General features: G+C 45.8%; 51 protein-coding genes, 5 tRNA genes and 3 rRNA genes (2 of these 59 only partly in view). 27 read left to right on the top strand and 32 right to left on the bottom strand.

Going from position 1 to position 57,671, the window contains the following annotated elements; translation table 11 throughout:
* From K08M4_RS14650 to ubiK, 4 genes are all read left to right on the top strand, one after another.
* Positions 1 to 256, top strand: partial view of a TetR/AcrR family transcriptional regulator gene (locus tag K08M4_RS14650; protein ID WP_086050328.1) — the end only. 362 nt of this gene lie to the left of the window's left edge; only the last 256 of its 618 coding nucleotides appear in the window; the start codon falls outside the window, past its left edge; its stop codon occupies positions 254 to 256.
* 18 nt (positions 257 to 274) lie between these two features.
* A complete protein-coding gene (locus K08M4_RS14655; RefSeq protein WP_086050329.1) occupies positions 275 to 1,381 on the top strand; it encodes an efflux RND transporter periplasmic adaptor subunit in 1,107 nt (368 codons plus the stop codon).
* An 11-nt stretch (positions 1,382 to 1,392) separates the two neighbouring features.
* Positions 1,393 to 4,515, top strand: a complete 3,123-nt coding sequence (locus K08M4_RS14660; protein WP_009848084.1) for a multidrug efflux RND transporter permease subunit — start codon at positions 1,393 to 1,395, stop codon at positions 4,513 to 4,515.
* Between the two features lie 119 nt (positions 4,516 to 4,634).
* Complete coding sequence (gene ubiK, locus K08M4_RS14665; protein WP_009848085.1) at positions 4,635 to 4,886, top strand: ubiquinone biosynthesis accessory factor UbiK; 252 nt, start codon at positions 4,635 to 4,637, stop codon at positions 4,884 to 4,886.
* 275 nt (positions 4,887 to 5,161) lie between these two features.
* On the opposite strand, the gene ilvC is transcribed toward ubiK, so the two are convergent.
* Positions 5,162 to 6,646: a ketol-acid reductoisomerase gene (gene ilvC, locus K08M4_RS14670; RefSeq protein WP_086050330.1), complete on the bottom strand. Its 1,485-nt coding sequence runs from the start codon at positions 6,644 to 6,646 to the stop codon at positions 5,162 to 5,164.
* A 146-nt stretch (positions 6,647 to 6,792) separates the two neighbouring features.
* Here ilvC and ilvY point away from each other — a divergent pair, with 146 nt between their 5' ends.
* Complete coding sequence (ilvY, locus tag K08M4_RS14675) at positions 6,793 to 7,677, top strand: HTH-type transcriptional activator IlvY (protein WP_086050331.1); 885 nt, start codon at positions 6,793 to 6,795, stop codon at positions 7,675 to 7,677.
* 50 nt (positions 7,678 to 7,727) lie between these two features.
* A protein-coding gene (locus K08M4_RS22000) for an IS630 family transposase (protein ID WP_157665750.1) occupies positions 7,728 to 8,763 on the top strand; the annotation gives its coding sequence in 2 pieces (ribosomal slippage) (positions 7,728 to 8,186 and positions 8,188 to 8,763; 1,035 coding nt in all).
* A 148-nt stretch (positions 8,764 to 8,911) separates the two neighbouring features.
* Here K08M4_RS22000 and K08M4_RS14690 read toward each other — a convergent pair.
* The 8 genes from K08M4_RS14690 to K08M4_RS14725 form a co-directional block, all read right to left on the bottom strand.
* Positions 8,912 to 9,002: transfer RNA gene (locus K08M4_RS14690), tRNA-Ser, on the bottom strand.
* Positions 9,003 to 9,072: 70 nt separating this feature from the next.
* A 5S ribosomal RNA gene (gene rrf / locus K08M4_RS14695) occupies positions 9,073 to 9,188 on the bottom strand.
* Positions 9,189 to 9,310: 122 nt separating this feature from the next.
* Positions 9,311 to 12,203 (bottom strand): 23S ribosomal RNA (locus K08M4_RS14700).
* Between the two features lie 359 nt (positions 12,204 to 12,562).
* A tRNA-Val gene (locus K08M4_RS14705) sits at positions 12,563 to 12,638 on the bottom strand.
* A 32-nt stretch (positions 12,639 to 12,670) separates the two neighbouring features.
* Positions 12,671 to 12,746, bottom strand: a tRNA-Ala gene (locus tag K08M4_RS14710).
* A 25-nt stretch (positions 12,747 to 12,771) separates the two neighbouring features.
* Positions 12,772 to 12,847, bottom strand: a tRNA-Lys gene (locus K08M4_RS14715).
* Between the two features lie 2 nt (positions 12,848 to 12,849).
* Positions 12,850 to 12,925 (bottom strand) — tRNA-Glu (locus K08M4_RS14720).
* 123 nt (positions 12,926 to 13,048) lie between these two features.
* Positions 13,049 to 14,603: ribosomal RNA gene (locus K08M4_RS14725) — 16S ribosomal RNA — on the bottom strand.
* The 16S, 23S and 5S rRNA genes sit together here with 5 tRNA genes alongside, the layout of an rRNA operon.
* Before the next feature lie 616 nt (positions 14,604 to 15,219).
* Here K08M4_RS14725 and K08M4_RS14735 point away from each other — a divergent pair.
* The gene (locus K08M4_RS14735) at positions 15,220 to 15,765 is read left to right on the top strand and encodes a gamma carbonic anhydrase family protein (RefSeq protein WP_086050332.1); all 546 of its coding nucleotides are present in this window, start codon (positions 15,220 to 15,222) and stop codon (positions 15,763 to 15,765) included.
* On the opposite strand, the gene K08M4_RS14740 is transcribed toward K08M4_RS14735, so the two are convergent.
* The 4 genes from K08M4_RS14740 to tsaC form a co-directional block, all read right to left on the bottom strand.
* Positions 15,762 to 16,031, bottom strand: a complete 270-nt coding sequence (locus K08M4_RS14740; RefSeq protein WP_086050333.1) for a DUF1488 family protein — start codon at positions 16,029 to 16,031, stop codon at positions 15,762 to 15,764. The two genes, K08M4_RS14735 and K08M4_RS14740, sit on opposite strands and share 4 nt — an antisense overlap.
* Before the next feature lie 13 nt (positions 16,032 to 16,044).
* The gene (aroE, locus tag K08M4_RS14745) at positions 16,045 to 16,875 is read right to left on the bottom strand and encodes a shikimate dehydrogenase (RefSeq protein ID WP_086050334.1); all 831 of its coding nucleotides are present in this window, start codon (positions 16,873 to 16,875) and stop codon (positions 16,045 to 16,047) included.
* A gap of 75 nt (positions 16,876 to 16,950) precedes the next feature.
* The gene (gene hemF, locus K08M4_RS14750) at positions 16,951 to 17,868 is read right to left on the bottom strand and encodes an oxygen-dependent coproporphyrinogen oxidase (protein WP_061025234.1); all 918 of its coding nucleotides are present in this window, start codon (positions 17,866 to 17,868) and stop codon (positions 16,951 to 16,953) included.
* 19 nt (positions 17,869 to 17,887) lie between these two features.
* The gene (gene tsaC / locus K08M4_RS14755; RefSeq protein WP_086050335.1) at positions 17,888 to 18,445 is read right to left on the bottom strand and encodes an L-threonylcarbamoyladenylate synthase type 1 TsaC; all 558 of its coding nucleotides are present in this window, start codon (positions 18,443 to 18,445) and stop codon (positions 17,888 to 17,890) included.
* Between the two features lie 195 nt (positions 18,446 to 18,640).
* Between tsaC and purE the strand changes: the two genes are divergently transcribed.
* Both purE and K08M4_RS14765 read left to right on the top strand, forming a co-directional pair.
* Positions 18,641 to 19,126, top strand: coding sequence for a 5-(carboxyamino)imidazole ribonucleotide mutase (purE, locus tag K08M4_RS14760; protein ID WP_004735777.1), 486 nt, complete (start codon positions 18,641 to 18,643; stop codon positions 19,124 to 19,126).
* Positions 19,127 to 19,131: 5 nt separating this feature from the next.
* Entirely contained in the window at positions 19,132 to 20,262 is a 1,131-nt protein-coding gene (locus K08M4_RS14765) for a 5-(carboxyamino)imidazole ribonucleotide synthase (protein ID WP_086050336.1), read from the top strand.
* A gap of 68 nt (positions 20,263 to 20,330) precedes the next feature.
* Here K08M4_RS14765 and K08M4_RS14770 read toward each other — a convergent pair whose 3' ends face one another.
* From K08M4_RS14770 to K08M4_RS14785, 4 genes are read right to left on the bottom strand one after another with little or no spacing between them, the layout of a single operon-like run.
* On the bottom strand, positions 20,331 to 20,900 hold the full coding sequence (locus K08M4_RS14770) for a DNA topoisomerase family protein (RefSeq protein ID WP_086050337.1): 570 nt from the start codon (positions 20,898 to 20,900) through the stop codon (positions 20,331 to 20,333).
* A 12-nt stretch (positions 20,901 to 20,912) separates the two neighbouring features.
* Entirely contained in the window at positions 20,913 to 21,389 is a 477-nt protein-coding gene (locus tag K08M4_RS14775; RefSeq protein ID WP_004735774.1) for a DUF494 family protein, read from the bottom strand.
* Between the two features lie 3 nt (positions 21,390 to 21,392).
* Positions 21,393 to 22,505 (bottom strand): DNA-processing protein DprA, encoded by a 1,113-nt coding sequence (gene dprA / locus K08M4_RS14780; protein WP_086050338.1) that lies wholly within the window; start codon positions 22,503 to 22,505, stop codon positions 21,393 to 21,395.
* Complete coding sequence (locus tag K08M4_RS14785) at positions 22,502 to 23,593, bottom strand: LysM peptidoglycan-binding domain-containing protein (protein ID WP_086050339.1); 1,092 nt, start codon at positions 23,591 to 23,593, stop codon at positions 22,502 to 22,504. The genes dprA and K08M4_RS14785 overlap by 4 nt, the downstream gene beginning before the upstream one ends.
* 140 nt (positions 23,594 to 23,733) lie before the next feature.
* On the opposite strand from K08M4_RS14785, the gene def reads away from it, so the two are divergent.
* The 6 genes from def (at position 23,734) to K08M4_RS14815 (ending at position 30,260) form a co-directional block, all read left to right on the top strand.
* Positions 23,734 to 24,246: a peptide deformylase gene (gene def, locus K08M4_RS14790; protein ID WP_004735769.1), complete on the top strand. Its 513-nt coding sequence runs from the start codon at positions 23,734 to 23,736 to the stop codon at positions 24,244 to 24,246.
* A 38-nt stretch (positions 24,247 to 24,284) separates the two neighbouring features.
* Entirely contained in the window at positions 24,285 to 25,250 is a 966-nt protein-coding gene (fmt, locus tag K08M4_RS14795; RefSeq protein WP_086050340.1) for a methionyl-tRNA formyltransferase, read from the top strand.
* A gap of 119 nt (positions 25,251 to 25,369) precedes the next feature.
* Positions 25,370 to 26,650, top strand: a complete 1,281-nt coding sequence (gene rsmB, locus K08M4_RS14800) for a 16S rRNA (cytosine(967)-C(5))-methyltransferase RsmB (RefSeq protein WP_086050341.1) — start codon at positions 25,370 to 25,372, stop codon at positions 26,648 to 26,650.
* 110 nt (positions 26,651 to 26,760) lie between these two features.
* A complete protein-coding gene (trkA, locus tag K08M4_RS14805; RefSeq protein ID WP_004739332.1) occupies positions 26,761 to 28,137 on the top strand; it encodes a Trk system potassium transporter TrkA in 1,377 nt (458 codons plus the stop codon).
* A 96-nt stretch (positions 28,138 to 28,233) separates the two neighbouring features.
* The gene (locus tag K08M4_RS14810; RefSeq protein ID WP_086050342.1) at positions 28,234 to 29,679 is read left to right on the top strand and encodes a TrkH family potassium uptake protein; all 1,446 of its coding nucleotides are present in this window, start codon (positions 28,234 to 28,236) and stop codon (positions 29,677 to 29,679) included.
* A gap of 26 nt (positions 29,680 to 29,705) precedes the next feature.
* Positions 29,706 to 30,260: a DUF3157 family protein gene (locus tag K08M4_RS14815; RefSeq protein WP_086050343.1), complete on the top strand. Its 555-nt coding sequence runs from the start codon at positions 29,706 to 29,708 to the stop codon at positions 30,258 to 30,260.
* 21 nt (positions 30,261 to 30,281) lie between these two features.
* On the opposite strand, the gene trhA is transcribed toward K08M4_RS14815, so the two are convergent.
* Together trhA and K08M4_RS14825 are read right to left on the bottom strand one after the other, a co-directional pair.
* Positions 30,282 to 30,935: a PAQR family membrane homeostasis protein TrhA gene (gene trhA, locus K08M4_RS14820; protein WP_004735763.1), complete on the bottom strand. Its 654-nt coding sequence runs from the start codon at positions 30,933 to 30,935 to the stop codon at positions 30,282 to 30,284.
* A gap of 173 nt (positions 30,936 to 31,108) precedes the next feature.
* Entirely contained in the window at positions 31,109 to 31,900 is a 792-nt protein-coding gene (locus K08M4_RS14825; RefSeq protein WP_086050344.1) for a sporulation protein, read from the bottom strand.
* Positions 31,901 to 32,183: 283 nt separating this feature from the next.
* Here K08M4_RS14825 and K08M4_RS22145 point away from each other — a divergent pair, with 283 nt between their 5' ends.
* The 6 genes from K08M4_RS22145 to K08M4_RS14855 all read left to right on the top strand — a co-directional run bounded on the left by K08M4_RS22145 (position 32,184) and on the right by K08M4_RS14855 (position 37,299).
* Positions 32,184 to 32,351, top strand: a complete 168-nt coding sequence (locus tag K08M4_RS22145; RefSeq protein WP_012605092.1) for a hypothetical protein — start codon at positions 32,184 to 32,186, stop codon at positions 32,349 to 32,351.
* Between the two features lie 131 nt (positions 32,352 to 32,482).
* Positions 32,483 to 32,746, top strand: a complete 264-nt coding sequence (locus K08M4_RS14835) for a YihD family protein (protein ID WP_009848104.1) — start codon at positions 32,483 to 32,485, stop codon at positions 32,744 to 32,746.
* A 326-nt stretch (positions 32,747 to 33,072) separates the two neighbouring features.
* Entirely contained in the window at positions 33,073 to 34,491 is a 1,419-nt protein-coding gene (gene ccoG, locus K08M4_RS14840; RefSeq protein WP_086050345.1) for a cytochrome c oxidase accessory protein CcoG, read from the top strand.
* Between the two features lie 75 nt (positions 34,492 to 34,566).
* Entirely contained in the window at positions 34,567 to 35,553 is a 987-nt protein-coding gene (locus tag K08M4_RS14845; protein ID WP_086050346.1) for a serine/threonine protein kinase, read from the top strand.
* A gap of 53 nt (positions 35,554 to 35,606) precedes the next feature.
* Positions 35,607 to 36,206, top strand: coding sequence for a thiol:disulfide interchange protein DsbA/DsbL (locus tag K08M4_RS14850; RefSeq protein WP_086050347.1), 600 nt, complete (start codon positions 35,607 to 35,609; stop codon positions 36,204 to 36,206).
* 139 nt (positions 36,207 to 36,345) lie between these two features.
* The gene (locus tag K08M4_RS14855; protein ID WP_086050348.1) at positions 36,346 to 37,299 is read left to right on the top strand and encodes a DUF2860 domain-containing protein; all 954 of its coding nucleotides are present in this window, start codon (positions 36,346 to 36,348) and stop codon (positions 37,297 to 37,299) included.
* 155 nt (positions 37,300 to 37,454) lie between these two features.
* Here K08M4_RS14855 and K08M4_RS14860 read toward each other — a convergent pair whose 3' ends face one another.
* Positions 37,455 to 38,978 (bottom strand): YifB family Mg chelatase-like AAA ATPase, encoded by a 1,524-nt coding sequence (locus tag K08M4_RS14860; RefSeq protein ID WP_004735753.1) that lies wholly within the window; start codon positions 38,976 to 38,978, stop codon positions 37,455 to 37,457.
* A gap of 471 nt (positions 38,979 to 39,449) precedes the next feature.
* Between K08M4_RS14860 and ilvG the strand changes: the two genes are divergently transcribed.
* Genes ilvG through ilvA form a run of 5 tightly spaced genes read left to right on the top strand, consistent with a single transcriptional unit; the run spans position 39,450 to position 45,785 of the window.
* Positions 39,450 to 41,096, top strand: a complete 1,647-nt coding sequence (gene ilvG / locus K08M4_RS14865; RefSeq protein ID WP_086050349.1) for an acetolactate synthase 2 catalytic subunit — start codon at positions 39,450 to 39,452, stop codon at positions 41,094 to 41,096.
* 1 nt (position 41,097) lies between these two features.
* Positions 41,098 to 41,382 carry an acetolactate synthase 2 small subunit gene (gene ilvM, locus K08M4_RS14870; RefSeq protein ID WP_017073841.1) on the top strand — a complete coding sequence of 95 codons (285 nt, stop codon included), beginning with the start codon at positions 41,098 to 41,100 and terminating at the stop codon, positions 41,380 to 41,382.
* Positions 41,383 to 41,394: 12 nt separating this feature from the next.
* Entirely contained in the window at positions 41,395 to 42,363 is a 969-nt protein-coding gene (locus tag K08M4_RS14875) for a branched-chain amino acid transaminase (protein WP_086050350.1), read from the top strand.
* A gap of 33 nt (positions 42,364 to 42,396) precedes the next feature.
* Positions 42,397 to 44,238, top strand: a complete 1,842-nt coding sequence (gene ilvD / locus K08M4_RS14880; protein ID WP_086050351.1) for a dihydroxy-acid dehydratase — start codon at positions 42,397 to 42,399, stop codon at positions 44,236 to 44,238.
* Positions 44,239 to 44,240: 2 nt separating this feature from the next.
* On the top strand, positions 44,241 to 45,785 hold the full coding sequence (gene ilvA / locus K08M4_RS14885; protein ID WP_086050352.1) for a threonine ammonia-lyase, biosynthetic: 1,545 nt from the start codon (positions 44,241 to 44,243) through the stop codon (positions 45,783 to 45,785).
* 96 nt (positions 45,786 to 45,881) lie between these two features.
* On the opposite strand, the gene punR is transcribed toward ilvA, so the two are convergent.
* On the bottom strand, positions 45,882 to 46,796 hold the full coding sequence (gene punR / locus K08M4_RS14890) for a DNA-binding transcriptional activator PunR (protein ID WP_076669270.1): 915 nt from the start codon (positions 46,794 to 46,796) through the stop codon (positions 45,882 to 45,884).
* 163 nt (positions 46,797 to 46,959) lie between these two features.
* Between punR and punC the strand changes: the two genes are divergently transcribed.
* Positions 46,960 to 48,171, top strand: coding sequence for a purine nucleoside transporter PunC (gene punC / locus K08M4_RS14895; RefSeq protein WP_086050353.1), 1,212 nt, complete (start codon positions 46,960 to 46,962; stop codon positions 48,169 to 48,171).
* Positions 48,172 to 48,321: 150 nt separating this feature from the next.
* On the opposite strand, the gene glmU is transcribed toward punC, so the two are convergent.
* The 11 genes from glmU to K08M4_RS14950 all read right to left on the bottom strand — a co-directional run.
* Positions 48,322 to 49,683 carry a bifunctional UDP-N-acetylglucosamine diphosphorylase/glucosamine-1-phosphate N-acetyltransferase GlmU gene (gene glmU / locus K08M4_RS14900; RefSeq protein WP_086050354.1) on the bottom strand — a complete coding sequence of 454 codons (1,362 nt, stop codon included), beginning with the start codon at positions 49,681 to 49,683 and terminating at the stop codon, positions 48,322 to 48,324.
* Positions 49,684 to 49,867: 184 nt separating this feature from the next.
* Positions 49,868 to 50,290: a F0F1 ATP synthase subunit epsilon gene (locus K08M4_RS14905; protein ID WP_004735742.1), complete on the bottom strand. Its 423-nt coding sequence runs from the start codon at positions 50,288 to 50,290 to the stop codon at positions 49,868 to 49,870.
* A gap of 18 nt (positions 50,291 to 50,308) precedes the next feature.
* Positions 50,309 to 51,712 (bottom strand): F0F1 ATP synthase subunit beta, encoded by a 1,404-nt coding sequence (gene atpD / locus K08M4_RS14910; protein ID WP_009848119.1) that lies wholly within the window; start codon positions 51,710 to 51,712, stop codon positions 50,309 to 50,311.
* A gap of 34 nt (positions 51,713 to 51,746) precedes the next feature.
* Positions 51,747 to 52,613, bottom strand: coding sequence for a F0F1 ATP synthase subunit gamma (gene atpG / locus K08M4_RS14915; RefSeq protein ID WP_009848120.1), 867 nt, complete (start codon positions 52,611 to 52,613; stop codon positions 51,747 to 51,749).
* A 48-nt stretch (positions 52,614 to 52,661) separates the two neighbouring features.
* Positions 52,662 to 54,203: a F0F1 ATP synthase subunit alpha gene (gene atpA, locus K08M4_RS14920; protein ID WP_086050355.1), complete on the bottom strand. Its 1,542-nt coding sequence runs from the start codon at positions 54,201 to 54,203 to the stop codon at positions 52,662 to 52,664.
* A 13-nt stretch (positions 54,204 to 54,216) separates the two neighbouring features.
* Positions 54,217 to 54,750 (bottom strand): F0F1 ATP synthase subunit delta, encoded by a 534-nt coding sequence (atpH, locus tag K08M4_RS14925; RefSeq protein ID WP_086050356.1) that lies wholly within the window; start codon positions 54,748 to 54,750, stop codon positions 54,217 to 54,219.
* 15 nt (positions 54,751 to 54,765) lie between these two features.
* Complete coding sequence (atpF, locus tag K08M4_RS14930) at positions 54,766 to 55,236, bottom strand: F0F1 ATP synthase subunit B (protein WP_010433231.1); 471 nt, start codon at positions 55,234 to 55,236, stop codon at positions 54,766 to 54,768.
* Positions 55,237 to 55,295: 59 nt separating this feature from the next.
* Entirely contained in the window at positions 55,296 to 55,553 is a 258-nt protein-coding gene (gene atpE / locus K08M4_RS14935) for a F0F1 ATP synthase subunit C (protein ID WP_004411110.1), read from the bottom strand.
* Positions 55,554 to 55,602: 49 nt separating this feature from the next.
* Positions 55,603 to 56,400, bottom strand: coding sequence for a F0F1 ATP synthase subunit A (gene atpB / locus K08M4_RS14940; protein ID WP_050711646.1), 798 nt, complete (start codon positions 56,398 to 56,400; stop codon positions 55,603 to 55,605).
* A gap of 8 nt (positions 56,401 to 56,408) precedes the next feature.
* Entirely contained in the window at positions 56,409 to 56,798 is a 390-nt protein-coding gene (locus tag K08M4_RS14945; protein WP_008221392.1) for a F0F1 ATP synthase subunit I, read from the bottom strand.
* 192 nt (positions 56,799 to 56,990) lie between these two features.
* On the bottom strand, positions 56,991 to 57,671 hold the 3' portion of the coding sequence (locus K08M4_RS14950; RefSeq protein ID WP_086050357.1) for a ParB/RepB/Spo0J family partition protein. The gene runs 201 nt beyond the window's last position; 681 of the gene's 882 nt are visible here — the last part of the coding sequence; the start codon falls outside the window, past its right edge — the gene reads right to left on this strand; it ends in the stop codon at positions 56,991 to 56,993.

Raw genomic sequence — 57,671 nt, forward strand, 5'->3', positions numbered from 1 at the left:
CGACTCTTTACCTTGTATTCGCAGCCATGAGACCAAAGAGATTGAACGAAAAATGTTCCACAAAATAGATCAACTCTTTACTGAAGGTAGAGAGCAAGGGGTGTTTAAGCCTCTAGAAAACCCTGTTTTAGCAGCACTTAGCTTAGAAGTCAGTGTCACGCTGGCCCGTAAGCAATCTCTTGGATATTACCAACTTGATAAAAAAGCCATTGAAGCGGCGATCGAAGCAAGTTGGGATGCGATTATTACACACTAATTTGGAGTTCTAACTAGAATGAAAAAGTGGACTTTCTTCATGTTACTCATCGCTGTACTACTTTTCGGCAGCGTTATTGGGTTTAACATGTTTAAACAACAAAAAATTGCTGAGTTTATGGCTAACCGACCTGAACCAGAGTTCCCAGTAACGGTAACAGAAGTTCAACCTATCGACTGGGTTCCAGTAATTGAAGCTATCGGCTTCATCGAACCTAACCAAGGTGTCACGCTAGCGAATGAAACCAGCGGTGTTATTGACCAAATCTCTTTTGGTTCTGGTACTGATGTTAAAAATGACCAACTTCTTGTTCGTCTTGATTCTGGCGTAGAAAAGGCAAATCTAAAGAGTTCTGAAGCTCGCCTGCCTGCGGCAAAAGCAAAATACAAACGCTACCAAGGCCTGTATAAGAAAGGTTCTATTTCAAAAGAAGCATACGATGAAGCAGAAGCAAACTACTACTCTCTATCTGCTGATATTGAAAGCCTAAAAGCATCTATCGAACGCCGTGAAATTCGTGCTCCTTTCGATGGGAAAGTTGGTATCCGTAACGTTTACCTAGGTCAATACCTGCAATCAGGTACGGATATCGTTCGTTTAGAAGATACCAGTGTCATGCGCCTGCGCTTCACGGTTTCTCAAACTGATATCTCTCGTATCCATGTGGGTCAAGCTATCGACATCTTTGTTGATGCCTACCCAGAGAAGCCATTTGAAGGTTCTATCAGTGCCATCGAACCAGCAGTAAGCATCCAAAGTGGTCTTATCCAAGTTCAAGCAGATATTCCAAACAATGATGGCAAGCTTCGTAGCGGTATGTTCGCTCGTGCTAACATCATTCTGCCTAAGCTAGAGAACCAAGTTACTCTTCCTCAAACAGCGATTACTTTCACTCTATATGGTGACAATGTTTACATCTTATCTGAAGAAGACGGAGTTCAGCGTGTTGCTCAACATGTTGTAAAAGTAGGTGAGCGTACGGCTGATATTGCACACATCCTTGAGGGTGTTAAAGCTGGCGATACGGTTGTAACTTCTGGCCAAGTACGTCTAAGTAACGGCGCCAAAGTTAAAGTTGTTGAAAGTGATGCAATCACTCCACCATCTGAAACACCTAAGCTGTAACTGGAGGCACAATGCGCTTTACTGATGTTTTTATTAAACGTCCAGTTCTAGCGGTATCCATCAGCTTTTTGATTGCTCTGCTTGGCTTACAAGCAATCTTCAAAATGCAGGTGCGTGAATACCCTGAAATGACGAATACCGTAGTGACAGTCTCAACTGGTTACTATGGTGCAAGTGCCGATCTTATCCAAGGCTTTATCACCCAGCCCCTCGAACAGGCTGTGGCTCAAGCGGATAATATCGATTATATGACATCTTCTTCTGTGCTAGGTAAATCTACGATTACCGTGAACATGAAGTTGAACACCGACCCGAATGCGGCATTGTCTGACATACTGGCCAAGACAAACTCGGTACGTTCTCAGCTACCTAAAGAGGCTGAAGATCCAACCGTAACCATGTCTACCGGTTCAACAACCGCTGTACTCTACATTGGTTTTACCAGTGACGAATTGGTGTCGAGCCAAATTACCGACTACCTAGAGCGTGTAATCAACCCGCAGCTATTTACGGTTAATGGTGTATCTAAAGTTGACCTGTATGGTGGTATGAAATACGCACTGCGCGTATGGCTAGACCCATCAAAAATGGCGGCGATTGGTCTGACTGCATCCGATGTAATGACGGTACTGAACGCTAACAACTACCAATCAGCTACGGGTCAAGCGACCGGTGAGTTCGTGCTTTACAACGGCAGTGCCGATACTCAGGTATCAAACACTGAAGAACTAGAGAATCTCGTCGTGAAAAGCGGAGAAGGTGAGATCATTCGCCTATCCGATATCGCGAAGGTTTCTCTTGAGAAAAGTCACGATGTTTACCGAGCAAGTGCTAACGGCCAAGAGGCGGTTGTAGCCGCGATCAATGCGGCGCCAAGTGCGAACCCAATCAACATCGCTGCTGATGTACTGGAACTTCTTCCTCAACTAGAGAAGAATCTACCAAGCAACATCTCAATGAACGTAATGTACGATTCAACTATTGCGATTAACGAGTCAATTCAAGAAGTTATTAAGACTATCCTTGAAGCGGCATTAATCGTATTGATAGTGATTACTCTGTTCTTAGGTTCATTCCGAGCGGTACTGATCCCTATCATTACTATCCCACTGTCTTTGATTGGTGTGGCAATGGTAATGCAGGCAATGGGCTTCTCTTGGAATCTAATGACACTACTGGCAATGGTACTTGCCATCGGTCTAGTGGTAGATGATGCGATCGTAGTACTTGAAAACGTCGACAGGCATATCAAGCTCGGTGAGTCCCCTTTCCGTGCGGCGATTATCGGTACCCGTGAAATTGCGGTGCCTGTTATCGCAATGACGTTAACGCTAGGTGCGGTATATGCTCCAATTGCGATGATGGGTGGTATTACAGGCTCGCTATTTAAAGAGTTTGCATTAACCCTAGCTGGTTCGGTTTTCGTATCAGGCATTGTGGCACTAACGCTCTCGCCAATGATGTGTTCAAAAATGCTGAAAGCTCACGCTGAGCCAAGCAAGTTTGAACAGAAAGTTCATAGCGTGCTGGATGGCATGACTAACCGTTACGAGCGTATGCTTGGTGCGGTAATGCAACATCGTCCAGTATTTATTGGTTTTGCTATCATCGTATTTGCAAGTTTACCGTTATTGTTCAAATTCATCCCTAGTGAGCTAGCACCTTCAGAAGATAAAGGTGTAATCATGTTGATGGGTACAGCGCCGTCGAATGCGAACTTAGACTTCATGCAAAATACCATGAACGACGTAAACCAGATTCTGTCTGATCAGCCAGAAGTTGCTTACGCGCAGGTATTTACAGGTGTGCCAAATGCCAACCAAGCATTTGGTATCGCATCTATGGTTCCTTGGAGCGAACGTGAAGCAAGCCAATCAGACGTAGCAAACCGCGTTGGTAATTTGGTGAAAGATGTTCCAGGAATGGCAGTAACTGCATTCCAAATGCCAGAACTACCCGGTGCTGGTTCAGGCCTTCCAATTCAGTTTGTTATAACAACGCCAAACAGTTTTGAAAGCTTGTTCCAAATTACCACAGACATTCTGGCTGATGTCTCTTCAAACCCGTTGTTCGTATATTCAGATCTCGACCTGAACTACGACTCAGCAACCATGAAGATCAACATCGACAAGGATAAAGCGGGCGCATACGGTGTGACCATGCAAGATATCGGTATCACGCTCGGTACCATGATGTCTGATGGCTACGTAAACCGTATCGACTTGAATGGCCGTTCTTACGAGGTTATCCCTCAGGTTGAACGTAAATTCCGTTTGAACCCAGAGTCAATGAACAACTACTACGTACGTGCTGCAGACGGTAATGCTGTACCACTAGGCAGTTTGATTACGATTGATGTTGTGGCAGAGCCTCGCTCTCTTCCTCACTTCAACCAATTGAACTCGGCTACGATTGGTGCGGTACCGGCTCCAGGCGCTGCAATGGGTGATGCAATTGCGTGGTTTGAAGACACGGCAGCGAATAAGCTTCCAAGTGGCTACAACCATGACTACATGGGTGAAGCACGCCAATACGTAACAGAAGGTAGCGCACTTTACGCGACCTTTGGTTTAGCACTGGCAATCATCTTCTTGGTTTTGGCGATTCAGTTTGAATCACTGAAAGACCCACTGGTTATCATGGTATCTGTACCGCTGGCGATCTGTGGTGCCCTAATAGCTCTGGCTTGGGGCGCAGCAACGATGAACATCTACTCGCAAGTTGGTTTGATCACCTTAGTCGGCCTGATTACCAAGCACGGTATCTTGATTTGTGAGGTAGCGAAAGAAGAGCAGCTGCACAATCAAAAAACTCGTATTGAAGCGGTAATGGAAGCAGCGAAGGTTCGTCTTCGTCCAATCCTGATGACAACCGCTGCGATGATCGCGGGTCTAATCCCACTGATGTACGCAAGTGGTGCGGGTGCGGCTCAGCGTTTCAGTATTGGTATCGTAATCGTTGCTGGTTTAGCAATTGGCACTCTCTTCACGCTATTTGTACTACCTGTGATTTACAGCTACTTGGCTGAAAAACACAAACCTCTACCTGTATTTGTTGAAGACAAAGACCTAGAAAAACTAGCTCGCGTCGATGAAGCAAAAGCAGCACACAGAGAATTAGCTGATAATAAGTAATCACTAAGTCGTAATAACAATAAAAAGGCTACTTCGGTGGCCTTTTTTTATACGCCATAGGCGACATCTCAAGTGTGATTAAATAGAATAGTAGTAAATATTCAGGAGTTTTAATTGATATGTTTGATCCAAAAAAACTAGAGCAGATTGCTAAGCAGATCCACGATTCTATGCCTCAACCAGTAAAAGAGCTTGGTTCAGATGTAGATCAAAAAGTTCGCCAGGTTATCCAAGGCCAACTGAACAAGCTAGACGTTGTAAGCCGTGAAGAGTTTGATGTTCAAACACAAGTACTACTGCGCACTCGCCAAAAGCTGACTGAAATGGAACAAAAGCTAGCGGACTTAGAAGCAAAGATTGCCGACAAGTAAGCGTAAAGAAAGAAAACTGAAAGGGTTGGTGTGAAAGCACCAACCCTTTTGTATTTCTGAAGATCAATCAAGAACTGAAAGTCGACGAATACCTATCAAGTAATTTTCATTTGATTGATTTTTAAGACTTTGTTACTAAAAGCAAAAAAGGCTTGGTCAACGGCGACCAAGCCTTTTTATTAGATGTTGTGTTGCTTATTTATAACTCCAACCTGTAAGGAGTTAGTGATACTGCTTCGCTTTTTCTGCAAATTTATCAGTATCTAAGCGACTAATTAACCGCCTACAGCGATACGCTTCATGTCGCTCATGTAGCTACGTAGCTCTTCACCAATGTACTCTACAGGGTGGTTACGGATAGCTTCGTTTACTTCAATTAGCTTAGCGTTATCAACTTGGTTAGATGCTTCACCTAGACCGCGGCCGATTACGTCAGTTGCTACTGAAGGCATGAACTTCTCACGTAGCAACGGTGTTGCTACGTTAGCGAATAGGTAGTTACCGTACTCAGCAGTATCTGAGATTACAACGTTCATTTCGTAAAGACGCTTACGAGCAACTGTATTTGCGATTAGTGGAAGCTCATGTAGAGATTCGTAGTAAGCAGACTCGTCGATGATACCTGATGCCGTCATAGCTTCGAATGCTAGCTCAACACCTGCACGAACCATAGCAACCATTAGGATACCGTTGTCGAAGTACTCTTGCTCTGAGATTTCTACGTCAGAAGCTGGGTAGTTTTCGAATGCCGTTTCGCCTGTCTCTTCACGCCAGCCTAGTAGGTTCACGTCATCGTTCGCCCAGTCAGCCATCATTGTGCTAGAGAAGTGACCAGAGATGATGTCATCCATGTGCTTGTTGTAAAGCGGACGCATTAGATCTTTAAGTTCTTCAGAAAGCTCAAACGCTTTAACTTTAGCTGGGTTAGATAGACGATCCATCATGTGAGTTACGCCACCGAACTTAAGTGCTTCAGTGATCGTTTCCCAACCGTATTGTAGAAGCTTACCTGCGTAGCCTGGTTCAATACCATCAGCAATCATCTTCTCGTAAGATACGATAGAACCTGCTTGAAGCATGCCACATAGAATGGTTTGCTCACCCATAAGGTCAGATTTAACTTCAGCTACGAATGAAGACTCTAGGCAACCTGCACGGTGACCACCAGTACCAGCAGCCCAAGCTTTAGCGATATCCCAGCCTTCGCCTTTAGGGTCATTTTCTGGGTGAACAGCGATCAGTGTTGGAACACCGAAGCCACGCTTGTACTCTTCACGAACTTCAGAACCAGGACACTTAGGTGCAACCATAACTACAGTAAGGTCAGCACGTAATTGCATGCCTTCTTCCACGACATTAAAGCCGTGAGAGTAACCAAGAGCAGCGCCTTCTTTCATTAGAGGCATTACTGTCTCAACAACATTAGTGTGTTGCTTGTCTGGAGTAAGGTTGATAACTAGATCTGCTTGAGGGATTAGCGTTTCGTAGCTACCCACAACAAAGCCGTTTTCATCAGCGTTTTTGAATGATTGACGCTTTTCATCAATTGCCGCTTGGCGTAGAGCGTAAGATACGTCTAGACCAGAATCACGCATGTTCAGACCTTGGTTTAGGCCTTGAGCACCACAACCAACAATGACGATTTTCTTGCCTTCAAGATATTCAGCTTCAGTCGTGAATTCTTCACGATCCATGAAGCGGCAACGACCTAATTGGTCTAGTTGTTCACGAAGGTTTAATGTATTGAAATAGTTAGCCATTGTAGGGCACTCCTTTAAAAATAAGTCCGTAAGGTCGATATCTGTCTACCGAATGACTTCATACTAAAACAGACACTCCGTTGCTGAAAGTGATATATTCACAATTAGTTATTGCAATAAATGCAACATGGAAACGTTCGCAGAACATGAACATAAAATCTCTACAATTATTTATACATTTATGTGACAGCAAGAGTTTCAGCAAAACCGCTGCAGCTATGCACGTCAGTCCTTCTGCCCTTAGTCGTCAAATACAAAAGCTTGAGGAAGAAACAGGGCAAGAACTGCTTATCAGGGATAATCGCAGTGTTGATCTGACTCCGGCAGGTAAACACCTATTACCTGTGGCATTGAGCATCGTTGGCGAGTGGCAGCAATATAATCTTCATCTAAAAGGCGGAGAACAGGAACTCAAGGGTGAGATCCGTATTTTCTGTTCCGTAACAGCAAGCTACAGTCACCTTCCTGAACTCATTACCGAATTCAGAGCTATTCATCCGTATATTGAATTTAAGCTCTCTACAGGCGATCCAGCTCAATCCATCGACAAAATACTGAATGATGAGGCTGATATCGCCATTTCAGCTAAACCTGACATTTTACCTTCAAGATTAGAATTCGAAACCATCAGCGATATACCACTGTCAGTGATCATCCCATCCGGTGTGAGTAGTTTTAGCCAGCAGCTTCAATCAGATAAACCAAACTGGAATGAAGTGCCTTTTATCATCCCAGAAGCAGGTACTGCACGAGAACGTGCGAACGCGTGGTTCAAAAAGATGAAGATAAAGCCCAACATTTACGCTCAGGTATCTGGTCATGAAGCGATCGTAAGTATGGTGGCTCTTGGTTGTGGGGTTGGTATCGCGCCAGACGTTGTAATCAACAACAGCCCTGTGAGAGACAAAGTCGATCGCTTAAAAATAGAACCTATAAAACCCTTTGAATTAGGCGTTTGCTGTAAACGCTCTCAGCTAGATAACCCTCTAATAAGAGCATTTTGGCAAGTTGCAGAGGGTAATACCAATTAAAGTAAAAATGTGATCTAATTAAGGCCGTCGAACTCTTACAGAAAATCGTCATGGATAGCCTTAATAATACTGATTTTAAAAAGCTAGCAAGCCAACAAAAAACCATTCAAATGAAGGTTCGCTTGCTAGCACTAGCCCACTTCAAAGAAGGTCACTCGCGCACTCAAATTGCCAAATACCTTAAAGTCAGTCGAACTAGTGTAAACAAATGGGTTCAAGTATTTCTTGAAGAAGGATTGGAAGGGCTTCAAGAAAAACCTCGCACAGGCAGACCTGCATACCTCAATGCAGAACAACAAAAACAACTCAGTGCATTCATTAAGAAAGAAGCAGAGTCCCCTTCAGGCGGGCGCCTTGTCGGGAGCGATATACATGACTACATCGTGAAAAACTTTGATAAATACTACCACCCTAATTCTATCTATTATCTCCTCGACCACATGGGCTTCTCTTGGATAACTTCTCGCTCCAAACACCCTAAACAATCACAGCAAATCCAAGACGATTTTAAAAAAATTCAAAATAGAAACGATCCTTAAGATCCCCGGCCATATCGGGCTAGAGAGTGTTGATGTCTGGTTTCAAGATGAAGCTAGGTTTGGTCAGCAGAACACAACGACACGTCTTTGGGCGACTCGTGGAACGAGGCCTCGCGTGGTAAAACAACAGCAATTTGAATACGCTTATTTGTTTGGTTCGGTATGCCCTGAAAGAGGAATTGGCGAAGCCATAGTGGTTCCTTGGGTTAACAAGGACATAATGACAAATCACTTAGAGCAGATATCTAAGGCTACAGAAAAAGGACGTCATGCTGTCGTTATAATGGATGGTGCAGGCTGGCATACCGATGATATTGCGAGAGAATTTAATAACGTCAGTACTATTAAGCTTCCTCCCTACTCGCCAGAGCTTAACCCTATAGAGCAAGTTTGGAGTTGGTTGCGACAACATTATCTAGCGAATCAAAGTTTCACGGATTATAACGACATTGTTTCCAAGGTTTGTCGCGCTTGGAATGAATTTCTTGAGTGCAAAGATCGTGTCACAAAAATGAGCAGAAGGGATTGGATAAACCTGATCAGTTAATTTTCCGGATTGGTATAAATATTTAACAGACTAGCAATGATAAGGTTCCGGTAAACAAAAAGAGAAGGGCACGTCAGTGCTCTTCTCTTTTTATTTATATTACATATAAGAAAAAAGCCCGCTGATTTCTCAGCGGGCTTTTCAATGGTGGTGGAGGGATAGGGATTTGAACCCTAGAACCGCTATTAACGGTTGCCGGTTTTCAAGACCGGTGCTTTCGACCACTCAGCCATCCCTCCAACAAATTGTCATTAACAGATTAATGCACTGCTAATGTTATTACTCGTAATACGAGTAATTATATTTAAAGCCTGGCGATGTCCTACTCTCACATGGGGGAACCCCACACTACCATCGGCGCTATTGTGTTTCACTTCTGAGTTCGGCATGGAATCAGGTGGGTCCACAATGCTATGGTCGCCAAGCAAATTTTGTTTAATTGACGCATTAGCGACAATTAATAATTCGGAAAACTGATTTAAAAGTATCTCTTCAAACGCATTCAAGGTCTGGTACTTCTGAGTCCACAAAACCCCTTGGGTGTTGTATGGTTAAGCCTCACGGGCAATTAGTACAGGTTAGCTCAATGCCTCGCAGCACTTACACACCCTGCCTATCAACGTCGTAGTCTACGACAACCCTTTAGGACACTTATAGTGCCAGGGAAAACTCATCTCAAGGCTCGCTTCCCGCTTAGATGCTTTCAGCGGTTATCGATTCCGAACTTAGCTACCGGGCAATGCCATTGGCATGACAACCCGAACACCAGAGGTTCGTCCACTCCGGTCCTCTCGTACTAGGAGCAGCCCCTTTCAATTTTCCAACGCCCACGGCAGATAGGGACCGAACTGTCTCACGACGTTCTAAACCCAGCTCGCGTACCACTTTAAATGGCGAACAGCCATACCCTTGGGACCGACTTCAGCCCCAGGATGTGATGAGCCGACATCGAGGTGCCAAACACCGCCGTCGATATGAACTCTTGGGCGGTATCAGCCTGTTATCCCCGGAGTACCTTTTATCCGTTGAGCGATGGCCCTTCCATTCAGAACCACCGGATCACTATGACCTGCTTTCGCACCTGCTCGAATTGTCATTCTCGCAGTCAAGCGGGCTTATGCCATTGCACTAACCACACGATGTCCAACCGTGTTTAGCCCACCTTCGTGCTCCTCCGTTACTCTTTGGGAGGAGACCGCCCCAGTCAAACTACCCACCAGGCACTGTCCGTAATCCCGATTCAGGGACCAACGTTAGAACATCAAAACTACAAGGGTGGTATTTCAAGGACGACTCCACCACATCTAGCGACGCGGTTTCATAGTCTCCCACCTATCCTACACATGTAGGTTCAATGTTCAGTGCCAAGCTGTAGTAAAGGTTCACGGGGTCTTTCCGTCTAGCCGCGGGTACACTGCATCTTCACAGCGATTTCAATTTCACTGAGTCTCGGGTGGAGACAGCGTGGCCATCATTACGCCATTCGTGCAGGTCGGAACTTACCCGACAAGGAATTTCGCTACCTTAGGACCGTTATAGTTACGGCCGCCGTTTACCGGGGCTTCGATCAAGAGCTTCGACCGAAGTCTAACCCCATCAATTAACCTTCCGGCACCGGGCAGGCGTCACACCGTATACGTCATCTTACGATTTTGCACAGTGCTGTGTTTTTAATAAACAGTTGCAGCCACCTGGTATCTGCGACTCTCGTCTGCTCCATCCGCAAGGGACTTCACTGATAAGAGCGTACCTTCTCCCGAAGTTACGGTACCATTTTGCCTAGTTCCTTCACCCGAGTTCTCTCAAGCGCCTTGGTATTCTCTACCCGACCACCTGTGTCGGTTTGGGGTACGATTCCTTACAATCTGAAGCTTAGAGGCTTTTCCTGGAAGCATGGCATCAATGACTTCACTACCGTAGTAGCTCGACATCGTATCTCAGCGTTAAGAAAGTCCGGATTTACCTAAACTTTCCGCCTACGTACTTGAACCTGGACAACCGTCGCCAGGCCCACCTAGCCTTCTCCGTCCCCCCATCGCAATTGTAAGAAGTACGGGAATATTAACCCGTTTCCCATCGACTACGCCTTTCGGCCTCGCCTTAGGAGTCGACTTACCCTGCCCCGATTAACGTTGGACAGGAACCCTTGGTCTTCCGGCGAGGGAGTTTTTCACTCCCTTTATCGTTACTCATGTCAGCATTCGCACTTCTGATACCTCCAGCATGCCTTACAGCACACCTTCAACGGCTTACAGAACGCTCCCCTACCCCACATACCCTAAGGTACGTAGCCGCAGCTTCGGTGTATAGCTTAGCCCCGTTACATCTTCCGCGCAGGCCGACTCGACCAGTGAGCTATTACGCTTTCTTTAAATGATGGCTGCTTCTAAGCCAACATCCTGGCTGTCTGAGCCTTCCCACATCGTTTCCCACTTAGCTATACTTTGGGACCTTAGCTGGCGGTCTGGGTTGTTTCCCTCTCCACGACGGACGTTAGCACCCGCCGTGTGTCTCCCGGATAGTACTTACTGGTATTCGGAGTTTGCAAAGGGTTGGTAAGTCGGGATGACCCCCTAGCCTTAACAGTGCTCTACCCCCAGTAGTATTCGTCCGAGGCGCTACCTAAATAGCTTTCGGGGAGAACCAGCTATCTCCAGGTTTGATTGGCCTTTCACCCCTAGCCACAAGTCATCCGCTAATTTTTCAACATTAGTCGGTTCGGTCCTCCAGTTGATGTTACTCAACCTTCAACCTGCCCATGGCTAGATCACCTGGTTTCGGGTCTAATCCTAGCAACTGTACGCCCAGTTAAGACTCGGTTTCCCTACGGCTCCCCTAAACGGTTAACCTTGCTACTAAAATTAAGTCGCTGACCCATTATACAAAAGGTACGCAGTCACACCACGAAGGTGCTCCTACTGCTTGTACGTACACGGTTTCAGGTTCTATTTCACTCCCCTCACAGGGGTTCTTTTCGCCTTTCCCTCACGGTACTGGTTCACTATCGGTCAGTCAGTAGTATTTAGCCTTGGAGGATGGTCCCCCCATATTCAGACAGGATATCACGTGTCCCGCCCTACTCGTTTTCACTGATTATGATGTGTCGGTTACGGGGCTATCACCCTTTATTGCGGCACTTTCCAGAGCCTTCACCTGCATCATTAAAAGCTTAAGGGCTAATCCAATTTCGCTCGCCGCTACTTTCGGAATCTCGGTTGATTTCTCTTCCTCGGGGTACTTAGATGTTTCAGTTCCCCCGGTTTGCCTCCTGTTGCTATGTATTCACAACAGGATACTTGCTTATGCAAGTGGGTTTCCCCATTCAGGAATCCCAGACTCAAAAGGTTATTACTACCTAATCTGGGCTTATCGCAAGTTATTACGCCTTTCATCGCCTCTGACTGCCAAGGCATCCACCGTGTACGCTTAGTCACTTAACCATACAACCCGAAAGGGTTTCTATTTGCTTTCACTTTAAAAAGTGAGGACAAATAAGCGTATGGCAACTAACCAAGGTTTTTGGTTGTCATCAAGAAGGGTTAATTCTCAATGACTGTTTGCCGGACTCAATTGTGAATCAATGTAAACATTGATTCGAATACAAGACACTTGAATGTGTTTGTTGTGTTTATACCGTTCTTATTAACTAAGAGCAGATAAACATTGAGAACTTTTAAATTTGATTGAATTACTCGTAAGTAATCAATCAGTCAGCTTTCCAAATTGTTAAAGAGCAAGAGTTTTAAGCGTTAAACTTTCAACCCATTTTTAAAAACTCTCTTTCGAGAATGCTTAAAGATGGTGGGCGATACCGGGCTCGAACCAGTGACCCCCTGCTTGTAAGGCAGGTGCTCTCCCAACTGAGCTAATCGCCCATGATAGTTTTAATTCCTTCATGGAGAAAGAATGGTGGAGCTATGCGGGATCGAACCGCAGACCTCCTGCGTGCAAGGCAGGCGCTCTCCCAGCTGAGCTATAGCCCCATATTTTTATTTCCTTGGGAGGAAATGGTGGGTCGTGCAGGATTCGAACCTGCGACCAATTGATTAAAAGTCAACTGCTCTACCAACTGAGCTAACGACCCAATGGTATCCCGTAGGGGAGTCGAACCCCTGTTACCGCCGTGAAAGGGCGGTGTCCTAGGCCTCTAGACGAACGGGACACTGCTAATTCATCTCTACTTTAAAAAGCAGAAACAAACTTCGAAGAACCTTGGGAGTTCTTCTTCTCTTTGCTTTTCTAAACCTAATCAATCTGTGTGGACACTCATCGTGGTATCTTCGTATAAGGAGGTGATCCAGCCCCAGGTTCCCCTAGGGCTACCTTGTTACGACTTCACCCCAGTCATGAACCACAAAGTGGTGAGCGTCCTCCCCGAAAGGTTAAACTACCCACTTCTTTTGCAGCCCACTCCCATGGTGTGACGGGCGGTGTGTACAAGGCCCGGGAACGTATTCACCGTGACATTCTGATTCACGATTACTAGCGATTCCGACTTCATGGAGTCGAGTTGCAGACTCCAATCCGGACTACGACGCACTTTTTGGGATTCGCTCACTATCGCTAGCTTGCTGCCCTCTGTATGCGCCATTGTAGCACGTGTGTAGCCCTACTCGTAAGGGCCATGATGACTTGACGTCGTCCCCACCTTCCTCCGGTTTATCACCGGCAGTCTCCCTGGAGTTCCCGACATTACTCGCTGGCAAACAAGGATAAGGGTTGCGCTCGTTGCGGGACTTAACCCAACATTTCACAACACGAGCTGACGACAGCCATGCAGCACCTGTCTCAGAGCTCCCGAAGGCACACCTGCGTCTCCGCTGGCTTCTCTGGATGTCAAGAGTAGGTAAGGTTCTTCGCGTTGCATCGAATTAAACCACATGCTCCACCGCTTGTGCGGGCCCCCGTCAATTCATTTGAGTTTTAATCTTGCGACCGTACTCCCCAGGCGGTCTACTTAACGCGTTAGCTCCGAAAGCCACGGCTCAAGGCCACAACCTCCAAGTAGACATCGTTTACGGCGTGGACTACCAGGGTATCTAATCCTGTTTGCTCCCCACGCTTTCGCATCTGAGTGTCAGTGTCTGTCCAGGGGGCCGCCTTCGCCACTGGTATTCCTTCAGATCTCTACGCATTTCACCGCTACACCTGAAATTCTACCCCCCTCTACAGCACTCTAGTTCACCAGTTTCAAATGCAGTTCCGAGGTTGAGCCCCGGGCTTTCACATCTGACTTAATGAACCACCTGCATGCGCTTTACGCCCAGTAATTCCGATTAACGCTCGCACCCTCCGTATTACCGCGGCTGCTGGCACGGAGTTAGCCGGTGCTTCTTCTGTTGCTAACGTCAAGATGTGCAGCTATTAACTACACACCCTTCCTCACAACTGAAAGTACTTTACAACCCGAAGGCCTTCTTCATACACGCGGCATGGCTGCATCAGGCTTTCGCCCATTGTGCAATATTCCCCACTGCTGCCTCCCGTAGGAGTCTGGACCGTGTCTCAGTTCCAGTGTGGCTGATCATCCTCTCAGACCAGCTAGGGATCGTCGCCTTGGTGAGCCATTACCTCACCAACTAGCTAATCCCACCTAGGCATATCTTGACGCGAGAGGTCCGAAGATCCCCCTCTTTGGCCCGTAGGCATTATGCGGTATTAGCCATCGTTTCCAATGGTTATCCCCCACATCAAGGCAATTTCCTAGGCATTACTCACCCGTCCGCCGCTCGACGCCCAACAAATCCTCCGAAGATTCAATGTTGTCGTTTCCGCTCGACTTGCATGTGTTAGGCCTGCCGCCAGCGTTCAATCTGAGCCATGATCAAACTCTTCAATTTAAGATTTTGTGACTCAACGAATACTGACTTCAAAACTAATATTCATTCGCCTATTCGAAAATAAACAAAGAACATGTAATCCTAAAGCTATTACCCCTCTCTTCTTAAATAAATAGGAACAGAATGGTAATGAATTGACTGTGCCGAATAACTACAAGTAGTTAAACGTATTGGTCACTCAGTTCATTGAAATCAAGTTTGTTACCGAAGTAACTGTCATTACCTAAGTAATAACGTTTTGATATTCATCAACGAGTGCCCACACAGATTGATAGGTTTAAATTGTTAAAGAGCTTTTCCTTTTCGAGCTTCGCTCAAATCGGACGGTCATTTTAGCGATTTAAGTTTTAGTGTCAACCACTATTTTCAAAACTTTTTTCAAGCGCTTAGCTTGGCTAATTTGACCTGCTGATTCGTTTTCGCTTTTGAAACCTAAGCTTCGAAGCCATCCTGTGTCAGCGAGGTGGCATTATAGAGATTTCGATCACACTGGCAAGCCCTTTTTTAAGTTTTTCTTACTTTTTTGATTGTTCGAGCGTTTTTTGTTCAAAACACCCCATTTTCACTAGTATTCCCCTTAATTAAGGGCTTAAGGTGCCTATATAAAGGAGGATTTATGAGTTCAATACGCAGTTATAAAGGAATATCCCCTCAGATTGGACAAGGTGTCTATATAGATACAAGTTCGGTACTGGTTGGTGATATCAAAATCGGTGACGACTCTAGCGTGTGGCCTTTGGTTGCAGCTCGAGGAGATGTGAACCACATTCATATTGGAGATAGAACGAATATCCAAGACGGCAGCGTTTTGCACGTCACCCATAAGAATGCTGACAACCCTGAAGGTTATCCTCTACTAATAGGTAATGATGTCACTATCGGACATAAAGTAATGCTGCATGGCTGCACGATTGAAGATCGTGTACTTGTTGGTATGGGAGCTATCGTGCTTGATGGCGTGATTATTAAAGAAGAAGTGATGATTGGTGCTGGTAGCTTAGTGCCGCCTAATAAGGTACTTGAAAGCGGTTATCTCTATGTAGGAAGCCCGGTAAAACAAGCACGCCCATTAAACGATAAAGAGCGTGCCTTTTTACAGAAGTCAGCTGACAACTATGTTCAGAATAAAAACGACTATCTAGACTCTGTGCTTCCAGTCTAAAGCGCTTTGATCTGGATCCGATTAGAGGAGTCATACTCCTCTTCTTCTATTAACTCTTCAGCTAGCTCTTCAATATCGAAACGTAACTCTGAAAAGATAACTAAAGCTTGATCGCCCTCTTCTATATCTTTGCCTGCCAATCGAGACAGCTCTTCAATAGACATAACACACTCAATCAGTGCGCCCGATTGCTGTGCTGGGAAGGTGATTGATTGATTCTCTTCATCCCAATCTTGGATATCAGGAAATAGAATTGACTGATTCATTCTTTATACCTTGTTACATCTCTAAGTTTTTACGTAATTCTCTTAAAATCTGTTTTGTCCCAGGGCGAAGACCACGCCACAGCATAAAGCTCTCAGCGGCCTGCCCTACCAACATACCCAAACCATCATAAGCAGCGTGAACACCATTATCTAATGCCCACTGATTGAATACCGTCGTTCCAGATCCGTAAACCATGTCATAAACGGCGCTATTAGAATTGAAAATAGCATCAGACACTTCAGGAAGCTGCCCGCTTAGACCAGACGAAGTAGAGTTAATAATGACATCAAAGCCTTCATTAACATCACTTAGCCCCATCCCCTTGATGTTGCCATGCGAAGAAAACATCTCAGCCAGAAGTTCAGCCTTGGAGCTGGTTCGATTAGCGACCACCAGCTGTTGTGGCTTTTGGTCGAGAAGAGGTTGAATCACTCCTCTCGCAGCACCACCAGCGCCAAGAAGAAGAACGCGAGCTCCTTTTAACGCAACTTGATGTTGAAGAAGGTCTTGAACTAAACCTTCACCATCGGTGTTATCACCAATGATCTCTCCATCATCTAGCTTCTTAAGTGTGTTTACAGCACCTGCTAGTTCAGCTCTTTCAGTCAGGCGACTAGCGAACTGATAAGCATCTTCTTTAAATGGCGCTGTGACATTACACCCTCTGCCACCTTCACTAAAAAAAGCTTGAGCAGCAGTGATGAATTCACCTTGTTCTGGCTGGAGTGCTGTATAGGTAAGTTGTTGACTGGTTTGGCGAGCAAATAATGTGTGAATGAATGGCGATTTGCTTTGCCCAATAGGGTTACCGAAAACGGCATAACGATCTACTTGCTGTGTCATATCCTTACCTAACAGAAATAAAAAAGGGTCATCTATATAGATGACCCTATCACTATCCCTATAAGGAAGGAAGAACTACCAAACTCGAGGCTTTAGGTAGTCGCTATAAAGCAGAGCTTCAGGTGAACCTGCTTGTGGTTCGTAGCGATATTCCCAGCGAGCCAATGGCGGCATCGACATCAATATAGACTCAGTGCGCCCACCGCTTTGCAGACCAAATAAGGTGCCACGGTCGTAAACTAGGTTAAATTCAACATAGCGACCACGACGATAAAGTTGGAAGTCACGCTCGCGCTCACCGTAAGACGTCTCTTTACGTCGTTCTACAATTGGTAGATAGGCGGCTGCAAAGCCTTCACCGACCGCCTGCATATAAGCAAAGCTCTTATCGAACCCCCACTCATTCAGATCATCAAAGAACAGACCACCGACACCGCGTGTTTCGTCTCGGTGAGGCAGATAGAAGTATTTATCACACCACTCTTTATGCTCTTGATAAACATCATCACCAAACGGCGCACAAAGATCTTTAGCGGTTTGATGCCAAGATTGGCAGTCTTCATCGAAAGGATAAAATGGCGTTAAGTCAAAACCACCACCAAACCACCAAATCGGGTCTTCCCCCTCTTTTTCCGCAATAAAGAATCGAACGTTCGCGTGTGAGGTTGGGATGTATGGGTTTTTAGGGTGGATAACTAATGAGACACCCATTGCCTCAAACTTACGTCCAGCTAATTCAGGGCGATGAGCCGTGGCTGAGGCAGGCATTGCCTTACCCGCTACGTGAGAGAAATTAACCCCACCTTGCTCAAATACCGCACCATTGGTCATCACACGAGTTCGACCACCGCCACCAAGGCGCTCGCCAGGTTCACGCTGCCATGCATCTTCTTCAAACAGTGCAGTACCATCAGCTTGCTCAAGCTGCTGGCAAATCGAATCTTGTAGGCTCAGTAAAAACTGTTTTACTGCTTCTTTATCAATTGCTGACATCTTTCTTCCTTTGCAGAGTTTAACCCTGTCTTAATATTTTCGACGTTTTTGCATCTCTAATTTCGCTTGGCTTCTCACGACCACCCGTTTGACCTTCTAGAATCGCGACTAAGTGTTGACCTAGTTGCTGTTGAACTTCTTCAGTCGTCATACAAGGCGGCTCGCCAGTCAGGTTGGCACTGGTAGAGGTTAACGGCTTGCCGAACTCATTACACATTCTTTGAACCAAAGGGTGATCCGTCACTCGTACCGCGATGGAATCAAACTGGCCGCTGACCCAGTCAGTTACTTTACTGCTGGTTGGCATTACCCAAGTTACCGGACCTGGCCATGTTGCTTTTACGGTCGCTAACTGCGCTTCAGTCAGTTGGCTTTCGTCAATATAGGGCAGTAACTGCTCGTAACTTGCAGCAATTAGGATCAACCCTTTGTCCATCGGTCGCTGTTTTAAATCGAGCAATTTCTTGATGGCTTGTGGATTATCAGGATCACAACCGACCCCAAAAACGCCTTCGGTCGGGTAAGCAATGACTTCACCTTGTTGTAATGCCTGCAAAGTATGTTGAAAGTTATCCACGGGTTGCCTCATTAATTCAGTTATCTAACTCACTAAGTGTACAAATTATCATTCACCGTGACTAAAGCTATTTGTTTATAAAATGTATCAATTAACAACTGACACTGACGCAAACGTTTTCCTTGAGCAATTTTACCCGTATAATGCGCGCAAAATATCTAATCACTAATTAAATCGTACCTGAAGGAGTTTGAGATGACTGTCGGTATTATCATGGGTTCTAAATCTGATTGGCCAACAATGAAGCTAGCTGCAGAAATGTTGGATCAGTTTGGCGTGGCGTACGAAACAAAAGTGGTTTCTGCTCACCGCACACCTCAGTTGCTTGCTGACTACGCAACCAGTGCGAAAGAGCGCGGTATTAAAGTAATTATTGCTGGTGCTGGCGGTGCTGCGCATCTTCCAGGCATGGCTGCAGCTTTCACAAGCGTACCTGTTTTAGGTGTTCCTGTTCAGTCTAAAGCACTGAAGGGCATGGACTCACTGCTTTCTATCGTACAAATGCCAAAAGGTATCGCGGTAGGTACTTTGGCTATCGGTGAAGCTGGTGCTGCCAATGCAGGCATCCTAGCAGCTCAAATCATTGGTACACACAATGAAGAAGTAATGGCAAAAGTAGAAGCGTTCCGCTCTGAGCAAACAGAAACGGTACTTGCTAATCCAAACCCTGCAGAGGACTAATTCCCATGCATGTTCTTGTGTTAGGCGCGGGCCAACTTGCTCGCATGATGTCCCTAGCTGGGGCACCGCTGAATATTGAAATTTCTGCTTTTGATGTTGGCAGCAAAAATATTGTTCACCCATTAACGCAAGCAATTCTAGGCAACGGCTTAGACCATGCGATTGAGCGTGCGGACGTCATTACTGCTGAATTCGAGCATATCCCTCATGATGTACTTGAGGTGTGTGAGCGCAGCGGTAAGTTCTTACCGACAACAGAAGCAATCAAAGCTGGCGGTGACCGTCGCCTTGAAAAAGCCCTGTTAGACGAAGCAAACGTGAAAAATGCTAAGTACTACGTGATTAACTCTCGCGAAGACTTTGACGCTGCGATTGCTCACGTAAGCTTGCCAATGGTCTTAAAGAGCACACTTGGCGGCTACGATGGCAAAGGCCAGTGGCGCTTAAAGACATTAGATAATGTTGAGTCAACTTGGACAGAAATGGCTGAGTGCATTGCCGCAACAGACAACCAAGCGATTGTGGCTGAAGAGTTCGTTCCGTTTGACCGCGAAGTATCACTTGTCGGTGCTCGTGGCGCCAATGGCGAGATCCAAGTGTACCCACTGGCTGAAAATGTTCACACCGACGGCGTGTTGAGCTTATCGACAGCGATTGATGACATTGAACTGCAAGAGCAAGCAAAAACCATGTTCACCGCTGTTGCAGAACGTTTGGATTACGTTGGCGTGCTAGCGTTAGAGTTCTTTGATGTTAAAGGTTCACTGCTGGTTAACGAGATTGCACCACGTGTTCATAACTCTGGCCACTGGACGCAACAAGGCGCAGAGACTTGTCAGTTTGAGAACCATCTACGTGCCGTATGTGGGATGCCATTAGGCAGCACTAAATTGATTCGCCCAACTGCAATGATCAACATCCTTGGCGAAGATACTCTACCTGAAGCAATTCTTGCTAAAGGTGGCTGTCATGTTCATTGGTATGGTAAAGAGAAGCGTGCGGGTCGTAAGATGGGCCACATTAACGTGAGCGCTGACTACAACGCAGAGCTGCAAAGAGCGTTATGCTCACTGGCAGACATTCTCGATAAGCAAGCCTACCCTGCTGTGCATGAATTAGCACAGCAACTGAAGTAAACCTACATCGTGGATTTGATATAAAAATGGCGCTCAGTGAGCGCCGTTTTTTTGTCTATAACATCAGGTTATTGAGATTGAATGTGATGACACTTGCGATCAGCACATTGTTTCTTGGTGCCATTGGCTGTTTTCTTCTCAAGTAACAACGGAAACTGACACTCTTCACAACGACCAATAACAGGTGGCTGATTAACGGCGAACTTACACTTAGGATAGTTATCGCACGCATAAAAGGTTTTGCCATAGCGAGATTTACGCTCAACCAAATGGCCTCTGCCACACTCAGGGCAAGCAACAAGTGGCTGCTCTTCAGGTTGTTCTTTTGGTTGGTCCAAAGATTCGATGTGATTACACGTTGGGTAGCTACTACAACCAATGAACATACCAAAGCGACCTTGCCTTAATACCAATTCGTTTTGGCATTTAGGACACGGCACACCCAGCTCTTTCACCACATGGCCATCGTTTTGATGGAGAGGCTTGATGTAATCACAGCTCGGATACTGCTTACAGCCTAAAAATGGGCCGTGCTTACCATGGCGAAGCTGAAGCTCTCCACCACACTGTGGACATGGTTCATGCTCTAATGCATGTTCATGTGCTGAAAAAAGCTGATTATCAATCTTACTACTCATGACAAGCCTGTATTAATGCAAGATACCTTGCTCTTTGGTGTACAACAGCTCTTCCATTTGCGTGTAAGCACTTTCATTACCCGGCACATTAAACAGCACCATTAAGATAATCCATTTCAGATCATCCAATTCAAATTCGCTCGTCTCAAGCCCCATCACACGATCAATCACCATTTCACGAATCTCTGTCGTGAGTACGTTGATCTGTTCAAGGAACAATAAGAAACCTCGGCACTCCATATTAATACGTGAAATCTCTCGACTGGTATAAATACGCATCGAGGTATTGGAACACATAGTAATCGCCGCTTGATTCTCAGTATCTTGCAATGCCGCAAGATCTTCTAACCAATGGAGGGCCTTATAAATATCATCTTGGTGAAACCCTGCTCGAAGAAGCTCATCTTCCAGCTCATCTTGATCCACCTGCAATTCAGAATCGCTATGGATGTAGGTTTCAAACAAGTACATCAGTATGTCCATCATCATAGCTTAGCCTCTCCCCTTTCGAATATAGCCACCGGAAACTGCAACAACATGCCCTGAGAGCTCAAGCTCTAAAAGCTGCATCATGACCTCATGCACAGGTATATGGGTTCTCTGTGCCAAAATATCAACGGGTGTCGCCTCTAACCCTACGTTAGCTAACAGCTGTGGAAATGGCAATTGTTCATTTTCCCCCATACAGGGCGTAGGTTCGAACAAGCTGGGTTGCTGATCGATAGACCAGTCTAACAGACTCTTTATTTCAATCAGAACATCTTGTGCACTCTGTACCAAACATGCACCAGCTTTAATTAAGCTATTGCCGCCACGGCTGGTTGGACTATGAATAGAGCCTGGCAACGCAAACACCTCTCGGCCTTGCTCCATGGCATATCGAGCCGTAATCAACGAGCCACTCTTCTCAGCCGCTTCAACTACCAAGGTTCCGAGCGATAACCCACTTATAATACGGTTACGCCGAGGGAAATGTTCAGGTCGTGGTTTTGCGTTTGGGCGAAACTCTGAAATCAGCGCCCCATTTTCACAGATTCTATCGGCTAAGTTTCTGTGCCGCGCTGGGTAAATTGAATCCAAACCTGAACCTAAAACCGCGAAAGTCTCTCCTCCTTTATCTAGAGCACCATCATGAGCGTAACCGTCAATGCCCAACGCTAAGCCACTCGTGACAATCAAACCGTTTTGGACGAACTCTTTGGCGAAGGACTTCGCTGTCTGCAGCCCTTCGATGCTGGCATTACGACTGCCGACCATTGCGATTTGAGGCTCAATCAGTTTTTCAACGTGACCTTTAACGAAAAGCACGCTCGGCGCAGAGGCGGTCTCATTCAGCAGCTTGGGATAATGCGAGCAATTCTGGGTAATGATGTGATGGTTGGGTTGTCTTGCTTGCCACGCGAGGCAAGCCTCCACTTCTCTTGGGGCTTGCTCTCTTAAATAGGATATTTGCTTGGCAGACAAACCAATCGCTTGCAGTTGCTGGCTTGAGTAACCAACAATATTAGAAGGGGAATCAATGCTCAGCAGACGAGAAAGGCGCTTGCCACCCAATTGCGGTACAAAACTTAGAGTTAGCCAAGCGCTCAGTTGTTGCTCATTCACTCGGTGCCCTTAAGCTCTTCCGTCAAAGCCAGATCCAGAGGCGATACAGCCAGAATGTCATTGCTAACCGGCTTAGAGCTCTGAGTGATCAAGGCCAAGCTAAAATACTCATAAGGACGAATGACCATCAAACTACCGAGTGAGGTACTTGGCAATTGTACCTTATCGCTCGCTGCTGATTCTTTATAGCTGTATTCACCTTGCTTACCAAACACCACCGCGCCGCTTTCGCTGAGCGTAAACATAGAGCCTTGGCGAAGATTGTCTTGCGAGCCTTTGTTAATAACCACCACCTGATTCTTTGCGCTGTATTGGCTGCCATCTAATGAGCCCAAGATATTAGCAAACTGTCCCGCAGCACTAGGCGCTGGATAAAACGTGGTTGAGAGCTTCACCTGATCAACGCCAAGATCTGGTAACACGAGGTCATTGAGCAGTACCTCTTGCAGTTGAGTCTCTATCTGTAAACTACTGAACTCAGCATCCACCTCTTTCAGGCGCGCCGTGGCGACCAAACGCAAAGAGGTAATACTCGCTTGAGGTTGATGCCTTTGATAAGTCTCGACGGAACGGTAGATACCCCATTTTTGATGCTGCTGGTTTCCCGAAATAAACAATCGGTCTTCACCCGATAAGAAGCGTTTGCCATCACTGGTCCCTAACACTCGTTGCGCTGACTGGATATCTTGCTGCTCAACCAAGCGGTCAGATTGTAGATACGGTAGAACAAGCCCCTCATTGACGGTAGGCACCGCTTTCTTCTCTGATACACGAATCTTAGGGCTTATCTTTATGACGGGTTTGAGGCTCAACACAGGCTCGCCATTAATCCAAACCAGAGACAATTTATCTCCGGGGTAAATAAGGTGAGGGTTTTCTATTTCAGGGTTTACCTGCCATAGCCTTGGCCACAACCAAGGGCTATCGAGATACATCGCGGAGATATCCCATAAGGTATCCCCCTTAACCACCACATACGCCTCGGGTGCGCCTTGTTTAATGGTTAAAGGTTGCTCACTATTTTCAGCCATAACGGCGAACGAAAGCGAGGCACAAATAAGAGATAAAGCGGGGGAAAAATGACGCATGACCTAGGTTCCTTGGTCTGAATATATGACATCTGATTAGAGAATTACCTTCAGGATGCTGTCATTTGACCTCTAAAATGTCTAGAATTGAGCCAACAAGGTTTAAGCTGTTTCGGCACAGTTCAATATTTCGAGTGTATATGTCTGTATTACAAGTATTAACATTACCAGATGATCGTCTACGTACCGTGGCGAAACCGGTAAAAGAAGTTACCCCAGAGATTCAAAAGTTCGTTGATGACATGATTGAAACCATGTACGACGAAGAAGGTATCGGCCTTGCTGCAACGCAAGTAGATTTCCACCAGCGCATCGTTGTTATCGATATTTCAGAAACACGTGACGAGCCTATGGTTCTGATCAACCCTGAAATTACCGACAAACGTGGCGAAGATGGTATCGAAGAAGGCTGTCTATCTGTACCAGGCGCTCGAGCTCTAGTACCTCGCGCTGCAGAAGTAACGGTTAAAGCATTAGACCGAGAAGGCAACGAATTCACATTCGACGCTGACGACCTTCTGGCTATCTGTGTTCAGCACGAACTTGACCACCTAGAAGGCAAGTTGTTTGTTGATTACCTATCGCCACTAAAGCGCAAACGTATTCAAGATAAGCTAGCGAAGATTAAACGTTTCAACGAGAAACAAGGTTAATAACCGGTGCTATTACTAAATTAAGAAGGAAGTCTACCTTGGGTCAATCTTTAAGAATTGTCTTCGCAGGTACTCCGGATTTCGCCGCCCGTCACTTGGCGGCGTTGTTGTCTTCGGAGCATGAAGTTATTGCTGTTTACACACAGCCAGATCGTCCAGCAGGCCGCGGTAAAAAACTGACTGCGAGCCCAGTAAAAAACATCGCACTTGAAAACAATATTCCGGTTTACCAACCAGAAAATTTCAAGTCAGATCAAGCTAAGCAAGAGCTAGCAGATTTGAATGCTGACATTATGGTTGTTGTCGCTTACGGCTTGCTTCTTCCACAAGCTGTATTAGATACGCCTCGCTTGGGTTGTATTAACGTGCATGGCTCTATCCTACCGCGTTGGCGTGGTGCTGCTCCGATCCAACGCTCTATCTGGGCGGGTGATAAAGAGACAGGTGTGACGATCATGCAGATGGATATCGGCCTAGATACCGGTGATATGTTAAGTATCGCGACGCTACCAATCGAAGCAACAGACACCAGTGCGTCAATGTACGAGAAGTTGGCTGGCCTTGGTCCTGATGCTCTTGTTGAGTGTTTAGCCGACATCGCTTCTGGTAAAGCTGTTGCTGAGAAGCAAGACGACGAACTTGCTAACTACGCGAAAAAGCTGAGCAAAGAAGAAGCTAAAATTGATTGGAATGACAGTGCAGAACACATCGAACGTTGTGTGCGCGCTTTCAACCCATGGCCAATGAGTCACTTTGCGATTACTGATAGCAGCTCTAATGATGAAAAAAGCATTAAAGTTTGGCAGACACGTGTTGACCAAGAATCAACGTCTGCGCCAACTGGTTCAATCATCAAAGCAGATAAAACGGGTATCTATGTTGCGACTGGCGACAAAGTACTGGTTTTGGAACAACTGCAAGTTCCAGGTAAAAAAGCCATGTCAGTTCAAGACATCTTGAACTCACGTGCAAGCTGGTTTGAAGTTGGTACTCAACTTTCTTAACCGCTTTAAAGCTACTCAATATGAACTTAGAAATGTGTAGCTTATAAAAACACAGTTTAGAAAACCTTTACGAGGGCAGAGATGCCCTCATGTATTCAAATAAATATTCGGTACCCCTCATGAATGTTCGCGCTGCTGCTGCAAATGTCCTATTCCAAGTTGTCGATAAAGGCCACTCTCTTTCACACGCTCTCCCTGCGGCTCAAAAAACGATCCGTCCGCGAGACCATGCTCTACTGCAAGAGATTTGCTACGGCGCACTTCGTTACCTGCCTCGCTTAGAGTCAATCGCTAACGAACTGATGGAAAACTCGCTTAAAGGTAAAAAGCGCGTCTTCCATCACCTGATCTTAGTAGGCATTTATCAGTTGGGCTTTATGCGAATTCCTTCGCATGCCGCCGTTGCTGAAACAGTTGAAGCAACCAAAACACTGCGCGGCCCAAGCCTCAGTGGTTTGATCAATGCCGTACTTCGCAGCTACCTGCGCGATCAAGAAGAACTAGACGAGAAAGCCGTTAGCCACAATGCTGGCAAATACAGCCATCCAAGCTGGATTCTAAAAATGCTTCAAGAGAGCTACCCAGATCAGTGGGAGCAATTGGTTGAAGCAAACAATAACAAGGCACCAATGTGGCTGCGCGTAAACCGCCAACACCACACTCGTGACGAGTATGTTGAACTGCTTAAAAACGAAAACATTGAATACTCTCTGCACCCTGAAGCAGCTGATGCCATAAAATTAGCCTCACCTTGTGACGTTACTTTGCTTCCTGGCTTCGACAGAGGCTGGGTATCGGTACAAGATGCTGCAGCTCAGCTTTCCGTTGATTTCCTAACACCAAAAGATGGTGAGCTAATCCTAGATTGCTGCGCAGCACCTGGTGGTAAAACTGCACACATTCTTGAACATACTCAAGACACTGAAGTGGTTGCAATCGACAGTGATATTAAACGCCTAGACCGCGTTTACGATAACCTTGAACGCCTACAACTGCGTGCCGACGTAATCTGTGGTGATGCTCGCTACCCTGAAGAGTGGTGGACAGGCAGCCAGTTTGACCGCATCCTACTTGATGCTCCATGTTCAGCGACCGGTGTAATTCGCCGTCACCCTGACATTAAGTGGCTACGCCGTGCATCTGATATTGATGCACTAGCAGAGCTGCAAAGCGAGATCTTGGATGCAATGTGGCGCCAGCTAAAAGAAGGCGGCACCATGGTTTATGCGACATGTTCTATCACGCCGCAAGAAAACGTGCTGCAAGTGAAAGCATTCTTAGAGCGTACCGAGAACGCAACGCTGGTTGGGTCTGATATCGAAAAACCGGGTCGTCAAATACTACCTGGTGAAGAAGATATGGATGGCTTCTACTACGCAGTTCTAGTAAAACAGGCATAACAACTAACAGCGGCTAAGAATTTATTTCTTAGCCGCTGTTTCTTTCTAGTGCATTATCAAAGCGAAATGAGATCACTAGGATTACAACGGCAAAAAATAAGAGAAAGGCTATGAAGATCATTATTCTAGGTGCTGGACAAGTTGGCGGTACCCTTGCTGAAAACCTAGTGGGTGAAAACAATGACATCACGATTGTCGACCGTAATGCCGACCGACTGCGTGAACTTCAAGACAAATACGACCTTAGGGTTGTAAACGGCTATGCCAGCCACCCCAACACACTACGTGAAGCGGGCGCGCAAGATGCCGACATGTTGGTTGCCGTAACCAATATGGATGAAACCAACATGGCCGCATGTCAGGTTGCCTTCTCTCTGTTTAACACGCCAAACCGAATTGCCCGTATTCGTTCTCCAGAATATCTGGAAGAGAAAGAAGCACTCTTCAAATCAGGTGCGATTCCAGTAGACCACCTCATCGCACCCGAAGAGTTAGTGACCAGCTACATCGAGCGCTTGATTCAATACCCTGGTGCACTGCAGGTTGTGAGTTTTGCAGAACAGAAAGTGAGCCTAGTAGCAGTAAAAGCCTACTACGGTGGTCCACTGGTTGGTAATGCACTGTCTGCTTTGCGTGAGCACATGCCGCACATTGATACTCGTGTAGCCGCTATCTTCCGTCAAGGTCGCCCTATTCGCCCACAAGGCACTACCATCATTGAAGCCGATGATGAGGTTTTCTTTGTGGCTGCGAGTAACCATATCCGCTCAGTAATGAGTGAGTTACAACGCCTAGAGAAACCGTACCGACGCATCATGATTGTTGGCGGTGGTAACATTGGTGCAAGCTTAGCGAAACGCCTTGAGCAGAGCTACAGCATCAAGCTTATCGAGCGCAGCTACACTCGTGCCGAGAAGTTATCTGAAGAGTTAGAAAACACCATCGTATTCTGTGGTGATGCAGCCGACCAAGAGCTGCTGACCGAAGAGAACATCGATCAGGTGGATGTGTTCATTGCTCTAACCAATGAAGATGAAACCAACATCATGTCAGCGATGCTGGCGAAGCGAATGGGTGCCAAGAAAGTAATGGTTCTGATTCAGCGTGGTGCTTACGTCGACCTTGTTCAGGGTGGCGTGATTGATATTGCGATATCGCCACAGCAAGCGACCATTTCTGCGCTGCTTACTCACGTTCGTCGTGCTGATATTGTTAACGTATCCTCTCTACGTCGCGGTGCAGCAGAGGCGATTGAAGCGATTGCTCACGGTGACGAAACCACCTCTAAGGTTGTTGGCCGAGCGATTGGCGACATCAAACTACCACCGGGCACCACTATTGGTGCGATTGTTCGCGGAGAAGAGGTGCTTATCGCGCACGATAGAACCGTGATCGAACAAGATGACCACGTAGTAATGTTCCTGGTGGACAAGAAATACGTACCTGATGTTGAGTCTCTATTCCAACCGAGCCCGTTCTTCTTATAGCCTTGTTCTCGTGAGCTTCTTCTCGCAACTTTCTTTTTGTGAGAACGACGCTCCGGCACAAAGCTGTAATCAATTAAAGCTATGGTCTATTAAGCTATGGTCAACTTTCGTCCGATATTATTAGTGATAGGGTTAGTGTTATCGAAGCTCGCCCTTTTCATGTACATCCCCACATTGGTTGCCTTTTTTACTGGCACCGGTGGCTTTCTCGAGTTTGGTCAATCGGTAGTGATCACGCACATAGTGGCGTTCATCTGCTTAAGCTTAGGCCGTTCAGCTAAGTTCCGACTTGGGGTGCGGGACATGTTCCTTATTACCTCTTTGGTATGGACTATTGCCAGTGCCTTCGCTGCACTGCCCTTTGTTTTCATCAACCACATCAGCTTCACTGACGCCTACTTTGAAACCATGTCGGGCATCACCACAACAGGTTCAACGGTATTAAGCGGCTTAGACAGCATGGCACCAAGCATTCTCTTATGGCGTTCTATCTTGCAATGGTTAGGTGGCATCGGCTTTATCGTGATGGCAGTAGCCGTTCTACCAATGCTCAACGTCGGTGGTATGCGCCTGTTCCAAACCGAATCATCTGATTGGTCAGATAAAAGCAGCCCACGAGCAAAAACCGTCGCGAAGAACATCGTGGCGGTTTATCTGGTTCTGACTGGTTTATGCATCATTAGCTATTTGTTTGCTGGCATGGGCATCTTTGACGCGATCAATCACGCGTTCACAACACTGTCGACGGGTGGTTACTCAACCTCAGATGGATCAATGAACCACTTCTCCAACAGTGCTCACTGGGTGGGAACACTGTTCATGTTCCTTGGCGGTCTGCCGTTCTTACTGTTCGTTAGCGCACTGCGAGGCAGAAAACTCTCAATCCTCTATAAAGATGCACAGGTGAGAGGGTTCACGTATCTATTTTTGGTCACTAGTGCCGTAATATCGACATGGTTGGTGGTTAGAGATGGCTACACTGTCATGGATGCGATGCGCGTTTCGATGTTCAACATTGTATCAGTCGTCACCACAACCGGTTTTGGCTTAGAAGACTTCACTGCATGGGGCGCACTGCCAAGCACACTGTTTGCCTTCCTGATGATGGCAGGAGCTTGCTCGGGGTCAACCTCTGGCGGTATTAAGATCTTCCGTTTCCAGATCGCGATGACCATGCTTCACAAACAAATGATGAAGCTAATTCACCCATCGGGCGTGTTTGTTCAACGCTACAATCAGCGACCTGTGAATGACGATATTGTGCGTTCACTCGTCGCATTTGGTCTGATGTTCTTTATCACGATTATCTTAATTGCAGGCGGCTTGAGCGCGATGGGACTTGATCCTGTGACCAGTATATCTGGCGCTATCACAGCCGTTGCCAACGTGGGCCCGGGAATGGGTAGCGTGATCGGTCCAACCGGGAACTTTGCCCCACTGCCAGACGCCGCTAAATGGTTGCTAAGTTTAGGCATGCTAATGGGGCGACTCGAGATACTGACGCTCATTGTTCTATTTTTTCCAGCCTTTTGGCGACGCTAACCAAGCACAAAATCAAGGAAACACAGATGAAATCATACGTACTTCTCGCTGGCGCATTGCTCGCAAACTCAGTATTCGTAAATTCTGCCTTTGCTGATCAAATGGTCACATTGCCTGATGGCAAGCAAGTGTTACTCAAAGATGATTTTACTTGGCAGTATGTGAGTAACGCATCATCGAATGCAGAGTTGGCATTGACGAGTATTCCTCTAGCCAAAAACACACGCGGCACCACAATCAAGATTGGAGACACCAAGCCAAGCATGCAGCTTTCCAAATCAGGTGTGGACGTTTTGATTGGGGCAGGACTCTACGAGAATGAACAGCTAATCTTACCTATTTCAGTCACTAACCAAAGCACAGAAGCCGTTGTGCTAGTTACGCTAGATATCACAGTCTACTCACCAACGGGTGAACTGCTGCATCAAGGCAGTATCAACACTTGGCAATCCATTAAGCGCCTAGCTGATACCTACCTTCGACCACAAACTTCGGCAGAAGGTAAATACTTAGCGATCGATGTTGATAAGTATCCTGAATATAAAATAGACGTGGAGATCACTGACGTTTCTACCCGTTAGGGGCATACCGGTTCAATCAAACTAAACCGGTGTCACAAACAGATAGATAGCGAAGAAATGGCAAGCGCAGCCCGCCAATACAAACAGGTGCCAGATGGCATGGTTATAAGGGATGCGTTTTGCCACATAGAAAATTACACCCAGCGAGTAAATCACCCCGCCAACTGCCAGTAACACCAAACCACCTATATCGATATTCATCGCTAATTGATAAACAACAATCAAAGATAGCCACCCCATCGCTAAGTAAATGAACAGCGATAGACGTTTAAATCGGTAGACGAAGGCAATCTTCATGATGATGCCCACCAGCGCAATCCCCCAGATCACCGCCATCAAACCCATAGCTAATGGGGTTCTTAAGCCGACTAATAAAAATGGCGTGTAGCTGCCTGCAATCAGTAGATAAATCGCACAGTGATCGAGGGTTTTGAGTAAGCGCTTAGTCTTTTCTGTGGTGATCGAGTGGTACAACGTGGAAGCGAGAAAGAGCAGAATAATACTGCTGCCATACACCGCCATACTAGCAACAGTAAGCATGTCGGCTTGATAATCAAACGCACGAATCAGTAACAGGATCAGGCCCACTACGCCAAGTACGACGCCCAAACCATGGGTTATCGCATTAGCGCGCTCTTCGATGTCACTGTATTCGCTGGCTGATGATGCAGACATGAGTATCCTACTAGAGTAAATGTTCGATTGACCCAGTATTGCACATTAAGCTTACACGTGTAAGCTTAAATTTTTATGACACCTTTTATGACATCAATGAAGCCTGAAATATGTAATGAGGCTAGAAGATCCAAAACTAAATAACTAAAGAGTTAAATAAAAGATTTTAGGAACTAAGAGGCGTTATCTAGATACTCAAGCACCATCTTGCCAGCATCTTCTGGTGAGGTATCAAGCGGGACGCTCAATTGGCGTTGTAGCTGACCAATACCAAGCAAGCTCGCTAACATGCCTTTGGCGCCATCGCGATTTCTATCGATCTCAAACCACAGCTTCAGTTCTGTTTCGTCGTGGTGTGCAACCACCTCTAATTCACGCCAACGGCCATGATAAGGACCCGTCGTCGGCACAAATTCAAACTCTTGTACAAACGGCAGTTCAAAGCCTTTGACCGCTTCACATTCCACTTGACGAATTCGCAGGCCTTGAGCTTCAAGCTCGTTAAAAATACCATCGAGCAGCGGATCGGGACGAACCGTTAAGATGTCTTTATCCGATGGGTCAATCGCCATCGCAATATCCAACCCGGTTTCCAGCCACACCTTTGAATCACCAATCGTGACTGGTGTATTCAGCGGTACATCAAACTCACATTCAAAGTCACGGGTTTCACCCGGCTGAATCACAAAGGCATACGGCAAGCTCCATTTTGCCAGCGAGTACGTCTGGTGCATTCGGCGTTTATGACCGCCCTCTTGCCCTTGCGAGTTCGCGGTAACTTCTTTGACGTAGCGACAGCACAAGTTGAGATCAATGTTATCGATCTCCTGCGGCTGAGCGCCTCCGTAGACATGTACAATAATGCTCGCCTTCTTACCTGGATAAAGCACTTCCTGTTGCAATACAGAATCCACCTTGGCAGATCCAATTCCAAAACTTGCTAATGTTTTCTTTAAGAACGACATATGCACCTCCTTTAAAGCATCATCTTAAGCCTGAAAGAGGTTCAAACTCAAATATACTGCTCACACTATTTTAGCTCTAATATCGTTTAATTATCACTCAGGCGTCGATCGATAACTTAGATAGTGATAATCTAAGCCTTGATATGCATGCATATCATTATCCTGATTTATTTTTCGGATTGGCGAAAGCCAGACGAGTGACTATTCAAGCAATTGAGGAGGAGCTCATGATAAATCAGGCCATTAGATTGGCAATGGATATGCCTGACCGTTAGGTAAATTAATGCGCCCAACAGCTGTCAGGTTCTCGCACACCAACCGTAGTGCGATGCGTCGTCGTAGTGGCTTTGTTGCTGCTCCAACGGCTAAGAAATTGGCTCCTACAATGACTCTCGTTGAGAAGGCTGCTTTATTAGCACCGGCTACAACAAAAGTGATTAAAGCCGCTTAACAAAAAGCGCAGTTTTTACTGCGCTTTTTTCTTGCCTGCTCCCATCTTGAAATGTGTTTACACATTGGTATTCCCTACCCGATTTGATACCTTAGCCACAAATCATTATAAAATTTGTGGAGAAATAAAGTATGAAGTGTCACCGCATTGAAGAACTGCTTGAACTGATGGAGCCTGAGTGGCAGAAAGATCAAGAGCTTAACCTGTTAGAGTTCATCATTAAGCTATCAAAAGAAGCGGGCTATCAAGGTAAGCTTGAAGAGCTCACTGACGATGTTCTTATCTACCATCTAAAAATGCGTAATAGCGAAAAAGATGAAATGATCCCAGGCCTTAAAAAAGACCAAGAAGATGATTTCAAAACCGCAATTCTAAAAGCGCGTGGCCTTCTTTAGTCGCCTATTTGGTTAGAACTCAATTGCCGTATAGATAAAACACTCAATGTTTAAAAGCGACCACTCGGTCGCTTTTTTGTTTCTGTTCGCTATTTTTTCGTCACAACTGTTATGACTTTTGTTGTTAAAGGTTGATAGCGTTAAAGAAATGAGAACAAGATTGTCGCTATAATCGCCATCCATAAGAATCTTCTAAAATAATAAGAGTGAGTGCGATACCAACAAATGCACCAAGCTCAATTTCTACAGGTTCTCTAAACCATACTTTCAAGTAATGTCGTCATGCCCGAGTTAACCGGGCAAACAAGCCACAAAAAGGATAGTCCATGAGTCAGGATAAAATCGATATCAAAGATGTGACTCCTAAAACCTTTAACCCAAAAACACATAAAGGTAATGGAGATCGATTTAACCCAAGTAACCGAATCTATGTTCGAGAAAGCAAAGGTAAATTCCAACAACTTCGTCGTTACGGCGGTTGGTTCTTACTTTTACTTTTTGCGCTTATCCCATGGATTCCATTTGGTGAACGACAAGCGATCTTGCTCGATATCGGTAGCCAGCAGTTCAACTTCTTTGGCACCACGCTATACCCACAAGATCTGACCCTACTCGCGATCCTATTTATGATTGCTGCGTTTGGCTTATTCTTCATAACCACCTTCTTAGGACGAGTCTGGTGTGGCTACCTGTGTCCTCAAACTGTGTGGACCTTCATGTACATCTGGTTCGAAGAGAAACTGGAAGGTGCAGCCAATAAGCGAAGAAAACAAGACTCGGGCAAACTAACCACCAATTTAATGATCAGAAAAACCCTCAAACATATCGCATGGTGGGCGATTGCCATTGCGACGGGCTTAACCTTTGTTGGTTACTTCATCCCTATCAAAGAGTTGGTGGTTGGCTTCTTTACCTTTAACTCGACTTTCTGGCCTGTATTTTGGGTACTGTTCTTTGCAGGATGTACTTATGCCAATGCCGGTTGGATGCGTTCAATTGTTTGTCTGCACATGTGTCCTTACGCGCGCTTCCAATCAGCTATGTTTGACAAAGATACCTTCATCGTAGGTTATGACACCGAACGTGGTGAAAGCCGCGGCCCTCGCTCTCGTAAAGCCGATCCAAAAGAGCTTGGCCTAGGCGACTGTATTGACTGTAATTTATGCGTTCAAGTGTGCCCAACGGGTATCGATATTCGTGATGGTCTGCAATACGAGTGTATTAACTGTGGCGCGTGTATTGATGCTTGTGACAACACCATGGAACGTATGGGTTATGAGAAAGGCCTAATCAATTACACCACCGAACACAGGCTCGATGGTCACACAACCAAGGTGATGCGTCCTAAGCTGCTAGGTTATGGTGCCATACTGATCATCATGCTGGGTTTGTTCTTTGCACAGATAGCGAGTGTTGATCCTGCAGGCTTAAGCGTACTGCGCGATAGAAACCAACTATTTAGAATCAATAGCCAAGGGCTTGTCGAAAATACTTACAACTTGAAGGTAATCAACAAAACTCAGCAAGAGCAAGAGTACAAGCTTGATGTGAGTGGGCTTCCAGAATCGATCTGGTACGGTAAACAAACCATTACCGTAGACCCAGGTGAGGTTTTAAATCTTCCTATCAGTTTAGGCGTTGATCCAGAAAAACTGAGCTCACCAGTTTCGACAATTCAGTTTATACTCTCGGATAATGAAGAGTTTACGATGGAAGTCGAAAGCCGCTTTATCAAGAAACTCTGATACCAGTCACCTTACCTGCTTGGTATAACAACCCAATAAATGGAAAAAGGCTCAGTAATGAGCCTTTTTTATTCTATGACGATGCAAGCCTTTAACTTTGATAACCTGACTCCTGACTTCATGTGGTACGCACTGGAGAGCATTGGAGTTCGTGCTGAATCCGGGCTTCTCGCTCTCAATAGTTACGAAAATCGAGTGTATCAATTCACCGATGAAGACCGTAAACGCTACGTCGTTAAATTTTATCGTCCGCAGCGTTGGAACAAAGCACAGATCCAAGAAGAGCATGACTTCGCACTCGAGCTAATCGAGCAAGAGATGCCAGTTGCACCTCCCATGCGAATCAACGGCGCAACCTTACATGAATATCAAGGCTACCTATTTGCCTTATTTGAAAGTGTTGGTGGCAGACAGTATGAGGTGGATAACTTAGACCAACTGGAAGGCGTAGGACGTTTTCTTGGACGTATTCACAAAGCCAGCGCGGGGAGAACATTCCAGCATCGCCCAACCATCAGCTTAGATGAATACCTTTATCAACCACGTAAAATTCTAGAGAACTCTCAGTTTATCCCGACACACCTAGAGAACGCGTTCTTTAATGATGTCGACCTTCTGATCAAAGAGCTAGAGAGCCAATGGCCAAGCAATATTGAAAATATCCGCCTGCATGGTGACTGCCACCCTGGCAATATCTTATGGCGTGATGGGCCAATGTTCGTCGATCTTGATGACGCACGTAACGGCCCTGCGATACAAGATTTGTGGATGCTGCTTAACGGCGATCGTCAAGATAAGCTAATGCAACTGGATATTCTGCTAGAAAGCTATCAAGAATTTTGCGATTTTAATACCGCGCAACTGAAACTAATCGAACCACTACGCGGTCTACGTATGGTGCATTACATGGCATGGTTGGCGAAACGATGGAATGATCCTGCATTTCCTCTAGCCTTCCCATGGTTTAATGATCCAAAATATTGGGAGCAACAAGTACTTGCTTGTAAAGAGCAAATTGCTACCCTGCAAGAGCCACCACTTTCGTTAATGCCTCAGTGGTAACAACAATCGCAACACAACTAGATAAAAATTCAAACATAATGGAGATTGGATAAATGAAAAAGCTATTCGCATTTTTCTCATTGATCATGTTGAGCCTTTCAGCTCACGCTGCGAAATTTAACGAAGGTGAACACTACAAAGTTCTCGATCTAGAAGCATCAAAAAAACCAATGGTGACAGAGTTCTTCTCTTTTTACTGCCCACACTGTAATAGCTTTGAGCCAATCATCCAGCAGCTAAAACAACAGCTACCAAAAGACGCTAAGCTACAGAAGAACCATGTTTCATTCATGGGTGGCAACATGGGTCTACCAATGAGCAAAGCTTACGCAACCATGATTGCTCTGAAAGTTGAAGATAAAATGGTGCCAGTGATGTTTAACCGCATCCACACCATGAACAAGCCACCACGCGATGAAGCAGAATTGCGTCAAATCTTCCTAGACGAAGGCGTTGATGCTAAGAAATTCGATGCGGCATACAACGGATTTGCAGTCGATTCTATGGTTCGCCGCTTCGACAAAGCATTCAAAGACAGCGGTCTTTCTGGTGTTCCTGCGGTCGTAGTTAATAACCGCTACCTAGTAGACGCTCAAGGTATCAGCTCTCTTGATGAGTACTTCGAGCTCGTTAACTTCCTAATTAAGAAGTAACGTATTGATAAAAGGAAGCTTCGGCTTCCTTTTTTGCACTAGTTCAAAAATTTTCATAGATAAACAATCATCCTGAAAACGTTGTGCTTTACTGATATTTATATCCAGTTCTAAGAACTGGTAGGCAAGGAGCCTTTGAATGAAAATGAAAATAACGCTTTTGGCACTGAGCATTGCAGCCTCCCCGGCTTTTGCCAAGCTTGCAGACCAACAAGGTTTCAGTGGTGAAATATCGATTAATACAGGGGTTACCTCTTCCACCTCGAACTTTAATACCGATGCAGATAGCACCATTTCGTCCATTAATCAGAAAGCCTCATCTGAGAGCTCATTTCTTGTTGCACCTTTGGGCAGTATTGCTTACACCTTCGGCGATAAATTAAATCATCAGGTATACACAGGTACTACTCGTGATGACGTAGCAACCGGTACTGTCGTGCTTGAGGTTGGTTATAAATACCAACTAGAGTCTGGCATGACCATCGACGCTTCACTTTTACCGACTATCATGTCTGGTGAGACTTGGGCCGATCCGTACAACACCACTTCAGGTCGCACCAAAACGGATGAAACAGGCAATGCCTTTCGTTTGAAACTAAGTAGCATTGCGGGCTCAGCTTTCTCGTTAGACATGGCCTACGCCACCAAAGATGTAGAAAATGATCGAGTTAGGGAAGAACTACAGCGTGATGCCAATACTTTTTACCTAAAAGGTCAGTATCGTCAGCCAATCAGTCGCACCATGATGTTAGTACCATCATTGATTTACCAATCAAGTTCTGCCGATGGTAAAGCTGCCTCTTATGAACAGTTTGGTGGTGAAGTAAGTTTATTTGGCGGCAAAGGGCGTCACCAATATGCATTGACTGCGGGTTACAACCAACGCTCTTACGATGCAAGTAACCCTATCTACAACAAGAAGCGCAGCAACGACAACATCAACCTGTTTGCCGCGTATGAATATGAGCAATTCATGAACTGGGACAACTGGTCGTTTGTTTCACTGGCGGGCTACGGTACCAGCGACTCGAATATTACCTTCTACGATGAGTCTCAATACATCGTCTCAGTAGGTCTGAACTACAAGTTCTAGTTAGGCATCACTACTCGCTCATAACCATTAGTTCATAACAATTGGTTCATAGCAATTAGTTCATAACAACGAAAGCCTGCGTAAAAAGCAGGCTTTATTGTTTGTATACCAATCACAGTAAATAAATGACCCGTTGTTTACTACGATTGGTATGACTACACAGCTTGAGCTGAAAGTTGTTTCAGCAAGCGATCCATCGCTCGATAGCCAAGCGCCTCCGATAAATGCTTCTTTTCAATCTGCTCGTTACCCTCTAAGTCTGCAATGGTTCGTGCCACCTTGATGATTCGATGATAGGCACGAATCGATAAACCTAATCGATGCAGTGCGGTCTCAAGAAACTCCGCATCTTCGCGTCGCAATGGGCAATACTTTTCAATTTCTCGGCTACCTAACAGTGCATTCGACTTATGGTTTCGAGATAACATCAACTGACGCGCTTGTTTAACTCGTTGCTTCACGACTTGAGTGGTTTCTCCACGATCGCCTCCTTCGGCTAACATCCCTTTAGGCAACAGAGGGATCTCTAACGACATATCGAACCTATCCAATAACGGCCCTGATAGTCGATTGAGGTAACGCAGGATAATTTGCGGGTTCGCTCGAGCTTGATTGCCCTCGTAATAACCTGTTGGGCTCGGGTTAAGTGCACCGACTAATTGAAAGCGAGCAGGAAAGCGAGTCTTACCCGCGACACGGGAGATGATGATTTCACCCGACTCTAGCGGCTCTCGCAGTGAATCAAGCACCTTACGCTCAAACTCTGGCATCTCATCAAGAAACAATAAGCCATTATGCGCCAAAGATATCTCACCGGGGCGAGGTATCGAGCCACCACCGACCAATGCGGCCATCGAACTCGAATGGTGTGGAGAACGGAAAGGTCGTTGCTTCCAGTTGTATTGATTGATCTCTTGTTGCGTTAAAGAAGCCACCGAAGCGGTTTCCATCGCCTCGTCGTCACTCATTTCGGGCAACAAATCGCGCAATCGAGAAGCCAACATGGTTTTTCCAGTTCCGGGCGGGCCGAGAAAAAGCAGGTTATGGTTGCCCGCTGCGGCGATCTCCAGCGCTCGCTTACCTTGCTGCTGGCCAATAATATCTTGTAAGTCACGATTATCAGACACATCGACATGATGATGCTCGGTTCGATATAAACCAAGCTGAGCCTGGCCACACATATCCGCACAAACCTCTAGCAAGGTTTGCGCTGATTTATGGGCCCCCTTGCCGACTAAGGCTGCCTGATCACCATTGTGGTGTGGAACCACTAAGCATCGTTCGACACTATCGGCGGCTAACGTCGCAGGCAGAACGCCCTTTACCGAGCGAAGTTCTCCTGACAATGCCAACTCACCGATAAATTCATGTTGAGCTATTTTTGATGTCGGAAGCTGATCTGACGCCACCAAAATCCCAAGCGCGATTGGCAGATCGAAACGTCCACCCTCTTTGGGTAAATCAGCAGGCGCGAGGTTGACCGTGATCCTTTTCGAAGGAAATTCAAAGCGAGAATTGATGATCGCGCTTCTCACTCGATCTTTAGATTCCTTGACCGTCGTTTCAGGTAGACCCACCAGCGTAAAACCGGGCATTCCGTTGCTAATATGCACTTCCACGGTCACTTCTGGTGCCTCTACACCCACACTAGCTCGGCTATGAATTATCGCGAGTCCCATAACTTTCCTTTGTCTTTGATTTAAAAGTATTCGCTCTGGATATTCATTGCTCACCAAAGCGATAAGGTTGTTATATAGCGTGGTGGAATGGTGTTTTAATGTGAAAAAAGAATGACATTTTCCTTGTCATGCAGCAGATTTGTGTGATAACACTAGAGATGTAGACTTTTACTTAAGACAATAAACGAGAAAACTCGACTTTTATGACATTTAACGCTCGCATTTACGCACTGATTAACCTGATTATCGTAGTCATTATTGAGACTGCGCGGGGGCGAGTGGGCAAAAAATAACCACGAATTAGAAAAAACCCCCGCACTGAAAAGTCCGGGGGTTTTTTCTAATTTAAACATTCGATTTTATATTTTGAAACATTTTCGGCTTTGCCGATTTACAGGAAGAATGGGAGCACAAGATGTGCAGAGACAATGGAAACAATTACCAAAATAAAGGTAATACGGAGGAATTACGATGAAAGGCGCAGAACTGGTCGTATCCGCACTCAAGCAACAAGGCATTGAGACCGTATTTGGTTACCCAGGCGGTGCCATCATGCCAATCTACGATGCACTCTATGACGGCGGGGTTGAACATATCCTATGCCGCCATGAGCAAGGCGCTGCAATGGCCGCTATCGGTATGGCTCGAGCAACGCAAGATGTGGCTGTTTGTATGGCAACCTCAGGCCCTGGTGCGACAAACCTAGTAACCGGCCTTGCTGATGCCTTTATGGATTCCATCCCACTCGTTGCTATCACAGGTCAAGTTGCTAGCTCACACATCGGTACTGATGCATTTCAAGAAATGGATGTGATTGGCATGTCTCTGTCATGTACTAAACACAGCTACCTAGTAACCGATATTGAAGACCTCGCTCCAACACTAGCGGAAGCGTTTGTCGTAGCAAAATCAGGTCGTCCCGGCCCGGTTATTGTTGATATCGCAAAAGACGTTCAACTAGCAGAAACACCTGTCGATGTTCTTCCTGAATTTACACCACCAGCGATACCGGTTGCGACAACTGACGCGATTGAACAAGCACAACACTTCCTATCTCAAGCGACTCGTCCTGTTTTATACGTAGGTGGTGGCGTTCAACTGGCTAAAGCAACGGAATCCGTTCGCGAATTTTTACGCCTAAACCCAATGCCAGCCGTAAGCACGCTCAAAGGCTTAGGTACTATCGAGCGTGACGACCCACATTACCTTGGTATGCTTGGTATGCACGGCACCAAGGCCGCTAACCTAGTTGTTCAAGAGAGTGACCTGTTGATTGTTGTCGGTGCTCGTTTTGATGACCGAGTAACAGGCAAGCTCGATACCTTTGCTCCTCACGCAAAAGTCATTCATATCGATATCGATGCAGCTGAGTTCAGCAAACTACGTCTGGCCGATGCGCCAATTCGTGGTGACATCAACAAGATCATGCCTCAACTGGAGCTAAGCCAAGACATCTCATCTTGGGTTCACCACTCTGAAGGGCTACGTACTTCGTTTAAATGGCGTTACGACCACCCAGGCGATCTGATCTTTGCTCCACTGCTGTTGAAGCAACTATCTGACATGATGCCTGCGAGTTCTATGGTTTCTACCGATGTTGGCCAACACCAGATGTGGGCAGCTCAGCATATTCAACCACGCGATCCACAAAACTTCATCACCTCTGCTGGATTGGGCACCATGGGATTTGGCTTACCAGCGGCTATGGGAGCATCGGTTGGCCGTCCTGATGACCAATCTATACTTATCTCTGGTGACGGTTCATTCATGATGAACGTACAAGAACTTGGCACACTGAAACGTCGCCAAATCCCAGTAAAAATGGTGCTTCTGAATAACTCTCGCTTAGGTATGGTTCGCCAATGGCAATCGCTGTTCTTTGATGGCCGCCACAGTGAAACTATCTTGGATGACAACCCTGACTTCGTCATGCTCGCGAAAGCCTTTGATATCCCGGGAAAAACCATCACGCGTAAAGAAGAAGTAGAACCAGCATTGAAAGAGATGCTAGAGAGCAAAACGGCTTACCTACTTCATGTCATTATCGATGAAGAAGAAAACGTATGGCCACTAGTACCGCCAGGTGCTTCAAACAGTGAGATGTTGGAGAACACATAACATGAAAAGATACTTACTAGACATCAAAGCCGATGATAAGCCTGTACTACTAGAGCGTGTTCTTCGTGTTATCCGCCACCGTGGCTTCATCGTTAAACAAGTGGCAGGGACCCAAAACCAAGAAAGCAAAGTCGCGAGTGTTGAGATCATTGTCGACAGTGACCGTCCGATCTCTTTCTTGGTTAATCAAATCGAAAAGCTGTGGGATGTACGTACCGTTGACGTTATCTCTATCAGCCGTAATGAACTGCCAAACAATAACTTACAACAAAAGATAAACGCATAAGGAACCGCAAACATGACAGCTAAAACAGCAGACTATATTTGGTTTAACGGTGAAATGGTTCCTTGGGCAGAGGCGAACGTTCACGTCCTGACTCACGCAATGCACTACGGTACTTCTGTATTTGAAGGTGTTCGTTGTTACAACACGCCAAAAGGGCCGGTTATCTTCCGTCACCCAGAGCATGCAAGACGCCTAAAAGATTCAGCAAAAATCTACCGCTTCCCTATTCCTTACACTGAGGAAGAAATTATGGAAGCGACTCGCGAAACGCTACGCCAAAATAAGCTACAGTCTGCGTACATACGCCCACTGGGCTTTGTCGGTAACGTTGGTTTGGGTGTCTGCCCGCCAGAAAATACTGAGATGGATCTGATCATCGCTGCGTTCCCTTGGGGTTCTTACCTAGGTGAAGAAGCGCTAGAAAATGGCGTAGATGCGATGATCTCAAGCTGGAATCGTGCAGCGCCAAATACCATCCCAACCGCCGCAAAAGCCGGTGGTAACTACCTATCTTCACTACTGGTTGGTGGTGAAGCTCGTCGTCATGGTTACGATGAAGGTATCGCACTGAGCGTCGATGGTTACCTTTCAGAAGGTGCTGGCGAGAACATCTTTGTGATTCGCAATGGCGTGCTATCAACACCACCAGCAACCAGCGCAATACTGCCGGGTATCACCCGTGATTCAATCATGACACTAGCAAAAGACATGGGTTATGAGATCCGTGAAGAGAACATTGCTCGTGAAGCGCTATACCTTGCCGATGAAGTGTTCATGACAGGCACAGCGGCCGAGATCGTTCCGGTTCGCAGCGTAGACAAAATTACAGTAGGTGAAGGCAAACGCGGCCCTATCACTGAAAAAGTTCAAGCGGCTTACTTTGGTCTATTCAATGGAACCACTGAAGATAAGTGGGGCTGGTTAGATTACGTTTATCCAGCAGACCACACGTCAAATAACCAAACGCAAACAACTAAGTAAGCAACAGCCAAATATTTTATAAGGATTTAAGCAATGCCAATCTATCGTTCAGCAACGACTACCCACGGACGCAACATGGCTGGTGCGCGCGCTTTATGGCGTGCAACTGGCGTTAAAGATGATGACTTCGGTAAGCCAATCATCGCGGTTGTAAACTCTTTCACTCAATTCGTACCAGGCCACGTTCACCTTAAAGATATGGGTCAACTGGTTGCGGGTGAAATCGAGAAAGCAGGCGGTATCGCTAAAGAATTCAACACCATCGCTGTCGATGATGGTATCGCAATGGGTCACGGCGGCATGCTGTACTCACTGCCATCACGTGAGCTTATCGCAGATTCAGTAGAATACATGGTCAATGCACACTGTGCGGATGCGATGGTGTGTATCTCTAACTGTGACAAAATCACTCCGGGAATGATGATGGCAGCAATGCGCCTTAACATCCCTGTGATCTTTGTATCAGGCGGCCCAATGGAAGCGGGTAAAACCAAGCTTTCAGATCAGATCATCAAGCTCGACCTTGTTGATGCAATGATCCAAGGTGCCGATCCAACGATTTCAGATGAGCAAAGTGAGCAAGTAGAACGTTCTGCATGTCCAACCTGTGGTTCATGTTCAGGTATGTTCACAGCTAACTCAATGAACTGTCTAACAGAAGCACTTGGCCTATCTCAGCCTGGTAACGGTTCTATGCTAGCGACGCACGCAGACCGTGAAGAACTGTTCATCAATGCCGGTAAGCGCATCGTTGACCTAACCAAGCGTTACTACGAGCAAGACGACGAGTCAGCACTGCCACGCAACATCGCAAACCGCGCAGCCTTTGATAATGCAATGGCGCTTGATATCGCAATGGGTGGTTCTAGTAACACCGTTCTTCACCTTTTAGCAGCAGCTCAAGAAGGCGACATCGATTTCGATATGGATGATATCGATGCGATGTCTCGCCGTGTTCCACACCTATGTAAAGTGGCACCTTCAACACCGAAATACCACATGGAAGATGTTCACCGTGCTGGTGGTGTGATGGCTATCCTAGGTGAGCTTGATCGTGCAGGTCTACTGAACAACCAAACTCGCACTGTACTTGGCCTAAGCATGCAAGAGCAGCTCGCTCAATACGACATCATGCAGACAGAAGACGAAGCCGTGCTTAAGTTCTTCCGTGCAGGTCCTGCAGGCATCCGTACCACTAAAGCCTTCTCACAAGATTGCCGTTGGGATCGTCTTGATGACGATCGCAAAGAAGGTTGTATTCGTACCAAAGAAAACGCATTCAGCCAAGAAGGCGGCCTAGCGGTACTTTCAGGTAACATCGCGGTTGATGGTTGTATCGTTAAGACTGCGGGTGTTGATGAAGAAAACCTTAAATTCCAAGGTCCAGCAATCGTATTTGAAAGCCAAGATACAGCGGTAGAAGGTATCTTAGCGGGTAAAGTTAAAGCAGGCGAAGTGGTTGTTATTCGTTACGAAGGTCCTAAAGGCGGTCCGGGCATGCAAGAAATGCTTTACCCAACCACTTACCTAAAATCTATGGGTCTAGGTAAATCTTGTGCTCTTCTAACTGACGGACGTTTTTCTGGTGGTACATCAGGTCTGTCTATCGGTCACGCTTCTCCAGAAGCAGCAAGTGGCGGTGTGATTGGTCTCGTGAACACTGGCGATATAATCACTATCGATATCCCTAACCGTTCAATCACGCTTGATGTGGCTGAAGATGAACTAGCAGCTCGTCGAGAAAAACAAGATGCATTAGGCTGGAAACCAGAAAACCGTCAACGTGAAGTGTCGTTCGCACTGAAAGCTTACGCAAGCATGGCAACCAGTGCCGACAAAGGCGCTGTGCGTGATAAGTCTAAGCTTGAGGGCTAACTATGAGTGATGACACCTCCAGTCCCCAGAAACAAACTGGCGCAGATTATCTGCGTCAGATCCTGAGAGCGCCGGTTTACGAAGCGGCGATTGTGACACCTCTACAGGATATGCCACGTTTAAGTGCTCGAATTGGTAATCTGGTTCAGCTAAAACGCGAAGATCGCCAACCTGTGCACTCGTTCAAGTTGCGTGGTGCCTACAACATGGTATCAAGCCTCAATGAGCAACAGAAAGCCGCTGGTGTGATTGCGGCATCGGCGGGTAACCACGCTCAAGGCATGGCGCTGTCGGGTTCTAAATTGGGTATTCAGACCACGATCGTGATGCCAAAAACCACACCGGACATCAAAGTTGATGCAGTACGTGGCTTTGGTGGCAATGTGGTTCTGCACGGCAGCAACTTTGATGAAGCGAAAGCGGAAGCGGAACGCCTTTCGGCTGAACATGGCTACACCTTTGTGCCTCCATTCGATCACCCATTGGTGATTGCTGGGCAAGGCACTATGGGTATGGAGATGCTTCAGCAAAACGGCCACATGGATTATATCTTTGTGCCTGTTGGTGGCGGTGGCTTAGCGGCTGGTGTTGCTGTATTAATCAAACAACTGATGCCAGAAATTAAAGTGATTGCGGTAGAACCAGAAGATTCGGCTTGCTTGAAAGCGGCACTCGACGCTGGTGAACCTGTGGTACTGGATCAGGTCAGCATGTTTGCTGATGGTGTTGCGGTTAAGCGTATTGGTGAAGAGACATTCCGCCTTTGCCAGCAGTACATTGATGGTCATATTACCGTCTCTAGCGATGAAATCTGCTCTGCGGTAAAGGACATCTTTGAAGATACTCGCGCAATTGCCGAGCCTTCAGGAGCGCTAGCTCTGGCTGGCTTGAAGAAGTTTGCTGAACAAAACAAACTGCAAGATAAGCAATTGGCAACGGTCCTTTCTGGTGCGAACACCAACTTCCACGGTCTGCGTTATGTCTCTGAACGTTGTGAATTGGGTGAGAAGCGAGAAGGTCTACTTGCGGTGACGATTCCAGAGCGACAAGGTGCGTTCCTAGAGTTCTGTAACATTATTGGTGGTCGAGCAGTGACTGAGTTTAACTACCGCCACAACGACGAAGGTCTGGCGAATATCTTCGTTGGTGTGCGTCTGCAAGGTGGTCAAGAAGAACTCGAACACATCATCAATGACCTACGTGAGGGCGGCTACCCGGTTGTCGATCTCTCTGATGATGAGATGGCAAAACTGCACATTCGTTACATGATTGGCGGAAAACCATCGAAACCACTGAAAGAGCGCCTTTACAGCTTTGAGTTTCCAGAGTATCCAGGTGCATTGATTAAATTCCTTGATACCTTAGGTACCCACTGGAATATCAGCCTGTTCAACTATCGTAATCATGGTGCAGATTACGGTCGTGTACTGTGTGGCTTCGAACTCGGTGATGATGATTTGGCTCAGTTCTCTACACACTTAGAAGAACTTGGCTACCAATGCAAAGATGAAACCGATAACCCTTCCTACAAGTTCTTCTTGTCTTAAGAGTTAACGGCCGAATCAAAAAGAGCGAGTATTTACTCGCTCTTTTTATTGGTGAAGAAGTAAATTCACCCCCAAAGGATCCTCACACAAAGATCACTAAAGTGCTTTGCGATGATCCAACCAATCTTGGTGAAGCTGTTCACTCGATCCTAAATACTTAACCATCCACTCGATCAACTTATGGTTGTCATCTTTACGCCACACTAAGCAGCAATGACTCTGCGGGCTTGGCTCGGGTAATATTTTTTCCACCAGCAAACCTTGCTCAATAATAGGTGCGGCAATATGCCTTGGCATGTAACCCACTCCAACACCATTTTTAAGGCACTCTATTGCGCTGTACCAGTTAGGCAATAGAAGACGTCTCTGACTCGCATAGTGCCCAGTGTGACGCTTTGGCAGCACGCTAGAGGTATCATCCAAACAGATCGCTGGATATTGACTGACAAAGGCTTCATTGAGGTTTTGCTCTCGCACACAAGGATGACTGGGTGACATAACAAATGCCCAATCTAACCGCCCCATATCTTTTACTTCAAAGTCACCGCCTACCGGAATCGCCGAAGTAGCACCAATCACAATATCCGCCCTGCCTTGTGCAATGGCTTCCCAAGAACCGTTAAACACTTCCATGTTGATCTGCAACTCAGCAAACTCAAACGTTTGGTAGAACTCTTCAATCATTGGCTTCATCTTGTCGAGCTTCACCACGTTATCAAGGGTTAGACGCAGGGTTTTCTTCCAACCACGGGCAGCGCGACGAGTTTGCGCACTGAGTTCTTCCATTTGTCTCAGCAGTTGGCGAGCCTCTTCAATAAACAGCTCCCCAGCAGGCGTTAGCTCTACTTTTCTTGGTAAGCGCCTGAAAAGTAAAACATCAAGCTCTTGCTCTACCTGTCTAACCCCATAGCTGATTGCCGATGGTACTTTGTGCAATTGTTCTGCAGCCGCAGTAAAGCTGCCCAAGCGAGCAACGGTATCAAGCATTTCTAACGAGGATTTAGAGAACATAAGCCTTCAAATTTTTTGATTGATAACTACATATTTTAGCGTTTTATTTTATCAGCTCTGAAAAATAGAATGTCAGCATAAATAAACAGGGACTTTCATTCCTGATTATCTAACAATTTTTTTGATGATAAAAACATCACTACCTTTAGCTTAATGGCATCTTATGAATATTTCTAAATTTCAATTGGTCTACCTTGCAGTTCTTTCCATGCTTGGCTTTATTGCGACCGATATGTACCTTCCTGCATTTAAGGCAATGGAAGTCGATTTTGCAACCGGCCCAGAGCAGATCGCCTTGTCTCTCACCGTATTCCTTGGTGGTATGGCAATGGGTCAGCTTCTTTGGGGTCTGGCGAGTGACAAGTATGGTCACCGTAATACGCTAGCGGTTGGTCTTGTTATCTTTACTGCAGCTTCATTCGGCTTAGCATTCAGTACCGAGGTATGGCACCTACTAACGCTGCGCTTCATTCAAGCGATCGGTGTGTGTGCGCCTGCGGTAATTTGGCAAGCAATGGTTATTAAGCGTTACTCTCAAAGCAGCAGCCAGCAAATTTTTGCGACTATCATGCCTCTAGTTGCGCTATCTCCAGCATTAGCACCTCAACTGGGTGTGTTGCTAGCAGACAGCTTTGGTTGGCACAGTATCTTTATCACATTGACGCTAATGGGCGCATTGTTGATCGCAACGACAATGGCTCAACCAAAAGAAGCACCGGAAGTAAAACAAACATCGATCAAAACTGACATTAAAACTCTACTTAAGTCTAAGCCATACATGGGCAATGTGTTGATGTTTGCATCGGCGTCAGCAGCGTTCTTCGCTTACTTAACGGGTATGCCAGAGATCATGGCTCAACTAGGTTATGAAGCAAAAGACATTGGCCTGAGCTTCATTCCACAGACAATCGCCTTTATGGCTGGTGGTTACTTCGGTAAGCAAGCGGTGAAGAAGTATGGCGATGGTGTGGTACTAAGAAATCTTATTGGTTTATTTAGTGTTGCCGCATTATTGATTTTCATTGCATCACAATGGGAACTGACTTCAATCTGGCCTCTACTAGCACCTTTCTGTCTAATTGCCGTAGCGAATGGCGCACTTTACCCAATCGTAGTAAACCGTGCTCTATCAAGTGCGAAACAGAGCCCTGCGACAGCGGCTGGCTTACAAAACAGCCTGCAAATAAGTATTAGTGGCCTAGCAAGTGCATTAGTTGCAGCAATGGCAAGCCAAGCACTAAGCGCAACAGGTATCGCGGTAATGATTTGTTTAGGTGCATTGTGGGTTGGCTATATTGTTTCGAACAAAGAACTGTCTGACCACTTTGTTGCACCAGATAACTCTCGCGTAGTAACAGAAGACACCCAAGACTAGCTTCTAGCTTCTAGCTTCTAGCTTCTAGCTTCTAGCTTAAGAAAACAAAAAAGAGCGAGATTACTCGCTCTTTTTTATTTCTATACACCTAAGAAAAAACCAGTAGCGGTGCTACTGGCTTTCATTGAAATCATCTTATTTATTGCGAGACTATTTTTTCTTAGTCGGACGCTGCCAGTTGGCAATTTTACGCTCTTTGGCTCGACTGATAACTAACTCATTTTCAGCAACATCACGAGTCACCGTTGAGCCTGCACCGACAGTTGCGCCATTACCAATAGTAACAGGTGCAATGAGTTGGCTATCTGATCCAACAAATACGTCATCACCAATGATGGTTTTAAACTTGTTTGCACCATCGTAGTTACAAGTAATTGCACCCGCACCCACGTTTACGCGTTGACCAATTTCAGCATCGCCTAAGTACGTTAGGTGATTCGCTTTAGAGCCTTCACCAAGGCAAGTATTCTTCACTTCAACAAAGTTACCAACATGCGAGTTATTACGCATGTCAGCACCAGGACGTAGACGAGTGAAAGGGCCAATCGTACAGTCTTCACCGACCGTTGCACCTTCGATTACGCTGTATGGACGAACGATGGTGTTGTCATCGATCTCACAATCTTTCAATACACAACCGGTGCCGATAACCACGTTGTCGCCAATGCTTACGCTGCCTTCGATGATAACGTTAGTATCAATCTCAACATCCATGCCGCATTGCAGTTCACCACGTAGATCAAAGCGGCTTGGGTCGCGCAGCATTACGCCTTGCTTTAATAGTTTGTCAGCTTGCTCAGCTTGGTAAGCGCGCTCTAGACGAGCCAGTTGAGAGCGATCGTTAACGCCTTCAACTTCAATTGGGTTTACAGGATGAACCGCTTCAACCGCACGGCCTTCATCGTGAGCCGCTGCGATAACGTCAGTCAGGTAGTATTCACCTTGTGCGTTGTCATTGCTTAGACCTGATAACCAACGCTTAAGATCGCCACCAGTAGCCACCATAACGCCGGTATTAATCTCTTTGATAAGCTTCTGCTCATCAGTTGCATCTTTCTGTTCAACGATTGCCACAACAGGACCATTGCGACGAATGATACGACCGTAACCCATAGGGTTATCTAGAACGACAGTAAGCAGTGCTATACCACCGTTTGGTTGAGCGTCTAATAGATTTTCAATGGTTTCTGGCGAGATAAGCGGAACATCACCGTATAACACAAGTACTTTTTCATCATCAGCGAAATGTGCAGAAGCCTGATCGACCGCGTGGCCAGTACCTAACTGTTCAGCTTGCAGTGCCCAGTTAACCGTCTCGCTCGCTAGCGTAGACTTCATCTGATCACCACCATGGCCGTAGACCAAGTGAATGTTTTGAGCGCCTAAGCCGTTACAGGTGTCAATAACATGCTTCACCATTGGCTTACCCGCAAGCGTGTGCAGAACCTTTGGTGTGTTTGAATACATGCGAGTGCCTTTGCCCGCCGCGAGAATCACTGCGCTAAACTTCATTGTAAACCTATCCAACAATATTTTTATTAAGTCGATATTGTAACCGTTTTTTGCAAAAAATTAAATCGCAATGGCCACTTAGCCTGCAATGATAAATAATATGAGTCTTTCTGAGCACCCAAAAATGCAAAAAGGCGACCCTTATTAGGTCGCCTTTATCTCAGAGTCTATAATCTTAAAAAGACTAACGACGCTGTTTTGTCAGTTCGATAACTCGTAACTGAGCAATGGCTTTAGCCAGTTCACCGGCCGCTTGTGCGAAGTCTATATCGCCATGCTGATTTTGGATATTCTCCACAGCCTTGCGTTTAGCTTCTTCCGCCTTTGCTGCGTCTAGTTCTTCACCACGGATAGCTGTATCAGCCAGTACAGTCGCTGTACCAGGCTGAACTTCTACCATGCCACCAGAAACATAAATAATTTCTTCGTGACCGTGCTGCTTAACAATACGCACCATACCAGGCTTGATAGCGGTCAGCAGTGGAGTGTGACCATGGAAAATACCAAGCTCACCCTCACTACCGGTCACCTGAAACGTCTCAACAAGACCAGAGAAAATTTGTTTCTCGGCACTTACAACGTCTAGGTGAAAGGTTATTGCTGCCATATCGCCTCCTAGTTAGCCTTATAGCTTCTTAGCATTCTCGATAGCTTCGTCAATTGCACCACAGTACATGAACGCTTGCTCTGGAATGTCATCGTATTCACCAGATAGAAGACCTTGGAAGCCACGTAGAGTCTCTTTAAGAGGTACGTAAACGCCTGGGTCACCTGTAAATACTTCCGCTACGTGGTAAGGCTGAGTTAGGAACTTCTCAATCTTACGAGCACGAGATACGACTTGCTTATCTTCTTCAGATAGCTCATCCATACCTAGGATAGCAATGATATCTTTCAGCTCTTTATAGCGCTGAAGAGTAGACTGAACGCCACGAGCGATGTCGTAGTGTTCTTGTCCAACTACCAATGGATCCAGTTGACGTGAAGTAGAATCTAGCGGGTCGATCGCTGGGTATAGACCCATAGATGCGATGTTACGGTTAAGTACTACCGTAGCATCTAAGTGAGCGAACGTTGTTGCTGGAGACGGGTCAGTCAAGTCATCCGCAGGTACATATACCGCCTGTACAGACGTGATAGAACCAGCTTTAGTTGACGTGATACGCTCTTGTAGAACACCCATTTCTTCAGCTAGTGTAGGTTGGTAACCTACCGCAGAAGGCATACGACCTAGAAGTGCTGATACTTCAGTACCTGCTAGTGTGTAACGGTAGATGTTATCAACGAACAGTAGAACGTCACGACCTTCGTCACGGAAGCGTTCTGCCATTGTTAGACCAGTCAGTGCAACACGTAGACGGTTACCTGGTGGCTCGTTCATCTGACCGTAAACCATCGCTACTTTTGATTCTTCAGGTTTTTCGATGTTTACAACACCTGCTTCCTGCATTTCAAAGTAGAAATCATTACCTTCACGAGTACGCTCACCTACACCTGCAAATACAGATAGGCCTGAGTGTTGAAGTGCGATGTTGTTGATAAGTTCCATCATGTTAACGGTCTTACCTACACCAGCACCACCGAATAGACCGATTTTACCACCCTTAGCGAATGGACAAATCAAGTCGATTACTTTAACACCAGTTTCTAGAAGAGCTGTCTCGTTAGACTGCTCTTCGTAGCTTGGAGCTTCACGGTGAATGGCGTAATGCTCTTCAGCACCAATCTCGCCACACTCATCAATCGCGTCACCTAGGACATTCATGATACGACCCAATGTCTTAGTACCTACTGGTACTGAGATTGGAGCGCCAGTATTTTCAACTGTCAAACCACGACGTAAACCATCAGAGCTACCCATTACGATTGCGCGAACTACGCCACCGCCAAGTTGTTGCTGAACTTCAAGAACTAGACGCTCTTTCACTTCATTAACATTCAGAGCATCGTATACACGAGGTACTTCGCCCTGTGGGAACTCTACGTCGACTACCGCACCGATGATCTGTACGATCTTACCTGTAGCCATCGTTAATCCTCTAACTATTTAGTTTTACCTAAGCTTAAACCGCAGCTGCGCCTGAAACGATCTCAGAAAGTTCTTGTGTAATCGCCGATTGACGGGCTTTGTTATACACAAGTTCTAAGTCATCAATAATGTCACCAGCATTATCTGTTGCTGATTTCATTGCAATCATTCGAGCCGCTTGCTCACAAGCAAGATTCTCAACCACACCTTGGTACACTTGAGATTCGACATAGCGAACCAGTAGTGCATCTAGTAGTGGTTTTGGCTCGGGCTCATAAATGTAATCCCAAGAATGACTGCGTTTCATTTCTTCGCTGTCTGATTTAGGCAAAGGAAGTAATTGATCGATCGTTGGTTCTTGAACCATAGTGTTTTCAAACTTGTTGAACACTACGAACAGGCGATCTAGTTCGCCTTCATCATATTTCTTCAGCATAACGCTTACAGAGCCAATCAAGTCTTCAAGGCTTGGACGATCGCCCAGACCAGAAACTTGAGCTGCTACTTTCGCGCCGCTGTTATTGAAAAATGCTGTTGCTTTAGAGCCTACAATTGCAAGCTCTACATCAGCACCTTTCTCAGACCAATCTTTCATGTCATTCATGGCTTTTTTGAACAAGTTAATGTTCAAACCACCACAAAGACCACGGTCTGTAGAAACGATGATGTAACCAACACGTTTGGCTTCTCGTTCCTCAAGATAAGGATGCTTATACTCGAGGCTACCATTAGCCAAATGACCGATCACTTTACGCATTGTTTCTGCATATGGACGAGTAGCTTCCATTGCGTCTTGAGAACGACGCATTTTTGAAGCTGCTACCATTTCCATTGCTTTCGTAATCTTCTGTGTGCTTTTAACACTACCGATTTTATTACGTATCTCTTTTGCGCCGGCCATCGTTACTCTCCGTTAATGGTATGAGGTGGCCCTAAGACCACCTACCAATTACCAGGTCTGGGTTGCCTTGAAATCGTCAACAAGCTTCTTCAGCTCAGCTTCGATTTCTTTGTTGAAAGCACCCGTTGCGTCGATCTGTGTTGCTAGATCAGCGTATTGACCACGAGCAAACGACAGTAAAGCAGCTTCAAAATCTAGAACTTTAGAAAGTTCTACGTCTTGAAGGTATCCACGCTCTGCAGCGAAGATTACTAGAGCTTGGTCAAATACAGACATAGGAGCGTATTGCTTCTGCTTCATCAGTTCTGTAACTTTTTGACCGTGGTCTAGCTGCTTCTTAGTCGCTTCATCAAGATCCGAAGAGAACTGAGCAAATGCTGCAAGTTCACGGTATTGAGCTAGAGCAGTACGGATACCGCCAGATAGCTTCTTGATGATTTTAGTCTGCGCCGAACCACCTACACGAGAAACTGAGATACCTGGGTCAACAGCTGGACGTACGCCCGCGTTGAATAGCTCAGTTTGTAGGAAGATCTGACCATCAGTAATCGAGATTACGTTCGTTGGTACGAATGCAGATACGTCACCAGCTTGCGTTTCGATGATAGGTAGAGCAGTTAAAGAACCAGTCTTGCCTGTCACTTCGCCGTTAGTGAATTTTTCTACGTATGCTTCGCTTACACGAGCTGCACGCTCTAGTAGACGAGAGTGAAGGTAGAAAACATCACCTGGGAACGCTTCACGACCTGGTGGACGCTTAAGTAGTAGTGAAATTTGACGGTAAGCTACCGCTTGCTTAGATAGATCATCATAAACAATCAGTGCGTCTTCGCCGCGGTCACGGAAGTATTCACCCATCGCACAACCAGCATACGGTGCAAGGTATTGCAGCGCTGCAGATTCAGAAGCCGATGCAACAACAACAACAGTGTTAGCCAGTGCGCCGTGCTCTTCTAATTTGCGAACTACGTTAGCAATGGTCGACGCTTTTTGGCCGATAGCTACGTAGATAGAGAAAATACCAGAGTCTTTCTGGTTAATAATCGCATCGATCGCCATTGCTGTTTTACCAGTCTGACGGTCACCGATTATTAGTTCACGTTGACCACGACCGATAGGGATCATTGAGTCAACTGACTTGTAACCAGTTTGAACAGGTTGATCTACCGATTTACGCTCGATTACACCTGGTGCGATAATTTCTACAGGCGAAGTAAGTTTCGCTTCGATTGGACCTTTACCATCAATTGGCTCGCCTAGCGTGTTTACAACACGACCAAGCATTTCAGGACCTACTGGTACTTCAAGAATACGACCAGTACCTGTAACTTTCATGCCTTCCTGTAGGTCAGCATACGGGCCCATTACAACAGCACCAACCGAATCACGGTTCAAGTTTAGTGCTAGCGCGTAACGGCCACCCGGTAGTTCGATCATTTCACCTTGCATCACGTCCGCTAGGCCGTGGATGCTAAGGATGCCATCGCTTACAGAAACGATAGTACCTTCATTGCGAGCTTCACTAACAACGTCGAAAGATTCAATACGTTGTTTAATTAGATCGCTAATTTCAGTGGAATTAAGTTGCATGCTCCAATCCCCATTAAGACTGCAATGCATCGCTCAGGCGGTCTAAACGACTGCGCGCTGAGTTATCGATGACTAGGTCTCCGGCTCGAATAATAACTCCACTAAGTAGAGTCTCATCTATACTGCAATTCAGCTGAACTTTGCGCGCTAGGCGCAGTTCCAATTTGCTGATGATGTTTGTGCGCTGTTCTTCAGAAAGTTCAACAGCTGAAGTAACTTCAACGTCGATCTTTTTCTCATGCTCTTGTTTAAGCAATAAGAACTGTTTACAAACATCAGGAAAGGCCATTAAACGACCATTCTCTGCCATCACTTTAATTAAGTTTTGGCCGAATTCATCAAATTGTTCGCCACAAATTACAATGAATATTTCAGCTAATTTTTCAGCAGTCATTGAACTGCTTAATAAATTGTGAACATCATCATTTTGTGCCACTTCGGCAGCAAAAGTAAGCATTTGACCCCATTGGTCTAGCTCACCTTTATCTACCGCAAAGTCAAACGCTGCTTTAGCATAGGGGCGTGCGATTGTAGTCAAATCAGACATATACAGCCCCTTGCTTTAAAGTTTTGCAGTAATGTTGTTAAGAAGATCATCGTGTACATCTTTATCGATTGTACGTTCAAGGATTTTCTCAGCACCAGCTATAGCCAGAGTTGCGACTTGTTTGCGCAGGTCATCACGGGCACGTGTACGCTCTGCTTCAATTTCTGCTTCAGCTTGCGCTAAGATCTTCTGGCGTTCTGCCTGAGCCTCTTCGCGTGCTTCATCAATAATTTGAGCTTTACGTTTGTTTGCCTGATCAATAACCTCAGTTGCAGTGCGCTTTGCTTCTTTCATTTGCTCAGAAGCGTTGGCTTGTGCCAGGTTCAAGTCTTTAGCAGCGCGTTCAGCGGCTACTAGACCGTCAGCAATTTTCTTCTGACGTTCTTCAATTGCTTGCATGATTGGTGGCCATACATATTTCATGCAGAACCAAACAAACAGTGAAAAAGCAATTGCTTGACCTAGCAGAGTTGCGTTCATATTCACAACAGCTACCCCTCGTTAAGAATCAACTACAAAAATTTAATTAACTATTTAGAAGTTAATTAGCCTGCTAGTTGACCAACAAATGGGTTAGCAAACGTGAATAGTAGTGCGATTACGATACCGATCATTGGAACAGCATCCAATAGACCAGCGATGATGAACATCTTAACTTGTAGCATTGGAGCCATTTCAGGTTGACGCGCAGCGCCTTCTAGGAATTTACCACCAAGAATAGCAAAACCAATTGCAGTACCTACGGCACAAAGACCAACAATGATAGCAACAGCGATTGCTGAAAAACTTAGTACAGTTTCCATTTACGTTCTCCGATTAACATTAATAGTTAGAATAAAGCTTAAAAATTTTTTAGTGATCACTATCTTCATGAGCCATTGATAAGTAAACGATTGTCAACATCATGAAAACAAACGCTTGAATCAAAATAACCAAGATATGGAAGATAGCCCAAGGTAGTGCACCTACCCATTGTAAATACCACGGTAGCATTGCCGCGATAAGAATAAACACCACCTCACCCGCAAACATATTACCAAATAAACGCATACCTAGAGATAGTGGCTTCGCGAGTAACGAAATTACCTCAAGTACCAAGTTAAATGGAATCATGATTGGGTGATTAAATGGATGCAGTGCCAATTCTTTAGCAAATCCGCCCAGACCTTTCACTTTGATGCTGTAGTAGATCATCAGAGCAAAAACACCTAAAGCCATTGCCATTGTTATATTAACATCAGCTGTAGGAACCACTTTCAAGTAAGGGATACCTAGCCAATGCTCTGCAGGATACGGTAAGAAATCGATAGGCACTAAGTCCATCAAGTTCATAATGATAATCCAGCAGAATATAGTCAGTGCTAGTGGGGCAATCAGAGGGTTGCGGCCATGGAAAGTTTCTTTAACGTTGTCGCCAACGAATTCCACTACCATTTCAACAAAACACTGAAGCTTACCAGGTACACCTACTGTTGCTTTCTTAGCGACTGAGCGAAAAACCCAAAGGAATAACACCCCTGTCAGCACAGAAAAAAACAGACTGTCTATATGTACGTTCCAGAAACTTGTCTCCTCTACAAGACCAAACTTAGCTAAAGAAAGGTTTTGTAAATGGTGTTCAATGTATCCGGATGCTGTTGGCGCAGCCATAACTCATCCTATTTTTTATTGTTAATGAAAAGCACTGGCGCAAAGATATTAATACCTAGAACCAGTAAATAGGTCAGTTTGAGGGGAATTAATTCCACCTGCATATACATGTAGACGATAGAGAATAGTAGAACTGTGATTAAGATTTTTAGCGCTTCACCAGCATAGAACGACGCCGCAACTAACTTAGTTGCGCGAGCTCCACAAAATAGGAAAGCACACACACAAAAAACCACATTCGCGATGACAAAAATACCGCCACCGATTAATGCAGCAAAACCCCAATCAGGATTAACAGCTAAACCTAACCCTATCGCCACTAATATAACCGCGCTAAGCTCGATCAATAACATTTGCTTTGCAAGCACTCGTCCTGGTCTTGCTAACGCCGCTACCATGTATTCGTTCCTCTTTTAAGCCTACTTTGATACTCGCTTAAAAGCGTGCTGAGAAATTGGCGAAAATTATACGTTCAGCCAAATTGATTGCAATAAGAATGCAGCAATCATTTACATTTTTGTTTACAAACCGACAACTTTTGTACAAGGTCACTTGTTCATTACATAATTGACCTAAATCAATTATCTCACTTAGTACTCTAATTTAGCAATAAGTTGATCTAATTTGTGAGGCTCATCAAGAGTAATTGTCACTTTTGACTTCCCACTAACAGAACGAGTAACTGAAACGTTTGCTTGCAATTTTTCCGTGAGTCTTCGTGAAAGTTCGATAGCTTCAGTGTCTTCAAGCTTCGATTCTGATTCAACGTCTGGCTTTAAGCACTTTTTAACAAGTTGCTCAGTTTGACGCACGGTCATTTTTTTGGTTGCCGCAGTGTTTGCTGCCTCAACCTGGGTATCGCCTTCAAGCGCAAGCAATGCTCTAGCATGCCCCATTTCCAGATGTTTATTGGAAACTAAACCTTTTACTTCATTTTCGAGCTGATTTAGACGTAATAAGTTACTAACTGTTGCTCTCGACTTACCGATCACTTCAGCGACTTGTTGATGTGTCAGCTCAAATTCGTTCTGTAAGCGCTCTAACGCTTGTGCTTCTTCGATAGCATTCAAGTCTTCACGCTGAATATTCTCGATCAATGCCATCGCAATCGCGGCTTTGTCTTCAACTCTTTTGATCAGACATGGCACTTGCCTAAGGCCAGCTTGACGAGCCGCTCTCCAACGACGTTCGCCAGCTATAATCTCAAACTGGTCTTGCGCTAGCGGGCGTACAACAATTGGCTGAATAATGCCTTGAGATTGAATTGATGC

Source organism: Vibrio syngnathi, assembly GCF_002119525.1.
GTDB classification, from domain to species: Bacteria; Pseudomonadota; Gammaproteobacteria; order Enterobacterales; family Vibrionaceae; genus Vibrio; species Vibrio syngnathi.

Excerpts from the sequence above, each read along its gene's own strand:
- rsmB (WP_086050341.1), top strand. The coding sequence starts at position 25,370 with ATGAATGTTCGCGCTGCTGCTGCAAATGTCCTATTCCAAGTTGTCGAT.
- K08M4_RS14850 (WP_086050347.1), top strand. The coding sequence starts at position 35,607 with ATGAAAAAGCTATTCGCATTTTTCTCATTGATCATGTTGAGCCTTTCA.
- K08M4_RS14770 (WP_086050337.1), bottom strand. The coding sequence starts at position 20,900 with ATGAGTAGTAAGATTGATAATCAGCTTTTTTCAGCACATGAACATGCA.
- glmU (WP_086050354.1), bottom strand. The coding sequence starts at position 49,683 with ATGAAGTTTAGCGCAGTGATTCTCGCGGCGGGCAAAGGCACTCGCATG.
- atpE (WP_004411110.1), bottom strand. The coding sequence starts at position 55,553 with ATGGAAACTGTACTAAGTTTTTCAGCAATCGCTGTTGCTATCATTGTT.
- ccoG (WP_086050345.1), top strand. The coding sequence starts at position 33,073 with ATGAGTCAGGATAAAATCGATATCAAAGATGTGACTCCTAAAACCTTT.
- K08M4_RS14655 (WP_086050329.1), top strand. The coding sequence starts at position 275 with ATGAAAAAGTGGACTTTCTTCATGTTACTCATCGCTGTACTACTTTTC.
- K08M4_RS14905 (WP_004735742.1), bottom strand. The coding sequence starts at position 50,290 with ATGGCAGCAATAACCTTTCACCTAGACGTTGTAAGTGCCGAGAAACAA.
- ilvG (WP_086050349.1), top strand. The coding sequence starts at position 39,450 with ATGAAAGGCGCAGAACTGGTCGTATCCGCACTCAAGCAACAAGGCATT.
- K08M4_RS14845 (WP_086050346.1), top strand. The coding sequence starts at position 34,567 with ATGACGATGCAAGCCTTTAACTTTGATAACCTGACTCCTGACTTCATG.
- K08M4_RS14875 (WP_086050350.1), top strand. The coding sequence starts at position 41,395 with ATGACAGCTAAAACAGCAGACTATATTTGGTTTAACGGTGAAATGGTT.
- ilvD (WP_086050351.1), top strand. The coding sequence starts at position 42,397 with ATGCCAATCTATCGTTCAGCAACGACTACCCACGGACGCAACATGGCT.
- K08M4_RS14660 (WP_009848084.1), top strand. The coding sequence starts at position 1,393 with ATGCGCTTTACTGATGTTTTTATTAAACGTCCAGTTCTAGCGGTATCC.
- ilvY (WP_086050331.1), top strand. The coding sequence starts at position 6,793 with ATGAACATAAAATCTCTACAATTATTTATACATTTATGTGACAGCAAG.
- ubiK (WP_009848085.1), top strand. The coding sequence starts at position 4,635 with ATGTTTGATCCAAAAAAACTAGAGCAGATTGCTAAGCAGATCCACGAT.
- K08M4_RS14835 (WP_009848104.1), top strand. The coding sequence starts at position 32,483 with ATGAAGTGTCACCGCATTGAAGAACTGCTTGAACTGATGGAGCCTGAG.
- atpH (WP_086050356.1), bottom strand. The coding sequence starts at position 54,750 with ATGTCTGATTTGACTACAATCGCACGCCCCTATGCTAAAGCAGCGTTT.
- atpG (WP_009848120.1), bottom strand. The coding sequence starts at position 52,613 with ATGGCCGGCGCAAAAGAGATACGTAATAAAATCGGTAGTGTTAAAAGC.
- K08M4_RS14740 (WP_086050333.1), bottom strand. The coding sequence starts at position 16,031 with ATGAATCAGTCAATTCTATTTCCTGATATCCAAGATTGGGATGAAGAG.
- trkA (WP_004739332.1), top strand. The coding sequence starts at position 26,761 with ATGAAGATCATTATTCTAGGTGCTGGACAAGTTGGCGGTACCCTTGCT.
- purE (WP_004735777.1), top strand. The coding sequence starts at position 18,641 with ATGACTGTCGGTATTATCATGGGTTCTAAATCTGATTGGCCAACAATG.
- ilvM (WP_017073841.1), top strand. The coding sequence starts at position 41,098 with ATGAAAAGATACTTACTAGACATCAAAGCCGATGATAAGCCTGTACTA.
- K08M4_RS22145 (WP_012605092.1), top strand. The coding sequence starts at position 32,184 with ATGCGCCCAACAGCTGTCAGGTTCTCGCACACCAACCGTAGTGCGATG.
- hemF (WP_061025234.1), bottom strand. The coding sequence starts at position 17,868 with ATGTCAGCAATTGATAAAGAAGCAGTAAAACAGTTTTTACTGAGCCTA.
- def (WP_004735769.1), top strand. The coding sequence starts at position 23,734 with ATGTCTGTATTACAAGTATTAACATTACCAGATGATCGTCTACGTACC.
- punC (WP_086050353.1), top strand. The coding sequence starts at position 46,960 with ATGAATATTTCTAAATTTCAATTGGTCTACCTTGCAGTTCTTTCCATG.
- aroE (WP_086050334.1), bottom strand. The coding sequence starts at position 16,875 with ATGACACAGCAAGTAGATCGTTATGCCGTTTTCGGTAACCCTATTGGG.
- K08M4_RS14945 (WP_008221392.1), bottom strand. The coding sequence starts at position 56,798 with ATGGTAGCGGCGTTAGCAAGACCAGGACGAGTGCTTGCAAAGCAAATG.
- K08M4_RS14810 (WP_086050342.1), top strand. The coding sequence starts at position 28,234 with ATGGTCAACTTTCGTCCGATATTATTAGTGATAGGGTTAGTGTTATCG.
- K08M4_RS14815 (WP_086050343.1), top strand. The coding sequence starts at position 29,706 with ATGAAATCATACGTACTTCTCGCTGGCGCATTGCTCGCAAACTCAGTA.
- trhA (WP_004735763.1), bottom strand. The coding sequence starts at position 30,935 with ATGTCTGCATCATCAGCCAGCGAATACAGTGACATCGAAGAGCGCGCT.
- atpD (WP_009848119.1), bottom strand. The coding sequence starts at position 51,712 with ATGGCTACAGGTAAGATCGTACAGATCATCGGTGCGGTAGTCGACGTA.
- K08M4_RS14735 (WP_086050332.1), top strand. The coding sequence starts at position 15,220 with ATGAGTTCAATACGCAGTTATAAAGGAATATCCCCTCAGATTGGACAA.
- ilvA (WP_086050352.1), top strand. The coding sequence starts at position 44,241 with ATGAGTGATGACACCTCCAGTCCCCAGAAACAAACTGGCGCAGATTAT.
- K08M4_RS14855 (WP_086050348.1), top strand. The coding sequence starts at position 36,346 with ATGAAAATGAAAATAACGCTTTTGGCACTGAGCATTGCAGCCTCCCCG.
- K08M4_RS14775 (WP_004735774.1), bottom strand. The coding sequence starts at position 21,389 with ATGATGATGGACATACTGATGTACTTGTTTGAAACCTACATCCATAGC.
- K08M4_RS14765 (WP_086050336.1), top strand. The coding sequence starts at position 19,132 with ATGCATGTTCTTGTGTTAGGCGCGGGCCAACTTGCTCGCATGATGTCC.
- K08M4_RS14825 (WP_086050344.1), bottom strand. The coding sequence starts at position 31,900 with ATGTCGTTCTTAAAGAAAACATTAGCAAGTTTTGGAATTGGATCTGCC.
- punR (WP_076669270.1), bottom strand. The coding sequence starts at position 46,796 with ATGTTCTCTAAATCCTCGTTAGAAATGCTTGATACCGTTGCTCGCTTG.
- atpB (WP_050711646.1), bottom strand. The coding sequence starts at position 56,400 with ATGGCTGCGCCAACAGCATCCGGATACATTGAACACCATTTACAAAAC.
- atpA (WP_086050355.1), bottom strand. The coding sequence starts at position 54,203 with ATGCAACTTAATTCCACTGAAATTAGCGATCTAATTAAACAACGTATT.
- K08M4_RS14785 (WP_086050339.1), bottom strand. The coding sequence starts at position 23,593 with ATGCGTCATTTTTCCCCCGCTTTATCTCTTATTTGTGCCTCGCTTTCG.
- K08M4_RS14860 (WP_004735753.1), bottom strand. The coding sequence starts at position 38,978 with ATGGGACTCGCGATAATTCATAGCCGAGCTAGTGTGGGTGTAGAGGCA.
- ilvC (WP_086050330.1), bottom strand. The coding sequence starts at position 6,646 with ATGGCTAACTATTTCAATACATTAAACCTTCGTGAACAACTAGACCAA.